The 57,671-nt window shown below is 41.5% G+C and carries 54 protein-coding genes (2 of these 54 running past the window's edge); 19 read left to right on the plus strand and 35 right to left on the minus strand.

The features are described from left to right. Positions 1 to 768 carry the 5' portion of a peroxidase family protein gene (locus K1F36_RS00780; RefSeq protein ID WP_220112096.1) on the minus strand. The gene continues 678 nt to the left of window position 1, outside the view, so only the first 768 of its 1,446 coding nucleotides appear in the window; its start codon is at positions 766 to 768; the stop codon falls past the left edge of the window. A gap of 526 nt (positions 769 to 1,294) precedes the next feature. Between K1F36_RS00780 and K1F36_RS00785 the strand changes: the two genes are divergently transcribed. Beyond that, positions 1,295 to 2,155: a sigma-70 family RNA polymerase sigma factor gene (locus tag K1F36_RS00785; protein WP_220112097.1), complete on the plus strand. Its 861-nt coding sequence runs from the start codon at positions 1,295 to 1,297 to the stop codon at positions 2,153 to 2,155. A gap of 71 nt (positions 2,156 to 2,226) precedes the next feature. On the opposite strand, the gene K1F36_RS00790 is transcribed toward K1F36_RS00785, so the two are convergent. The 9 genes from K1F36_RS00790 to K1F36_RS00830 form a co-directional block, all read right to left on the minus strand. After that, positions 2,227 to 2,898 carry a ferredoxin reductase domain-containing protein gene (locus K1F36_RS00790; RefSeq protein WP_220112098.1) on the minus strand — a complete coding sequence of 224 codons (672 nt, stop codon included), beginning with the start codon at positions 2,896 to 2,898 and terminating at the stop codon, positions 2,227 to 2,229. A gap of 116 nt (positions 2,899 to 3,014) precedes the next feature. Continuing rightward, the gene (locus K1F36_RS00795; RefSeq protein WP_220112099.1) at positions 3,015 to 3,437 is read right to left on the minus strand and encodes an OsmC family protein; all 423 of its coding nucleotides are present in this window, start codon (positions 3,435 to 3,437) and stop codon (positions 3,015 to 3,017) included. Positions 3,438 to 3,474: 37 nt separating this feature from the next. Next, positions 3,475 to 4,575 carry an alkene reductase gene (locus K1F36_RS00800; protein WP_220112100.1) on the minus strand — a complete coding sequence of 367 codons (1,101 nt, stop codon included), beginning with the start codon at positions 4,573 to 4,575 and terminating at the stop codon, positions 3,475 to 3,477. 64 nt (positions 4,576 to 4,639) lie between these two features. Continuing rightward, entirely contained in the window at positions 4,640 to 5,230 is a 591-nt protein-coding gene (locus tag K1F36_RS00805) for a Crp/Fnr family transcriptional regulator (RefSeq protein ID WP_258538887.1), read from the minus strand. 252 nt (positions 5,231 to 5,482) lie between these two features. Next, positions 5,483 to 5,911 (minus strand): FKBP-type peptidyl-prolyl cis-trans isomerase, encoded by a 429-nt coding sequence (locus K1F36_RS00810; RefSeq protein WP_220112101.1) that lies wholly within the window; start codon positions 5,909 to 5,911, stop codon positions 5,483 to 5,485. 216 nt (positions 5,912 to 6,127) lie between these two features. Beyond that, positions 6,128 to 7,189 carry a leishmanolysin-related zinc metalloendopeptidase gene (locus K1F36_RS00815; protein ID WP_220112102.1) on the minus strand — a complete coding sequence of 354 codons (1,062 nt, stop codon included), beginning with the start codon at positions 7,187 to 7,189 and terminating at the stop codon, positions 6,128 to 6,130. A gap of 170 nt (positions 7,190 to 7,359) precedes the next feature. After that, positions 7,360 to 8,205, minus strand: a complete 846-nt coding sequence (locus K1F36_RS00820; protein WP_220112103.1) for an MORN repeat-containing protein — start codon at positions 8,203 to 8,205, stop codon at positions 7,360 to 7,362. A gap of 34 nt (positions 8,206 to 8,239) precedes the next feature. Next, positions 8,240 to 9,064, minus strand: a complete 825-nt coding sequence (locus tag K1F36_RS00825; protein WP_220112104.1) for a DUF2490 domain-containing protein — start codon at positions 9,062 to 9,064, stop codon at positions 8,240 to 8,242. A gap of 2 nt (positions 9,065 to 9,066) precedes the next feature. Then, positions 9,067 to 11,067 (minus strand): hypothetical protein, encoded by a 2,001-nt coding sequence (locus K1F36_RS00830; RefSeq protein ID WP_220112105.1) that lies wholly within the window; start codon positions 11,065 to 11,067, stop codon positions 9,067 to 9,069. A 187-nt stretch (positions 11,068 to 11,254) separates the two neighbouring features. Between K1F36_RS00830 and K1F36_RS00835 the strand changes: the two genes are divergently transcribed. Continuing rightward, entirely contained in the window at positions 11,255 to 14,644 is a 3,390-nt protein-coding gene (locus K1F36_RS00835) for an amidohydrolase family protein (RefSeq protein ID WP_220112106.1), read from the plus strand. A 71-nt stretch (positions 14,645 to 14,715) separates the two neighbouring features. Here the strand turns inward: K1F36_RS00835 and K1F36_RS00840 are convergent, their stop codons facing one another. Both K1F36_RS00840 and K1F36_RS00845 read right to left on the minus strand, forming a co-directional pair. Further along, a complete protein-coding gene (locus K1F36_RS00840) occupies positions 14,716 to 16,410 on the minus strand; it encodes a leucine-rich repeat domain-containing protein (RefSeq protein ID WP_220112107.1) in 1,695 nt (564 codons plus the stop codon). Between the two features lie 285 nt (positions 16,411 to 16,695). After that, complete coding sequence (locus K1F36_RS00845) at positions 16,696 to 18,711, minus strand: M13 family metallopeptidase (RefSeq protein ID WP_220112108.1); 2,016 nt, start codon at positions 18,709 to 18,711, stop codon at positions 16,696 to 16,698. A 195-nt stretch (positions 18,712 to 18,906) separates the two neighbouring features. Here K1F36_RS00845 and K1F36_RS00850 point away from each other — a divergent pair, with 195 nt between their 5' ends. Continuing rightward, the gene (locus tag K1F36_RS00850) at positions 18,907 to 20,979 is read left to right on the plus strand and encodes a DUF3857 domain-containing transglutaminase family protein (protein ID WP_220112109.1); all 2,073 of its coding nucleotides are present in this window, start codon (positions 18,907 to 18,909) and stop codon (positions 20,977 to 20,979) included. Between the two features lie 122 nt (positions 20,980 to 21,101). Here K1F36_RS00850 and K1F36_RS00855 read toward each other — a convergent pair whose 3' ends face one another. Genes K1F36_RS00855 through K1F36_RS00870 form a run of 4 tightly spaced genes read right to left on the minus strand, consistent with a single transcriptional unit; the run spans position 21,102 to position 23,982 of the window. Then, complete coding sequence (locus K1F36_RS00855) at positions 21,102 to 22,379, minus strand: aminotransferase class V-fold PLP-dependent enzyme (RefSeq protein WP_220112110.1); 1,278 nt, start codon at positions 22,377 to 22,379, stop codon at positions 21,102 to 21,104. Between the two features lie 36 nt (positions 22,380 to 22,415). Next, complete coding sequence (locus K1F36_RS00860; RefSeq protein ID WP_220112111.1) at positions 22,416 to 23,036, minus strand: YdeI/OmpD-associated family protein; 621 nt, start codon at positions 23,034 to 23,036, stop codon at positions 22,416 to 22,418. Further along, positions 23,033 to 23,377, minus strand: coding sequence for a VOC family protein (locus K1F36_RS00865; protein ID WP_220112112.1), 345 nt, complete (start codon positions 23,375 to 23,377; stop codon positions 23,033 to 23,035). The genes K1F36_RS00860 and K1F36_RS00865 overlap by 4 nt, the downstream gene beginning before the upstream one ends. A gap of 23 nt (positions 23,378 to 23,400) precedes the next feature. Continuing rightward, a complete protein-coding gene (locus K1F36_RS00870) occupies positions 23,401 to 23,982 on the minus strand; it encodes a YdeI/OmpD-associated family protein (protein ID WP_220112113.1) in 582 nt (193 codons plus the stop codon). Between the two features lie 126 nt (positions 23,983 to 24,108). Here K1F36_RS00870 and K1F36_RS00875 point away from each other — a divergent pair, with 126 nt between their 5' ends. The 5 genes from K1F36_RS00875 (at position 24,109) to K1F36_RS00895 (ending at position 31,088) form a co-directional block, all read left to right on the plus strand. Beyond that, positions 24,109 to 26,304, plus strand: coding sequence for a transferrin receptor-like dimerization domain-containing protein (locus K1F36_RS00875; protein WP_220112114.1), 2,196 nt, complete (start codon positions 24,109 to 24,111; stop codon positions 26,302 to 26,304). A 188-nt stretch (positions 26,305 to 26,492) separates the two neighbouring features. After that, on the plus strand, positions 26,493 to 27,077 hold the full coding sequence (locus K1F36_RS00880) for a porin family protein (RefSeq protein ID WP_220112115.1): 585 nt from the start codon (positions 26,493 to 26,495) through the stop codon (positions 27,075 to 27,077). A gap of 266 nt (positions 27,078 to 27,343) precedes the next feature. Further along, positions 27,344 to 29,098, plus strand: a complete 1,755-nt coding sequence (locus tag K1F36_RS00885; RefSeq protein WP_220112116.1) for a serine hydrolase — start codon at positions 27,344 to 27,346, stop codon at positions 29,096 to 29,098. A 60-nt stretch (positions 29,099 to 29,158) separates the two neighbouring features. Continuing rightward, positions 29,159 to 30,046: a carbon-nitrogen hydrolase gene (locus tag K1F36_RS00890; protein WP_220112117.1), complete on the plus strand. Its 888-nt coding sequence runs from the start codon at positions 29,159 to 29,161 to the stop codon at positions 30,044 to 30,046. A gap of 1 nt (position 30,047) precedes the next feature. After that, positions 30,048 to 31,088, plus strand: a complete 1,041-nt coding sequence (locus K1F36_RS00895; RefSeq protein ID WP_220112118.1) for an agmatine deiminase family protein — start codon at positions 30,048 to 30,050, stop codon at positions 31,086 to 31,088. On the opposite strand, the gene K1F36_RS00900 is transcribed toward K1F36_RS00895, so the two are convergent. Further along, positions 31,085 to 32,326: a glycosyltransferase gene (locus K1F36_RS00900; protein ID WP_220112119.1), complete on the minus strand. Its 1,242-nt coding sequence runs from the start codon at positions 32,324 to 32,326 to the stop codon at positions 31,085 to 31,087. The two genes, K1F36_RS00895 and K1F36_RS00900, sit on opposite strands and share 4 nt — an antisense overlap. Positions 32,327 to 32,388: 62 nt before the next feature. Beyond that, positions 32,389 to 33,900, minus strand: coding sequence for a DEAD/DEAH box helicase (locus tag K1F36_RS00905; RefSeq protein WP_220112120.1), 1,512 nt, complete (start codon positions 33,898 to 33,900; stop codon positions 32,389 to 32,391). Between the two features lie 240 nt (positions 33,901 to 34,140). Between K1F36_RS00905 and K1F36_RS00910 the strand changes: the two genes are divergently transcribed. Next, positions 34,141 to 35,004, plus strand: coding sequence for a sigma-70 family RNA polymerase sigma factor (locus tag K1F36_RS00910; RefSeq protein ID WP_100818963.1), 864 nt, complete (start codon positions 34,141 to 34,143; stop codon positions 35,002 to 35,004). 416 nt (positions 35,005 to 35,420) lie between these two features. On the opposite strand, the gene K1F36_RS00915 is transcribed toward K1F36_RS00910, so the two are convergent. Then, the gene (locus K1F36_RS00915; RefSeq protein ID WP_176619987.1) at positions 35,421 to 35,774 is read right to left on the minus strand and encodes a hypothetical protein; all 354 of its coding nucleotides are present in this window, start codon (positions 35,772 to 35,774) and stop codon (positions 35,421 to 35,423) included. Positions 35,775 to 35,786: 12 nt separating this feature from the next. Beyond that, entirely contained in the window at positions 35,787 to 36,566 is a 780-nt protein-coding gene (locus tag K1F36_RS00920) for a hypothetical protein (RefSeq protein ID WP_220112121.1), read from the minus strand. Positions 36,567 to 36,693: 127 nt separating this feature from the next. Between K1F36_RS00920 and K1F36_RS00925 the strand changes: the two genes are divergently transcribed. Next, on the plus strand, positions 36,694 to 37,980 hold the full coding sequence (locus K1F36_RS00925) for a dipeptidase (RefSeq protein ID WP_220112122.1): 1,287 nt from the start codon (positions 36,694 to 36,696) through the stop codon (positions 37,978 to 37,980). On the opposite strand, the gene K1F36_RS00930 is transcribed toward K1F36_RS00925, so the two are convergent. Next, positions 37,977 to 38,396, minus strand: coding sequence for an acyl-CoA thioesterase (locus K1F36_RS00930; protein ID WP_176619984.1), 420 nt, complete (start codon positions 38,394 to 38,396; stop codon positions 37,977 to 37,979). The genes K1F36_RS00925 and K1F36_RS00930 overlap by 4 nt on opposite strands. Before the next feature lie 170 nt (positions 38,397 to 38,566). Further along, the gene (locus K1F36_RS00935) at positions 38,567 to 39,466 is read right to left on the minus strand and encodes a DUF72 domain-containing protein (RefSeq protein ID WP_220112123.1); all 900 of its coding nucleotides are present in this window, start codon (positions 39,464 to 39,466) and stop codon (positions 38,567 to 38,569) included. 312 nt (positions 39,467 to 39,778) lie between these two features. Between K1F36_RS00935 and K1F36_RS00940 the strand changes: the two genes are divergently transcribed. Further along, positions 39,779 to 40,195, plus strand: coding sequence for a glyoxalase (locus tag K1F36_RS00940; RefSeq protein ID WP_220112124.1), 417 nt, complete (start codon positions 39,779 to 39,781; stop codon positions 40,193 to 40,195). Here the strand turns inward: K1F36_RS00940 and K1F36_RS00945 are convergent. Beyond that, positions 40,181 to 40,864, minus strand: a complete 684-nt coding sequence (locus K1F36_RS00945; protein WP_220112125.1) for a DUF2461 domain-containing protein — start codon at positions 40,862 to 40,864, stop codon at positions 40,181 to 40,183. The two genes, K1F36_RS00940 and K1F36_RS00945, sit on opposite strands and share 15 nt — an antisense overlap. A 92-nt stretch (positions 40,865 to 40,956) precedes the next feature. On the opposite strand from K1F36_RS00945, the gene epsC reads away from it, so the two are divergent. From epsC to K1F36_RS00960, 3 genes are all read left to right on the plus strand, one after another. Next, positions 40,957 to 41,748: a serine O-acetyltransferase EpsC gene (epsC, locus tag K1F36_RS00950; protein WP_207031618.1), complete on the plus strand. Its 792-nt coding sequence runs from the start codon at positions 40,957 to 40,959 to the stop codon at positions 41,746 to 41,748. Beyond that, on the plus strand, positions 41,741 to 42,625 hold the full coding sequence (gene cysM / locus K1F36_RS00955; protein WP_220112126.1) for a cysteine synthase CysM: 885 nt from the start codon (positions 41,741 to 41,743) through the stop codon (positions 42,623 to 42,625). The genes epsC and cysM overlap by 8 nt, the downstream gene beginning before the upstream one ends. Before the next feature lie 152 nt (positions 42,626 to 42,777). Continuing rightward, positions 42,778 to 43,260, plus strand: coding sequence for a hypothetical protein (locus tag K1F36_RS00960; RefSeq protein WP_220112127.1), 483 nt, complete (start codon positions 42,778 to 42,780; stop codon positions 43,258 to 43,260). A gap of 1 nt (position 43,261) precedes the next feature. Here K1F36_RS00960 and K1F36_RS00965 read toward each other — a convergent pair whose 3' ends face one another. From K1F36_RS00965 to K1F36_RS00980, 4 genes are all read right to left on the minus strand, one after another. Then, positions 43,262 to 44,731, minus strand: coding sequence for a magnesium chelatase (locus K1F36_RS00965; RefSeq protein WP_220112128.1), 1,470 nt, complete (start codon positions 44,729 to 44,731; stop codon positions 43,262 to 43,264). A gap of 8 nt (positions 44,732 to 44,739) precedes the next feature. Next, positions 44,740 to 45,903: a vWA domain-containing protein gene (locus tag K1F36_RS00970; protein WP_220112129.1), complete on the minus strand. Its 1,164-nt coding sequence runs from the start codon at positions 45,901 to 45,903 to the stop codon at positions 44,740 to 44,742. Positions 45,904 to 46,021: 118 nt separating this feature from the next. Next, the gene (locus tag K1F36_RS00975) at positions 46,022 to 46,870 is read right to left on the minus strand and encodes a DUF4249 family protein (RefSeq protein ID WP_220112130.1); all 849 of its coding nucleotides are present in this window, start codon (positions 46,868 to 46,870) and stop codon (positions 46,022 to 46,024) included. 3 nt (positions 46,871 to 46,873) lie between these two features. After that, on the minus strand, positions 46,874 to 49,279 hold the full coding sequence (locus K1F36_RS00980) for a TonB-dependent receptor (RefSeq protein ID WP_220112131.1): 2,406 nt from the start codon (positions 49,277 to 49,279) through the stop codon (positions 46,874 to 46,876). Positions 49,280 to 49,486: 207 nt separating this feature from the next. Here K1F36_RS00980 and K1F36_RS00985 point away from each other — a divergent pair, with 207 nt between their 5' ends. The 5 genes from K1F36_RS00985 (at position 49,487) to K1F36_RS01005 (ending at position 53,291) form a co-directional block, all read left to right on the plus strand. Beyond that, on the plus strand, positions 49,487 to 50,026 hold the full coding sequence (locus K1F36_RS00985) for an RNA polymerase sigma factor (RefSeq protein ID WP_258538888.1): 540 nt from the start codon (positions 49,487 to 49,489) through the stop codon (positions 50,024 to 50,026). Next, entirely contained in the window at positions 50,026 to 50,568 is a 543-nt protein-coding gene (locus tag K1F36_RS00990; protein ID WP_220112132.1) for a hypothetical protein, read from the plus strand. The genes K1F36_RS00985 and K1F36_RS00990 overlap by 1 nt, the downstream gene beginning before the upstream one ends. Then, on the plus strand, positions 50,546 to 51,637 hold the full coding sequence (locus K1F36_RS00995) for a hypothetical protein (RefSeq protein WP_220112133.1): 1,092 nt from the start codon (positions 50,546 to 50,548) through the stop codon (positions 51,635 to 51,637). The genes K1F36_RS00990 and K1F36_RS00995 overlap by 23 nt, the downstream gene beginning before the upstream one ends. A 76-nt stretch (positions 51,638 to 51,713) precedes the next feature. Further along, positions 51,714 to 52,379, plus strand: a complete 666-nt coding sequence (locus K1F36_RS01000) for a hypothetical protein (protein WP_220112134.1) — start codon at positions 51,714 to 51,716, stop codon at positions 52,377 to 52,379. 189 nt (positions 52,380 to 52,568) lie between these two features. After that, positions 52,569 to 53,291 carry a head GIN domain-containing protein gene (locus K1F36_RS01005; protein ID WP_220112135.1) on the plus strand — a complete coding sequence of 241 codons (723 nt, stop codon included), beginning with the start codon at positions 52,569 to 52,571 and terminating at the stop codon, positions 53,289 to 53,291. 16 nt (positions 53,292 to 53,307) lie between these two features. Here the strand turns inward: K1F36_RS01005 and hisIE are convergent, their stop codons facing one another. The 8 genes from hisIE to hisB form a co-directional block, all read right to left on the minus strand. Continuing rightward, positions 53,308 to 53,904 carry a bifunctional phosphoribosyl-AMP cyclohydrolase/phosphoribosyl-ATP diphosphatase HisIE gene (gene hisIE / locus K1F36_RS01010; RefSeq protein ID WP_220112136.1) on the minus strand — a complete coding sequence of 199 codons (597 nt, stop codon included), beginning with the start codon at positions 53,902 to 53,904 and terminating at the stop codon, positions 53,308 to 53,310. 2 nt (positions 53,905 to 53,906) lie between these two features. After that, positions 53,907 to 54,662 carry an imidazole glycerol phosphate synthase subunit HisF gene (hisF, locus tag K1F36_RS01015; protein WP_220112137.1) on the minus strand — a complete coding sequence of 252 codons (756 nt, stop codon included), beginning with the start codon at positions 54,660 to 54,662 and terminating at the stop codon, positions 53,907 to 53,909. A gap of 19 nt (positions 54,663 to 54,681) precedes the next feature. Next, positions 54,682 to 55,008 (minus strand): DMT family transporter, encoded by a 327-nt coding sequence (locus tag K1F36_RS01020; protein ID WP_220112138.1) that lies wholly within the window; start codon positions 55,006 to 55,008, stop codon positions 54,682 to 54,684. A 16-nt stretch (positions 55,009 to 55,024) separates the two neighbouring features. Further along, on the minus strand, positions 55,025 to 55,543 hold the full coding sequence (locus K1F36_RS01025) for a DinB family protein (RefSeq protein ID WP_220112139.1): 519 nt from the start codon (positions 55,541 to 55,543) through the stop codon (positions 55,025 to 55,027). Further along, positions 55,536 to 56,267, minus strand: coding sequence for a 1-(5-phosphoribosyl)-5-[(5-phosphoribosylamino)methylideneamino]imidazole-4-carboxamide isomerase (hisA, locus tag K1F36_RS01030; RefSeq protein ID WP_220112140.1), 732 nt, complete (start codon positions 56,265 to 56,267; stop codon positions 55,536 to 55,538). The genes K1F36_RS01025 and hisA overlap by 8 nt, the downstream gene beginning before the upstream one ends. Positions 56,268 to 56,270: 3 nt before the next feature. Beyond that, on the minus strand, positions 56,271 to 56,687 hold the full coding sequence (locus K1F36_RS01035; RefSeq protein WP_220112141.1) for a GNAT family N-acetyltransferase: 417 nt from the start codon (positions 56,685 to 56,687) through the stop codon (positions 56,271 to 56,273). 1 nt (position 56,688) lies between these two features. Beyond that, a complete protein-coding gene (gene hisH, locus K1F36_RS01040; protein ID WP_220112142.1) occupies positions 56,689 to 57,273 on the minus strand; it encodes an imidazole glycerol phosphate synthase subunit HisH in 585 nt (194 codons plus the stop codon). A gap of 82 nt (positions 57,274 to 57,355) precedes the next feature. Beyond that, positions 57,356 to 57,671, minus strand: partial view of a bifunctional histidinol-phosphatase/imidazoleglycerol-phosphate dehydratase HisB gene (gene hisB, locus K1F36_RS01045; RefSeq protein WP_220112143.1) — the final stretch only. 821 nt of this gene lie beyond the right edge of the window; only the last 316 of its 1,137 coding nucleotides appear in the window; the start codon falls outside the window, past its right edge; it ends in the stop codon at positions 57,356 to 57,358.

A 57,671-nucleotide genomic window follows, 5' to 3' on the forward strand; every position in this document is an offset into this window, starting at 1 on the left:
AGGAATGAAGGCACTGTGGCATGGCTTGTAGAACTTTCGACCAGCGCCCAATATTTCACTTACCAATTTTGATCCGCACAATAGGGGCAAAAACTCGTTCACTACAACCCATTGATAGTGCCACGTTACAAGTTGCCGCGCTTCTTCATAAATCTCCACCGCTGCCTTATGGGGATCTGCATTCTTTAAGGCATCGTAATTTGCATTGTAAAACCGGATCATGGCCAATTGGAACTGTGAAATCACCCGGTTTTCATCGTTTCTTGGGTCTCCGATAATGGCTGTTTCGGTGCCTGTTCGAGGCAGGTCATGTTTTTCCAGATTGGCAGCCTGACCTTGATTCTGGTTGGTTTTTCCTGTCAATAGATAAAGTCCCCTACCCTCAGGTTTATCGTACAAAAAAGGTTCATCCTCTGGACCTCCACCAAAAATACAGTCCAAATCCAACGTAGCGCTACGGGTATTTTCAATTTCACTTGGATTATTGATACTGCTGAAATTGGTTTGGGTGTCAAAAGTAATATCGTGATCTACGAATTGACCAAAAAAGATCATACCCAAGGGTACATCAGAGGTCAATTCAGCATTGGTAGCATCCATAGGTCCCCCCGGGGCTCCCAATTTCGCCAGTTCTACCGGGTTGACATACAAAGGTGAAACTTCCCTAAACATACGCCCAAACCTACCGATGGATTCTTTCCCGTATGAATTGAATGTACATAACTGATTTTTTCCGTAAAAGCTGTGTCTTCCGTGATTGTTTTTCATGATTGTTTCTTTTTTAATTAGTATTGTTTTTAATTGGGGGGAAAATGGTTTCATGCCTTTAGGCAGACCTTCATCATTAAAAGGCAAAACATTTTAATGATGAAGGGAAATACTGTGCGCCCAATAAGATGAAAAAATAACGGGGGAAGTAACTTGTAGGAAGTCAATAACTTGGAGACCAACAAGATAACCCATATCTCCGAAAAATAATTACAGGAAATCCTTAAAAATTCTGGGGTTTTTACCCAGTTGAAATGCACTCCACTTTCCTCCTAGCTTGGGTTTTATATTGTGCACTGTCAAAACTCAACTCCCATTTCGCGAGAGGAGTACAGAACAACCTTAATCATGTTCCATTGTATGTGTTTTCTACACCATACGGACCAAATCATAAAATTTTTAACAAAAAACAAGGTGGATACGCACTTTTTGCTATTCTTTTTTCAAAGAAATCTCATTTTTACTAGGATTTCTGCAAAAAAAGGTTAACTTATATATACACAGAATGTTACACTAAAATAGATATATGAGGCAATTAAAGATTACCAAACAAATTACAAACAGGGATGCCAAATCATTGGAAAAGTATTTTCAAGAAATTTCCAAAATTGATTTGATAACAGCAGAAGAAGAAGTAGAATTGGCCAGAAGAATTCGCGAAGGTGATCAAGTTGCTCTCAATAAATTGGTAAATGCCAACCTGCGTTTTGTGGTGTCCACCGCAAAACAATACCAAGGCAGTGGCCTACGGCTTTCCGACTTGATCAATGAAGGGAATATTGGTTTGGTGAAAGCCGCCAAACGTTTTGATGAAACCAGGGGGTTTAAATTTATCTCCTACGCGGTTTGGTGGATCAGACAATCCATATTGCAGGCCATTTCACAAAACTCCCGTATGGTACGGTTGCCCCTAAATAAGATTGGGGAAATCAGTAAAATAAACAAAGTGTATTCCTCTTTGGAACAAATGCACCAAAGACCTCCGAGCGCGGCTGAAATAGCCAACGAGCTTGATACCACTTCCACGAAAGTGAAACTGGCCATGAAAAATTCGGGGAAACACTTGTCCATGGATGCGCCTTTTCAGGAGGGCGAATCCTCCAACCTCTACAATGTCGTGGCATCAAAGAACACCTCAAGCCCCGATGATAAAATGATCAAGGATTCCCTGAGCACGGATATCAGCCAAGCGTTAAAAACCCTCCCCGACCGCGAGAGCGAAGTCATCCGTTTGTATTATGGTCTGGGACAACGGGCCCCAAAAAGTCTGGGCGAAATAGGGGAACTGTTTGATATTACCCGGGAACGTGTACGTCAAATCAGGGAAAAAGCCATCCGAATGCTGAGAAAACGTTCGCACAATCAGGTTTTACAAGCCTATTTATAGTGAGCGGCACATAGTATATAAAAGCCAACCTTTTAGGTTTGCTTTTTTTGTTCTTAATTGCCAAGTGTTTTTTACGATAATTCCTCGGTAACCAGTTGGTTCTTGGATACACCGAGCTTTGCCAAATCTTGTTGTACCGACTTCATCATCGGTGGCGGTCCGCATAGGTAGAACTTCGCATCGGTATCGGTAATATGTTCTTTTAAGAATTCGGTATCCATAAATCCATGTGGAAACTTACTGCTGTGTTCATCAGAAAGAATATTGATAAAATCCTTGCCCAACCACCTATGAAATTCGGACTGCATAATGATATCCCTTTCACGCTGATTGGCAAATAGCAACTTATTGCCTTCCAACTGGTTTTGTTGGGCCAACTGCCTAAAAATCGCAATAAATGGGGTGACCCCTGCCCCACCGGCCAAAAATACGCCAGGGCCTTGATACGAAATGGCACCCCAGGCATCGTCCAGTAATAAATGGTCACCTTGTTCCAGTGTTTGCAACATATCGGTTACACCATCGTGATTGGGATATACCTTTATGGTAAACTGTAAAAAGCCATCATCCGGTAGTCCCGTAAAGGTAAACGGACGCTTTTTTTCCCGCCAACCTTCTTTATCCAACGCAACTTCGGTAGCCTGACCGGGCTCAAAACTGTAATCGGCAGGGCGCTGCGTCTGGATTCGTAGTACATTGTGGGTTATAAAACCTATTTCTTGAATTTTAACTTTGTGTGGCATGATGTGTTTTTAGTTGTTAAACAAAATATTTATGTCACTTCTGGACAGGTCCTTACCAAAAAAATAGGCCAACCTATAATGGCTGGCCCTTTATTCTTTTCAACTAAAATTTTAGGTTACTTTTTTAAGGAGACCTTTAGTTGAATATCCGTTTTTAATAATTTGGAGATAGGACAAACCTCTTTTGCCTTATGTGCAATTTGCTGAAATTGCTCGGCATCGATATCGGGAATGTCGCCTTCCAAATCTAAATTGATCAAGGTCACCTCCCCGTCTTCAAAAGTTACAGTACTTGCAATATCCAAACTTTCTGGGGTAAATCCGTCCTCTCCCAATAAAAAACTTAACTGCATCGCAAAACAACCTGCGTGTGCCGCACCCACCAACTCTTCCGGGTTGGTGCCTTTTTCTCCATCCTCGAAGCGCGTGTGGAACGAGTATGGTGTTTTGTCCAATACGCCACTTGCTGTGCTCAATGTTCCTTTTCCTTCTTTGCCAGACCCTTTCCACTGGGCCTGAGCTTTTCTTGTAAATTTCATGTGTTATCTTTTTAAAATTATTATAATCTAGTATTAGTTATGCTTCCTGTTGGGCGCTTGCCTTGGGGTAATCGGTATAGCCTTCTTTGCCCGGGGTATAAAAGGTATCTTTGTCCCATTCGGCCAGTTCTATATCGTTCTCAAGGCGCTCCACCAAATCTGGATTGGAGATGTATGGTTTCCCAAAGGCTACCAAATCAGCATTTCCCGAGGCAATGACCTCGTTACCCGAATCTTGGTCAAACCCGCCGTTGATCATTAGCGTACCATTGTACAGGGGCCTGAAATGTTTGGCAATTTCCGTTACCGCGTAGGGTATATCGGAAACATCGGTAAATGGTTCGGACAGATGGATGTAGGCCAAATTGTAATCGTTCAGTTTTTTGATGATATATTCAAATGTGGGAATGGTATCCTCATCCATCGTCATTCCAAATACCCCGTTGAGCGAAGGATTGAACCGCGCCCCGATTTTTTCCTCTGGGATGACTTCCTTCACGGCATCCAACACTTCAAAAAAGAAACGAGCTTTATTTTCGTGGCTTCCTCCGTATTCGTCGGTTCTTGTGTTGGAGGTCCCGTTAAAAAATTGATGGAAAAGATAACCGTTGGAAGAATGGATTTCTACTCCATCAAATCCTGCTGCCACAGCATTTTTGGCGGCATTCTTGAAGTCTTCCACCGTAGTTTTGATATCGTCTTTGGTGATTTCCTTCGGAGTTACGGTATCTTTAAAGCCATCTGGTGTGTAGGATTGCTCGTTGGGATTTATCGCCGATGGTGCCAGAGGCAGTTCCCCATCATGGAAAATCGGGTGGGACATTCTACCCACGTGCCATAACTGGATAAAGATCTTACCGCCTTTGTCGTGAACGCGCTTGGTCACCTTTTTCCAGCCCTCCACTTGGGCTTGGGTATGTATTCCAGGCGTATTGATGTATCCGACAGCTCGTTCCGAAACCTGAGACCCTTCGGTGATGATCAAACCTGCGGAAGCACGTTGTTCATAATACAGGCCATGGAGTTCGTCAGTCGGCTTTTTTTCGTCGTTGGCCGCCCTGCTTCGGGTCATAGGTGCCATTACGACACGGTTCTTCAAGGTAATGTTCTTGTTGTATGGTGTAAGTAAATGTTGCATATATCTGATTTTATTTATCAGAAAGATACAATGCGGAAAACCTAAAATGATTGACCTAAATCAATTAGGCTTTTTTTAACTCACGTAGTTTTTTACGGGCACGGCTAAGGCTTTCTGCGGAAACTCCCAAATAATTGGCTATTTGGTAGTTGGGAACGCGGCCATTAATATTTGGATAACTCTCACAGAATTCCAAATAACGTTCTTTAACACTTTTTCCCAAAGACGATAGAATGCGTTTACGTTGCGATATGAAAGCACTGGTGACCAATAGCCTAAAATAGCGTTCAAAAATGGGAGCTTCTTGAAATAGAATTTGTAGGTCATCTTGATTGATGGCCAATAAAGTGGAATCTTCCAAGGCTTCAATGTACAATTTGGATGGTACTCCGTTGTAGAATGCATCAAAATCTCCAAGCCACCAATTTTCTATGGCGAACTGAACAATATTCTTATTCCCTTTTTGGTCCAAATAATACGCACTCAAACATCCTTCCACCACAAAATACTCATGCTTTACATAGGTATTCGGCCGCAATACAAACTTTCCTTTGGCTACTGCCACCTCCCTAAGTTTTGAGGTGAACAAAAGCAAATCCTCCGGGCTTGCCTTTACTTGGTCATTAATATGTTGGATTAATGGTTGATGTATCATTCAGGTATAAAAAGTATAATAGGTGAGGCTTATGTTTAGAGATCTATATTTATATCGATCCCATATTTCTTCTAAAATAGGGATAGTAGATAAAACTTATATGTATAATCGTAAAATTGATTAATTGTAAATTAATGGCATGGCCATTTGATTATTGATATCTTAATATTATCAACTACATTCCCCAAACAATAACCCATAAAAAAACCACCCAAAGGGTGGCTTTTCCAATCTAGTATAAAAATCGTGTTTTTATAGTATCTCAACCACTTCAAGGTCGAACACCAAATCTTGGCCAGCCAACGGGTGGTTGGCATCTATGATAATATCTTCTTCTTCTACCTTGGCCACTCTAAACTGCTGTTCTTGCCCTTGGGCATTGGAGCCAACCAAGCCCATGCCCACTTCTGGTTTTAGGTCTTCCGGCAATTGTGTTTTAGAGATTTTTTGAAAAAGTGCCTCGTTTACCTCTCCATAGGCGTCTTGCTTATCTATGGTGATGGTTTTCTTTTCGTTAACGGCCATATCAATAAGACCTTTTTCAAAACCTGGTATAAGCTGACCCTGTCCTAATGCAACTTCCATAGGTTCGCGCTCCAAAGAACTGTCAAAAACCTGTCCGTTGGTCAATTTACCTGTGTAGTGCACCTTTACAGTGTCATTCTCTTTTACTGTACTCATAATTTTTGTTTATAGTTTTAAAATCAAAACGTTGCAAATATACAGGGTATAAAATGGTTCAACGAAAGAGTTGGCGCATACCTTTGGAAAAATTCGGTTTTTATCCAGGTTTGCTTGAATTTGTGCTAGAATTCTGCATAAACACGATGAAATTGCATAAAAAAGGCCCACAATGTAAACCAATGTGGACCTTAGTTTTTTTAAAACAAGCTATGCTTATTTCTTGCCGGTATTTACAAAACCTACTGGCATTAAAAGAATTTCTTTGGAGGCAATGTTGAGCCCTTCGGAGGTATCGCCTTCCTCTAAGGTGCTTAAATCAACACCCGGTGTTCCTCGTGGCAGATCGTACTGCTCCCCTACGCTAGCTGCCCCATAGCCCAGGTCTTTCATGGAACCGGCCGTAATCCTGCTCAATGGATTTTCACCCAAGTTCAAGAACCCGGTCATAAGCTCGTTGTTCAAAGTAGATTCTTGCCAATGGCCAAATGCCGTTCCGGGTCCATAAAGGCTTTCTATGGGCAGTTCCCCTGTTCCTCCTTCAGCATTCCAGAATACGTTCGCTTTATGTCCTGCAAAATATGGGGTGGTCTCGCCACCTAGCATCAAGGTCCTGTCAAATCCAAAATCAGCAGTGTTCCAAAGTGTTCCAATGCCCAAAACGTGCCCCATTTCGTGTACAATCACATCTTCGAACAAGTCCAAGCTTTCCAAAAAGTCCAGGTCCTCCACATCAAAGTACATAACGCCCGAAATAGGCAGGAAATCACTTGTGCGGACAAAATTGGGTCCAGCCTGCCCCAATACACCGCCGGGACCATCGATGGGTGCCAATGCCACTTCTATTACTATATCGTCCAAGGTTCCATCCACAGCAGGAGGAAAACCTGTAAATGCCGATGGAATGGTTCCTGTTATGGACGGAACGTCCTTTATAATGATTCGCTCCCATCGGGCAGCGGCTTGATCAAATACTTCTTGCTGTCGTTCGGTGGGTGGCAATAAAAACTTTAAGCTGATATTAAAACGTCCGTTATCGGTACCCGCGGCACCTGTTGCCCTTGCGGTCGAAATATCCGTGGTAGTCAAATCATCCAAAATAATGGGATCTCCTGTGCGTGCTTCAAGTGTAATCAACGTAGGTTCGGACTCTTGAATGGAGTTTACATCTTCGTCCATACCAACATCGTTGGAGCAAGAGGAAAAAATCAGCATTCCCACAGCTGCTGTAAATGATAAAGAATAGCGGAAAATTTTTGTGAGGTTTCTCGTAATCATGTTCTCAATTTTTAAGTTAATCCAGTAAACCAGAGTTTTGATTTTAACTCAATTTAACAAAAAAAGGTGATTACTCCAACCTTGTAACAAAACAGCAATGATTATGTATAGAATGAGGTTATCTATGTAAGAATGGTTATTTTTTGATGATAATTGATTGAATCCAGAAATCACTTTTCGTTGACCTCTACCAATTTATCATCATCCCACTCACCTCCAGCGACCACATCGCCCTCGGCATCGTAGAACCTACCAGCTCCGTTTCGCTTGTCGTTTTTCCACTCACCGGTGTACTTTTCTCCATTGGGCCAGTAGTAGGTACCATATCCATTACGCTTGTCATCTTCATAGCTTCCCACGTAATATTCGCCATCGGCCCAGTAAAAGGTACCCTCGCCATGGCGCTGGTTGTTTTTCCAATCATCTTCGTACCTACTTCCGGTCTCTAAAAGCGCAACGCCAAAACCGTGGGCCTTGCCATCTTTTACCTGACCGATATAGTGTAGTTGATTGCCTTTGTTGCTTTTGAACGTAAGATATTCCCCAAATGATTTTTGCTGCAACTGTTTTTTAAGACGGGCCAATTGTACTTTGGCTTTTTCCAAGGAAAAGTTAATGGAATCATACTTTCTAACGGCTTCCTCTTCGGCCCAGTTCGATTCTTGGATGGTATCCTGTTTTGCAGTTATGTTGTCGGGCATGGGGCTGACAACTATTTTGTTTTGCTTTAACTTTTCCGCCAATGCTATGCGCAAAGGAATCACCATATTGTTTTCTTTACTGGAGTTCATTGAAGCATGATATGATGAAATTGCGGTATCATAATCTTCTTGGAGCAACAAAGAATCAATTTTATTCAGTTGCTCATAGGCGTTTATCTTTTTCGAAATAACCTTGTTTTCTTCTTTGATCTGTGCCAGGTCTTTTTGAAGTTGAACCGAACGGGATGCAAAGAAAAACATTGCCAAGGCAAAAAAAGCTAAAAGTATATAGGGAGCGTATTTTTTTAATTTCATGCGTTAATTGCTTGGTTCACTATTACATACGTGATTAATCGGTCAAATGGACGTCCGGTAACTTTTTTTTAACTCTTCTAAAGTCAGGGGAATAATACATATGGAATCTCAATGTCCAACCTTGTTGATAATAGCCTCCATTGTACCTTTCCTGTCCTTGATTGTACAAAACACCAGCGGCGAATGTGAGTCTAGGGGTAACAATATATCCAATGGTGGTCGTTAAGCGAAGGTCTTCCATCGGGCTTGCAACCACCTCCTTGCCACTCTGCATGATCAACTCGGCTTCCGGTGCCACATAAATGGTTTTGGGGCTGAGTTTATTATTATTCAAAGGGATTTTTGCCCTGAACATGTATCGCCAACGGTTTCTGAAAATATAGTCGCTATTCTCTGTAAATCCTTTGCTCCAGCGGTGCTCTATTCGAATTCGATGATAGAACATGGCCGAATAAAAAGGCATGGCAAACTGATATTGGTGCCAGATACGCCATTCAGGAACCACATTTTTACCCTCGGAATCTTCATCGGTATTAAAATTGATACGCACTACCCCACCCAATCTAAAATTGGTCTTTTTGTTGAAAATATAACCAATGGCATGTCGGTTATAAATTTGACCTATCTGTCCCATAAACGGGGTGCTTTCTGTTTCCTGAAACCTAAAATGGGTCTGGGCATCCCAAAAGAGGCGTTTACCAATACGAATGTTCCCGTATGTATTGAACCAAACCTTGGTTTTTGGATCTTTGTACTGTGAGGTCTCCGGAAGCACTTCGGGTTCTGACTCTTGTGCAAAAACCGCACATCCGAATAATAGGACAACAACCGCCAAAAAGCTATTTCTACAATTTCTCATGTTTATTGGTTTTGGGTGGTTGATCGTTCGAGTATCAGTGCCAAAACCTCTGTTGGCCGTTTTTCACGACGAAGTTTGCGCTCCAATTTGCGGGTGTCCCTATTTCTCAAATCCAATATACTTTGGTGAGTGTTCATCATCTGGTCGTTCAATGTCCCTATATTGTCACATGTTAATTCTTCTGTTGCCGTGTTCAAGAAATAAGGAATAAGTATATCCCTGTAGGCCGATACAATTCGTTTTTTTACCTCCTCTTCCATCACATTGGCCATAAAAGGATTCCAGACGGCATCGGTATATTCCTTTTCCACAACTTCGATACGATTTGGAAGTTCTTTAATGCCTGTTGCCAATTCGCTGAGTTGCACAAGACATGCTTTTGCTCCTTTTCCATATTCCAGTTTTTCCTGGGGGTTTTTGATATCCGCATAATGGGTCAAAGAGCTATCGGCCAAATGCTTTAGCTGTTTTAATGCATTCGTATATTCTGATGAAAGTCCTGAAACAGAATCCAATTTCTGCTCTAGATCATTGTTCAGCTCAATAAGTTCTTCTTCCAGTCCATTCAACATTTGAAGCTGTTCCTCATTGGTCAACCGTGATGCAAGAGAACCCTTTATGTATTCCAAACTCATTTTTGCGTACGTGGCCAAAGCCTCGACCGCCAACAGGTCGTTGCTTTCATATTCAAACTCTTCAGAACTTGGCAGCTTAAACGTACTGGTGCCACCTTCTTCATCAGCGACCACCAAAATCTCCGTGCTAGGTTTGCCATTGGGCCAAAGTCTTGCCAATAGTAATGGAATCTCTTGGTACTGGACAATTTCCAATTGCTTATGTGCCACCAATGTGGATAAAGGAATCAAGAAGTCGTTGTTTATTTTTTGGGCCGCATTGTAGTAAAAAAGTGCTTCTGGGTCCGTACGCTTTACGATATTCAAATGGCTGTTTTCCAATATTGTGGAGCTCATTTTTGAGGCATCCTTATATTCCGAAACAATTTTGTCCAAGGTTTTATTTTGAAGGGAATCCAATGGAAAGTAAGGTACCCTGACTTTCATGTTGGGCTTAAAATCAGAGGTTCCCAAATGGTTTAGCACATTGTTCACCTTTTGATAATAATCCATGTTCTGGTCCAACAAACGTACTATTTGACTTTCCCTGCTTTGCAAATGGATAAGCGATTGAAGCAAAGCAATATAGCCCTCGTTCAACTGAACGGTTTTATAGGATGCAACGCTCTTGGTAAATACGTTTATATCCTGTGATTTGCCATCGGACTTTATTTTTATGGTTCTCAGTAATCCATCCTTGAAGAACCAATCCTCGATATCCTCCACGGCCTCTGTTCCATAGTACGACCATTCATCGTGCGCAAGACCGTCCCTTAAAAATCGACCCACCAGCACGCTGCTATCGTTCTCTATCCGAAAATTTTGACGCGGTACTCCTTTGTCAAAAGAAATGGTGCTTTTAAATATGATTTTTTCAACCTCGGAGTCCTTTATCTGGTTAATGGTGTAGTTCCAATCACCATCGGGTTTACCATCTATTAGGTTCCCCTCACCTATTTCTTTCACACCACTGACCAAAACCCGGTATTCGTAGCCCACCACCTGACTCTGGCTATTGGTCTTGTATTCGCCAAATTCAAATTTCCATGGTCCGTTGGCAACGCCTTTATCAAACTTGCCCGAAAAACGAAAGGATGTGTCCTCGTTCTGCACCAAGGTCTCTAAATTGGATTGTTGTAATTGAAAATTACCGTCAAAAATGGTATCGAGGTCTGAAATAGCGAATTGATAAACTGCTTTTCCCGAATAAGGCCCCACTTTAAGCGGACCCTCGTATGTTTCTCGTTCTTGCCCAAAGGTCTGAAGCGAAAGCATCAAAAATAGAAATACAGGAAAAAGCCGTTTTTTGGAAGGCTGTATCATGGAGTAATCTAGTGTTAGTCGAATCGTCCATTTAAATACGTTCCCAAATGGATATATGGACGACAAGATCAAAGGTTTTACGATATTTATGGATATACCCGTTATTTATTGAACGGTTATTAAAGCTCAAAGGAAAATTCTATCAAACTGCTTATCCAGTTTACTTTGGTAAATGCTACAACTGCTTTAAAATAAATAAATCCTTTCTTTTTTTTCATACCTTGTTCTCTTGATTCATCAATAAACTAACTCAATGAGAAAAAATTACTATCTGTTGGCCTGTGCCATAGTTTTTATGGGTACCTCTTCTTTTGCTCAGGATAAAGAGCAGGTTGCGGACAGCACAAAAAAGGCAACCGAAGAACTGCCCCTTGAACCGGAGAGAACCATTTCTTTTACCACCAAAGAGGGTACTTGGATTTCTTTGGATGTAAGCCCTGATGGCAAAACCATCATTTTTGATTTGATGGGCGACCTGTACACCATTCCCATCCAAGGAGGCAAAGCAACTCAGATTACAGAAGGAATAGCCTATGATGTCCACCCGAGGTTCAGCCCCGATGGAAAATCCATCGTTTTTATTTCCGATAAAAGCGGGTCCGATAATATCTGGACCATGGAATTGGGGTCAGAAGAAGCCAAACAAATTACCAAGGACAGTGATCAGAATTTCTTTTCGGCCGACTGGAGTCCGGATGGAGACTATATTGTTGGTGCCAAGGGCCGCAGGAACATCAAGCTGCACATGTACCACAAAGATGGTGGAGGCGGTGCACAACTTATCTCCGAACCGGAAAAACTGAAAGCCATTGACCCAGAATTCTCGCCAGATGGAAAACTCATTTATTTTTCGAGACGTACGGGAGCATGGAACTATAACGCCCAATTACCCCAATATCAATTAGGGACGTACGATACCGAGGATGGTGGGGTTTCCCTGGTTACCTCCCGATATGGTTCCGCATTTACCCCTACGCTTTCGCCCAATGGTAAATGGTTGGTATATGGTAGCCGTTTTGAGACCGAGACGGGACTTGTATTGCGCAATTTGGAAAATGGTGACGAGCGTTGGTTGGCCTATCCTGTACAACGGGATGAGCAAGAATCCATTGCACCACTTGGCGTACTGCCTGGAATGGCCTTTACTCCGGATAGCAAAAACTTGGTGGCAAGCTATGGAGGGAAAATATACAGTATAAATATCGACTCGAATTCATCGGTTGAGATACCTTTTGAAGTAGATGTCAATCTTGAATTAGGCCCACAATTATCCTTTAAATATCCCATTGAGGATACCAAGGAGGCTTTTGTGACTCAAATCCGGGATGGGGTTCCGTCACCCGATGGAAGCAAACTTGCATTTACGGCGTTAAACAGGCTTTATGTGATGGATTTGCCCAATGGCACACCAAAACGATTGACAAAAAACGACTTTACCGAAGCTCAACCCGCTTGGTCCCCAGATGGCGAGAGCATTGTTTTCACTTCTTGGGAAACCGATGGTGGTTATTTGTACAAGGTAAGTGCAAACGGACGCGGAGGCTCTAAAAAACTAACGGAGGAGTCGGCTATCTATAGCAATCCAGCTTGGTCTTACAAAAACAATAGAATAGCATTTACCAAGGGTTCCGCGCAAGTATATCGCGATGCAATTGGCCCTCGTGCCAGTGGTGCGCAGGAAGATTTGGCATGGATTCCATCCGAAGGCGGAAAAATTACGGTGATAGATAAATCCGAAGGTCGTTCCAACCCACATTTCACCAAAGTGGACGACCGAATTTATTTGAACAAGGACAAAGATTTACTTTCCATTCGATGGGACGGCACCGATCAAAAGGAACACCTTACGCTTAGCGGTATTACTACCTTCGGTTCCTCTTCCTTTGGGTTTCATGATGAAAACGGAGGCCATAGTATTTTACCGGGCTCCGAACAAAATCAAGCTCCAGAGGATAAATCATCTGCTCCTTCGGAAATCAAAATTTCTCCGGATGGCACAACGGCCTTGGCCAAAATCAACAATGATATTTACACGGTGACTGTTCCTAAATACGGAAAAACGCCAAAAGTATCTGTAGCAGATGCCGATAAAGCGGCCTTCCCTGCAATGAAATTGACACTGTTGGGAGGTGAATTCCCAGCATGGTCCGGTGATGGCAAAGATGTGCATTGGTCTTTGGGCGCCAGTCACTTTATTTATAATCTTCCGGCCGCCAAAGCATATGCTGACAGTGTGGCAATTGCTAAAAAGGAAGCCGAAAAATTAAAAAAGGAGAGCGAAGATGATGAGGAAGAAGATGAAAAGGATGAGGACAAAGAGGAAGACAAAGGATATCAAGCTAAAGAAATCAAGGTAAAGGTTAGTTATACCAAAGATATTCCCGAGGGTACGGTGCTGATAAAAGGAGCTCGTATCATCACAATGAAGGATGACACCGTAATTGAGAACGGTGATATTCTTATCGAGAACAACAGAATAAAAGCCATCGGAAGCTCAGGCACCCTAGATGTTCCCAACGGTACCGTTGAGATTGATGCAACGGGCAAGACGGTTACCCCCGGCTTTGTGGACACCCACGCACACATGTGGCCCAACTGGGGCATCCATAAAAATCAGATTTGGATTTATTCAGCAAACTTGGCGTATGGGGTTACGACCACTAGAGATCCCCAAACTGCCACTACCGATGTATTGACCTATTCCGATATGGTTGATGCGGGGATGATGCACGGACCACGGGTCTACAGCACCGGGCCTGGTGTCGGCTATTGGTCGTACAAAATAAAATCATTGGAACATGCCAAGGAAGTGCTAAAGCAATACAGCGAGTACTACGATACCAAGAGCATAAAAATGTATTTGGTGGGGAACCGACAGATGCGCCAATGGATCATTATGGCGGCCAAAGAATTAAAATTGATGCCGACTACCGAAGGTGGATTGGATTTTAAATTGAACATGACCCAATTGTTAGATGGATATCCCGGACATGAGCATTCGTTCCCGATTTATCCAATTTATAATGACGTCGTACAATCCGTTGCAGAATCCAAAATGGCGGTCACCCCTACCCTTTTGGTATCCTACGGCGGACCATGGGCGGAGAACTATTATTATGCCACCGAAGACGTGTACCATGACAAAAAGCTACAATACTTTACTCCCTATGAAGAATTGGCACAAAAATCAAGACGAAGAGGAGCTTGGTTTATGCCCGAAGAACATGTTTTTCAAAAGCATGCCGAGTTTATGAAAGATCTGGTCGAAGCTGATGGTCTCGGAGGCATTGGAAGCCACGGTCAGTTACAGGGGTTGGGTTACCATTGGGAACTCTGGTCCGTGGCCAGTGGCGGTATGAAAAGCATGGATGCACTGAAAGTTGCCACTATTTTGGGTGCAGAATCCCTTGGTTTGGACGGAGATTTGGGTAGTATCGAGGAAGGTAAATTGGCGGATATTTTGATCTTGGATAAAAATCCGTTGGAAGATATTCGAAATACCAACACAATTACCCACGTTATCAAAAACGGTAAGGTATACGATGCCGATACGTTAGATGAGGTGGCTCCTGTTAAAAAAGAAGCAGAGACATTCCATTGGCAAACGAAGAAACCAGAAGGAGTTCCAGGAATGAAAAAATAAAATACCCTAAATTTAAAAATGAAAGGCGCACAGATGGGTGCGCCTTTTTTATTGTCAAATTACTACTGCGTTTAAAAATTATCGTTGTTGAATGTCCAATCGTAATCTAGTGCTAATTCATTGATTTTAGCAATGGTGGTTTGATCAATCAAATCGGTGCCTGGGTTGTATTGATAATCTATATACCCACTATTGGTTGCATTTAGGATTACATGATCATAAACACCTGAAATTATTTCATCCAATTTCTCACCGATAAATTGGTTGCCACCTATGTAAAGATGGGACACTAAGGGATTGTTGGATAAATCCAAATCAGTTAAATTATTGTTGCGAATGGACAATCTTTCAAAACGACTAAGTGCGCTTAGATCTATATTGTCCAACAAATTATCGGCTATATATAAAGCCCTTAGGTTTAGGTTTGCAGAAAGGTCTATCGTACTTATTTGATTTTCATATAAATCTATACGTTCCAAAATGACATTTTCAGAAAGGTCTATTTCTGTAAGGTTATTTGCCCCCACACTGATTTCCTGCAATTTTAAATTTTGGGAAACATCAATATTTGAAATAGAATTATCACTTAAATCAATTCGCTTCAGAACTGGATTATTGGTAAGATCCACACTGGTTAAATTATTCTGTTCTGCCTCTAGTATTTTTAACTTTGAATTATTGGAAACATCAAGCATTGAAATTTGATTTCCGTATATAGATAAATACTCTAACTCAATATTTTTAGTGACGTCGATTTCAGTCAACCGGTTATGTCTCGCCCAAAGCGTTTTTAAATTCACATTATTCGAAAGATTCAAATTTGTTATCTGATTATAACCAACACTCAATTTTTCCAGCACAATATTATTGGAAGTGTCCAATGATGTCAGTGCTCCTGCATAAAATTCGCATGTTTTCAGCAAAATCAGTTTATCGATTTCTGCGGATGTGATATTGCTTTCAAAGTTTTGTCCTTGATCACTGTTGTTAAAACTTAAATATTCTATGACCTCAACAGCTCCAGTTACTTTTATTTCATAAATGCCGTTCTCCTGGTATTGATGAACTAGCTCATTCTCAATATTAATTGTACTTAGGGTAGACACATACTCTTCAATGGTTCCATCGCCCCAATCAATGGAATATTTTGAACCGGTCAATGATTTTAAAACAATTGTTTTGGTGGTAAGAACCGCTGAATCATCAACAGTCATTGTAAAAAAGTCTTCGGAATCAGGGAAGGACAGTTCCGCTTCATCGTAACCAAATTCGACAAATGAATAACCATCCGCCCCAATATTTTCAACGGTTGTGGTTTCGGAATTCGCTGACTGAACCGTAAAATTGTAGGGCAACGATGTTCCCGAGAACAGAGATAAGGTCGAGGTCGCTGTAGGTACCAATGCTACAACTATATCATCGGAATCCACTAGAACAAACTCAGTTAAATTATAGTTCCCCGGATCCAGCATAACTTCTTCGGTCACAAAGCCATCTCCATGGACAAGAACATCTAACTTTTCGAAGTCGAGTACTTGGACTCCATTGTCGGTCTCAATGCTTATAAAGGCATATACTGGTACGTATTCCTTCCCCACACCGTGAGCAGTTTTGGCCGTTATTTCTTTATTTAAAATACTAAAGGATTGTCCTCCCTGTTCCACTGCTTGTGGCTCTTCCGGCCCTTCGGGGTCTATAGGACCTTCGTCCTCTGAGCAGGAAACCATAAAAATGAACATCAATAGTAAATAGAAAGTTTGTTTCATGATAAAGGAAGGTTACTTAACCTAATATGCAAATTGAATCGAGGGCAAGATTGCCGTGTAGAAATACTCTCGTGATGGTGGACAGGTCAGGGTTAAGGTTGATTTTGATTATAACTTTATGTGCTTTCTAAAAGTAGGATTTTTCTTTGAAATATGGAATGGTTAGTTGCGAAACACCGTATTTTTCAGATAAAATACCGATGTATCCATCTAGATGCTTACTATACCTGAATAAAAAAGCGCACCCAATGGTGCGCTTTAATGTTTTAATCAAAATATGATTTCTTACCAGATCTTTATTCTTTCCTCTTCTGGTTTATAGTTTTCTTCCCCCTCCTTTACATCAAAAGCCTCATAGAACGGAGTAAAATTCATTAACGGACCATTTACCCTCCAGATGGCCGGAGAGTGAGAATTGGTATTCACATAGTTCCTCATAAATTCATCACGTACTTTTACACGCCAAATACGGGCAATGGACAAAAAAAACCGCTGATCAGGTGTGTATCCGCCAATTTTAACGGTATCTTGCCCTTGTTCCGTCATTTTAAAGGCATCGTAAGCGATTGCAATTCCCCCGTTGTCCGCCGTGTTCTCACCAATGGTCATCGCACCTTTCAAGTGAACGGTGTCCAACACTGTAAACGAGCTATATCTATCTATCAATTGTTGGGTTTTGCCTTTAAATTTTTCCAAATCTGATTTGGTCCACCAGTTTTTCAGGTTTCCTTCGCCATCGTATTGCGAACCATTATCATCGAACGCATGAGTAAGTTCGTGACCGATCACCATTCCGATACCTCCATAATTTACCGCATCATCAGCGGCCATGTCAAAATAAGGGAACTGTAGAATCCCAGCAGGGAAAACAATCTCATTTAAAGAAGCATTGTAATACGCGGTTACAGTTGATGGCGTTGTGCCCCAAGCATCTTTATTCGGTGGCTTGTTAAGGTATTGGACGTTATACTCGTAATTATTTTCCTGTAGGGCTACCACATTTTCAAAGTATTGGTCTCTTGCAATTTCAACATCATATTCCCTCCAAACATCTGGATATCCAATTTTTTTGGTGATGGCATACAATTTTTCCTTGGCCTTTGTTTTGGTGCTATCGCTCATCCAGTCCAGTTCGGACATTCTGTTTTCAAAGGCTTTTTGAAGATTATTTACCAAATCCAATACCCGTTGCTTCGCGGCTTCATCAAAATATCGTTTCACGTACAATTGTCCCAAGGCAAAGCCTAGATTCCTATCTACCTGTTGGGCCATGATCTGTGCCCTTGATTGTTGTTCGGACTGCCCCAACAAAATTTTGTTGTATTCAAACAGGGCATCTTCAAAAGGGACGCTCAAAAATCTGGAGTAATTGTCCAAGGTATGCGCCTTTAGGTAGGTTTTCCAATCATTCACAGAAAGGCTTCCAAGCAAATTGTCCAACTTATCATAATAAGCGGGCTGTCTCACATTGATGGAATCTGCCTCTAACTCCAATTTTGCAAGCATAGATGCCCAATCAATATTAGGGTTTGATGCAGTAATAGAAGAAACCGCCAATTTATGATAGTTGGTCTGTGGGTCTCTTCTTTCGATACGGGTCTTATGCGATTCCGCCAGTTGTTTTTCTATATCGTACACCGTTTCTGCCTTTTCGGTACCATCTTCAATATCCGTTAAATCGAACAAGGTTGCCAAATAGGTTTTGTAGGCTTCCTGAATGCCAACTGTTGATTCATCTGTCTTAAAATAATAATCCCTGTCCGGCAGCCCCAAACCAGATTGTCCGGCATGTAAAATATTGATCTGACTGTTTTTGTTATCAGGTGCCACACGTAGTCCCATAATGGAGTTATTTCCTTTGGAAACTTGTTCAGTGACAAAATCGACCAACTCATTTTTGTTGGAAATGGCATCGATTTCTTCCAAAATAGGCTTTATGGGTTCATATCCACGTTGGTTAAGGGTAGCCGTATCCATCCCTGATGCAAAGAAATCCCCCACTTTTTGTTCCACGGTGCCTTTTTCATGCTCGGAGGATGAAACTTCTTCCAAAATATTCTGCAGCAATTGGCGCTGTGGTATGTTCAAGAAACTATAGGAGCCTACACCGACCTGATCATCGGCAATTTGGATTGTATCGTACCATGTTTTGTTCACATGGTCGAAAAAATTGTCGCCCGGTTTTATGGACTCCGTGATTCCTGTAAACGCAATTTTGGACGGTTCTTCTTCTTGCTTTTTTTCCTGTTGACAAGACAGCAACAGCATGCCCGCGAGGGCCATTCTTATTGAGTATTTCATAGGGTTGGTTAATTTACTCAAATATACCTATTTATCAAAAGTTGTTCTTTGACAAGCATGCCAAAAATTAGTTAAGGAATTTATAAAAACTTAAGAGTGAAATATTTGGTTATGGACTATTTGAGCCAAGAAATTTCTGACTAATTGGATTTGTTTGCTATTTTAGGGCAACATAACCATTACCAAACTAGCCAAATGTACAAGCCAATTGCCCTGATCATACTATTTTTATCTTTTTATCTATCCTACTGTCAAGTTTCAATTACCAAAGAGCCTTCTTGGATAATTAAAGAAGAATACAACCCTAATGCAGTAGCGCCTGAAAATAGCCTTTATGGAGGTACTCATGTACTATTGTATACCGAACAAGTACATGTTGACCGTGAGGAAGCTTACATTAAAAATGTAGCAAAGGCAGTAGAGTATAGTGGTATCCAAACTATCTCCAGTGTTGTTGCAGATTACGACCCCAGCTACCAAGAATTAAGGTTCCATCATATCGATGTAATCAGAAATGGGAAAAGGATTAATAGATTAAATCAACAGGATATTCAAACCGCCCGACGTGAAACCAATGCTGAAAGTTATATTTATGATGGTTCCATTTCTGCTTTTGTGAATATTCCAGATGTGAGAATTGGAGATATTGTTATTTATAGTTATAGTGTGAAGGGGTTTAACCCTATTCAAAAGAATAAGTTCTCCACTAGTTTTGTTTTGAATTCTACCCAACCTATAGACCGTATTTCAGCACATGTTTTTTCCAAAAACCCATTGCATTATAAAATGCTCAATTCGGATTTGGTGGCTGACCTTAAGAAAAGAGGGGGCATAAACCATTATAAATGGTTTCAAAAAAATGTTCCCGCAATACTAATGGAGGAACAAACACCGTCTTGGTATATCCAAAATGAAACTGTTTTGGTTACCGAATATGATTCTTGGGATCAAGTCATCGATTGGGGTAAAAATATTTTTACGTTTCAAGAACCTTTGAGCCAAGAACTTCAACAAGCCATTTCTGAAATTGAGACCAACAATAAAACGGAAGGGGAACGCATCAAATCTGCTTTATCATTTGTTCAAAATGAGGTAAGATACCTCTCCATTTCTTCGGGTATAGGGGGATATAAACCTAATCCTCCGAACAAGGTCATGGAACAGCGTTTCGGTGACTGTAAGGACAAAAGTGTTCTTTTCGCCACCATGCTCAACCAAATGGGTATTGAGGCCCACCCTACATTGGTAAATACTTCCCTAAAACAGGAATTATCAAATCTTACGCCATCATCCAAAATATTTGATCATTGTATTGTAAAAGTGGTGGACGAAAATGGTTCAACTTTATGGTACGACCCAACACTTACCGACCAAGGTGGCACATACGCCAATACTTATACTCCAGATTATAGATATGGTTTGGTGCTAGACCAAAATATGTCAGACTTGGATACCATAACGGATTTTCGAAGTAATATGATAGAAACATTTAGCACCTTCACCTTGGAAAAAGATGGTTTGGGTGCTGAACTAGAGGTTCGTACGCATTATTACGAAGGTGAAGCAGATTTTATGCGTTCCGTATTTCGAAATAACAGTAAAGATCTTATTCAACAGGAGCTGATGTCTTATTACACTGATAATTATGGAAGAGTTTCATCTTTGGCTCCACCAACCATTGAAGATGATACCATCAAAAATGAATTCTTGTTGTTGGAGCGTTATCATTTGGACTCCATTTGGAGCCCATCCGTAGAAAAGACAAACACTATGAATTTATCCATCTTTCCCAACGGATTAATCTCCAATTTGAGTATGCCAACCCAGTTGCAACGATTAACACCATATGCACTTACCTATCCTTTCGTTCGAAAGGAACATATTAAAGTTAAATTAGCTGAGGCCATAAGGGTTAAACCTGAAAATGTGACTATTAATTCAGATTATTTTTATTATGATTTTAATTCCAAGTATAATGCTAAGGAAAAAATCATTGATTTGGACTATTACTATAAACATCAAAATGACCATGTTCCTGTTTCGGGATTTGACACCTATTACAACGATATGGTCAAATTGGATCAAAACATCGGGTACCTTATATTTACCAACAATGACACCCTCACTTCTTCAACCTACTCCTTGGGCTACTCCTTAGGAACCATCATTGGTATTGGAATCATAATTGCTATCCCTGTTGGATTGATAGCGTTGATAGTCATTTTTGTTGTCCGGTACAATAAACGAAAAACAGCTAATCCGTCTTAATAGGATGATTACACGTTAAAATTGTAATACTGAAAATCATATCGGTAGCACATGTGAAACATTATACAATTGAGATGGAAGCCTCAATTTACAAAATGTCAAAATTCTTAACCTGTTAGTTGCTAAGCCAGTTCTTTAATAAGAATCAAAGCCCTATCTATTTCTTCTTTGGAATTATAAATATGAACGGAATGCCGTATCATTTCGTTGCCTACCGAACGGGGCTGTAAACGTTCCTTGTCCCACATATATTTTTGCAGGTCAGGGCCACTCATGCCTATAACCCCGTAGGTGGTGATTCCCGCCGCCATATCCTCATTAGTGGACGAATAGAATGTAACATGGTCCATTTCCTTGAGACCGTCACGCAGGTATTTGCCGAGTTCCTTCACACGGTCCAACCACACATCATGACCTACGGTATTGAAGAAATCCACAGCGGCATCATACCCGGCCATTAGTCCTGCATTACCTGTTCCGTTTTGCATCAAACGGAAACCATGATCATCTTGATTGTCCCAATTATAGCTGGCAATGGTGGTCCAGATATCCCCTACCACATCTTTATTAATGTACAACAATCCACTTCCTGAAGGTGCCAACAACCATTTGTGCAAACTGGAGTAATACGCATCACAGCCAATGTCCTTTACATCCACGGGTATCTGCCCCACGCATTGAGCACCATCCAAAACGGTAAAAATGCCACGCTTTTTTGCCTCGGCACAGATTTCCTTAACGGGCATTACCGTTCCAAATCCTGAAATTATGTGAGGTACGGCTATCACCTTGGTATTTGGCGTAACCTCTTTAAAAATGGCATCCACAATTTCCTGTGGGTCATTGGCAGGTTCGGGCATGGTGGCCTGTTTGTATACACAGCCTTTTCGTTTGGCCAACAATTGCCAAGCCCCAAAACCACCACCATGCTCTTGGTTGGTATTGAGAAGTTCGTCACCTTTTTGTAAATTAAGGCCCATCCCTACGTAGTTCATGCCAAAAGTGGCATTTTGGGTCAGGGAGATTTCCTTAAAATTGCAATTGATGATTTTGCCCAATTTGGTGCGAAGCTCTTCATACGGAAAATAACCTGTCAACAATTCGGGGCCGGAGCCATTTTTATAATCTACGGTGGCAGCTTCCACGTTCCAATGCATCATATGGTCGAACATTTTGTCCAACACATATCCCGGTGTTGGCCCCATGGTGCCGTTGTTGAAGTAGGTCTGGCCTTCTTTTAGGGGAAATTGCTTGCGTACCATTCCCCAATACGCTTCATCTTTGGGGGCATTGACTTTTAGGGGTTCGATGGACCAATCTTTTTGGGGGTCAAAAGAAATAAACGGGAGCGACATCATGGCTGCCGTGCCTTGTTTTAAAAATTTTCTGCGTTGCGTCATGGTTGGGTTGGTTATGGGTTAATTGTTTGTTGCTTTTCAGTCATGAAAACCGAGACCTTTCATTATTTTCGGTATATACTTTTCTACACGGGAGTCACGGGTCTTGGATTGTTTGGCCCCGGAAAAATAGAGCAAATAACCTTTTTGCCTTCCGGGTGTCAATGCTTGGAATGCTTCTTTCAAATCTGCATCGGCATCCAAACGTTCTTGGAATTCTTTCGGCACCTTATAATCCCCAATACTTTTATAGGCTACTTTTTTGCCCTGTTCATCAATTTCCAGTGCTTCAAAAATGTATGTTTTCAACACATCCTCCAATGCAATTATCTCTTCAATATTGGTAAACCGGATTACCCTGCCCGCTTGAGAATTTTTCCCCGGTTTTTTCAAAATTCCATTTTCATCCTTTAAGAGTGCTCCCTTGAAAAAACTAAGGGTTGCATTTTCTTTAAAGGCCGCCATCATTACTATCACATGGCTATTATGGGTGTAACAGGGCACGCTCCATTTTAATTCCTCCGTTAATCCACAGCTCAAAACAAGCTGTCTGAGATATTTGAGTTCCTCTTGCCAAGTATGCACCTTACAATCCGGTGTGCCGACCAGCGAACATCTACCGCATCCTTCCTGCAAATACGAGTCAATTTTGGGATTCATAAGTGTGTCAAAAGATTAATTGTGGCCCCATTGGGGTCTTTTACAAAGAATCGGCGTACGCCCCAACTTTCGTTCCTTAATTCGTAAACTATACCGAATTCATTTTCCTGGGCCTGCTCGTACAATTTATCCACGTTGGGCACCTCAATGGATATAAAGGATTCGTCAACTATGGACTTGTCATCCTTAAAGATATTGATTTGTGCCGTTGGATTTTCTTTGGAGGCAAATGTTATGACCCATCCAATATCCATCACCAATTCCATCCCTAGAAAATCCATATAAAACAATTTGCTTGCTTCTAGGTCATTGGAATGGATGTTGGGAACAATTCTACGCATTGCTATAAGGATTTATTTTAAAACTACTGTTCGTTATACCCTTTACCCTCAAAAATTTTGGGAATGGATTTTTCAATTCTGGCTATTCTGGTCTTGGATTGTTTGGCTTGGGAAATATGGAGCATATACCCGCGTTGTCGACCCGGCGTCAATGCCTTAAATGCTGATTTAAACTCTGTATCCGAATCCATTTTTTTCTGAAGCTCTTCGGGCATATTAAACTCGGAGGTCTTTTTTAGTTTTACTTCCAAACCTGCTTTTTCCACCTCAATAGCTTCATAGATATAAGCCTTTAGAATTTTTTCTTGTTTTATAATTTCTTCAACATCAGTAAACCTAATCTGGCGTGCTGATTGCACATTCTCGGTCTGCTGCACCAAAATATGTTCTGTATCCTTCAACAAGACTCCTTTATGAAAAAGCAAAGCGCAATATTCCTTAAAACCATGCATCAAAAAAATATTGTTGCTATTCAAGGTATAGCAGGGCTTGCCCCATTTAAGCTCTTCGGTCAAACCCGTGTCGAGCGCAATTCTTCGCAATTCCCTGAATGCATTTTGCCATTGGGATGGCTTTTCAAAAAAGAAATCAACTTTTGGGTTCATGATATTTATTTTTGAGGTTTCCTTTCAAAGAAAATGTAAATTCTTTGAAAATTCGATACAGGTTCATCTCTTTTTCTTTCATTTACTTTAATCAAACCCTTAAATTTAGGGAGCTAATTCAAAACAATGAAAAATAAATTACTTCCCCTACTTCTACTTTTAGGAGTAGTCAGTGTCTCTGCCCAGGACAAAATTATTGGGTTCAGTGAAAAAGCTTCGCAGGAACAGGCCAAACTCGAAGCCGAATACGAAAAACAACTTTCCGCCGAAAATTTGGACGAATGGATGAAGCTCATGGCCGCCGAACCCCACTGGGTAGGTACCGAATATGGCGAAAAGAACGTAAAATGGATGGAAAAACAGTTCAAATCTTGGGGCTACAAAACCAAGATAGACACCTACCACGTGCTTTTTCCCTATCCAAAAGTAAGGGTACTGGAATTAACAGGCCCAACCCAATACGCTGCCAAATTGGAGGCCGTTCCTGTTGAGGGCGACCCGTACACCGCCCAAGGTGATAAATTGTTGCCCAGCTACAATGCGTTCTCTACCGATGGCGATGTAGAGGCCAATTTGGTGTTCGTGAACTACGGAATCCCAAGCGACTACGAAGAGCTCGAAAAATTGGGCATCGATGTAAAAGGAAAAATAGTGATTGCGAAGTACCAAGGTTCTTGGCGAGGCATTAAACCAAAATTGGCGGCCGAAAAGGGCGCCATTGGTTGTATTATCTACTCCGACCCTATGGATGATGGCTATTACCAAGGCGATGTATACCCAAAAGGACCGTACAAGAACAAAACCGGTGTGCAGCGTGGTTCCGTAATGGACATGCCGTTATATCCTGGCGATGTGTTGACTCCCGGCTATGCCGCGACTAAGGATGCCAAGCGTTTGGACCGTGAAGATGCACCAACAATCACGAAGATTCCTGTGTTGCCCATTTCCTACGAAGATGCACAGCCGTTGTTGGCCGCTTTGGAAGGCCCTGTTGCACCATCCAACTGGAGAGGTGGATTGCCAATTACCTATCATATTGGCCCTGGACCGGCCAAAGTGCACTTAAAATTGGAGTTTGACTGGCAATTGAAACCGGCCCACAACTTAATCGCCACTTGGGAAGGAAATGAATTCCCTGACGAGTGGGTGATTCGTGGAAACCACCACGATGCTTGGGTACACGGTGCCAGCGACCCCATCAGTGGTATGGTCGCTTTAATGGAAGAGGCCCGCGTGGTGGCCCAATTGGCCAAAGAAGGCAAAAAACCAAAACGTACCTTGGTGTACTGTGCCTGGGATGCCGAAGAACCTGGACTGATCGGGTCCACCGAATGGGTGGAGGAACATATTCCCGAATTGAAAGAAAAGGCCGTGGCCTACATCAATACCGATGGCAACAGCCGCGGTTATTTGGGTGCTGGAGGTTCCCACTCGTTGGAGGCTATGGTAAGCCAAGTGGCAAATGCGGTGACCGACCCACAAAAAGGGGTTTCCGTTGCGGAGCGTCGCAAAGCGGCCAATGTAATGCGTGGAGGCGACAACTCGTTTAAGCTGTCCGCCTTGGGTTCCGGTTCGGACTATACGCCGTTTATCCAACATACCGGTATCGCCTCGTTGAACTTGGGCTACGGTGGTGAAGGTTCTGGTGGTGAATACCACACCATTTACGATACTTACTCCCACTACACCCGTTTTAAAGATCCTGGGTTCCAATACGGTGTTGCCTTGGCAAATACCGCAGGACGTATCTCTTTGCGTTTGGCAAATGCCGAGGTTTTACCGTTTGAACTTACCCAGTGGCACAGTACCATCGAAGGCTATTTGGGCGAGGTGATGAAAACCTTGGAGGATATGCGTGCCGAGGTGGAAAAACACAACAAACTGGTCGCATCAGATGCCTACCAACTGACCATGGACCCCAAAAAACCCGTAGCACCCGCAAAAATGAAGGAAGAAGTGCCCTATTTGGACTTCTCCCCCATCCAAAATGTGGTGGCCGAACTAAAAAAAAGTATCGAGACCTTTTCCAAGGCCGATGTACTTGCTTTGTCCAGCGCCAAAAAGGCGCAACTGAACGAAAAGTTGATGGGCTTGGAGCAGGTATTGCTGCAGGATAAGGGTCTGCCCCGTAGAGATTGGTTCAAGCACCAGATTTATGCCCCTGGATTTTACACAGGGTATGGGGTAAAAACACTTCCAGGCGTGCGCGAGGCCATCGAACAGAAGGAATGGAAAGAAGCACAGGAACAAATTGGGGTATTGGCCACCACCCTAAAAGCTTTTGATGCGCAGGTACAAAAACTGAACAGCATTGTGCAGTAGCTAGATTTTCCCTGAAAAACCTAGACCTGACCCCATTGTGCAAGCTCCTGTTGTATTTATGCCGCATTTCTTGAGTTAAAAATTAGTTGCCTGACCTTTAGCGTCAATAATTTCTTGGTATGAATTAATTCAAAAACAACTCGCATTCTACTTTCGTGATGGATTAGAAACCCCAAAATATTTATATCATGAAAAAGAATTTGATTTTATTAGGTGTCCTGTTTATAGGATTTACCACTTTTGCCCAGAATACGAACAATGTACAACTAGGAGTGCGTGGTGGTGCCAATTTTGCAACCGTGGCCGGTGACGATTTTGACAGCCCCGATTCAAGGACATCCTTTTACTTGGGTCTTTTGGCCGAAGCTCCTTTATCCGACCATGTGTCGTTGCAGCCAGAGGTTTTTTACTCTGCACAAGGTTTTGATATTACCGATGAACCGGATACCCCAGATGCGCAATTTCAGGTAGACTATATACAAGTTCCTGTGCTTTTAAAGTTTTATATAGCAGATGGACTTAACATTCACGGTGGACCACAGTTCGGTTTTAAAGTGAACGAAGAACTTGATTTTAATCCAGGAGAGGATTCTGGTGATTTTGATTCGGATTCCATAAACAGCTTTGATTTTCAGGGAACAGCTGGTGTAGAATATAAATTCCCATCAGGATTCTTTATTCAAGGAAGATATTCTTATGGTTTTTCCGAGATGATCGAGGATGTAGACGTACATAACTCCGTATGGTCCGCAGGTCTTGGATTTATGTTCTAAAAGAACTGTATAAAAAAATTGAAAAAGAAAATGGGAAACTTCATCTATTCGCTTAGATGGAGTTTTTTTTGCTTAAAATGCTTTAATAAATCATTTGTTGGGTAATTTTATTCTTTCAGGTAATTCATCTACAAAACTCAACTGTATTCAAAATAATGCTCAAGAGGTACAGTTTTATAGGGTATGACACTAAGGTGACATCTAAATGTCGTGGCGCTGTCCTGTACGCTCCGATAACTTTGTTCCCGAACTAAAAATCATATATCATGAACAATTCATCAATCGGGGAACGATTAAAATATCAAAGAAAAATTAAAGGTTACTCGCAAGAAGAACTAGCAGACAGAACCAATGTAACCGTCCGAACCATCCAACGAATAGAAAAGGAAGAGGTCTCCCCACATCTAAATACCATCAAACTTTTGGCCATTGCCCTGGATATTGAAGTGGATGAACTTGTTGCTTTGGATGATCCAAAAGAAGAAACCGTAAAAAAGAAATGGTTACTCTTGATGCATGCAACACCTTTGGCCGGGTTGATCTTACCACTATTAAATGTGTTGATTCCACTTTTTTTGTGGATCCACAAGCGGGAAGATAACCCTGTGTACAATGAACATGGCATCAAGGTCATTAATTTTCAAATTACCGTATTGATACTTGCGATTTTGTCTTTTATAAGCTTACTGACTATTGAAAAGTGGGGCTTTTTCATTTTCATTTCAGTGGTACCGATTTGTATTGGAATAATGCTGTTCAACATCGTTTATGTAGTGCAAAAAAATAAATGTTATTATCCGTTCTCCATTCCATTTATCAGATTGAAGAAAAGCAGAACATTTGTTTTGATGGCTTTGATAGGTATGACGCTACTGGGCAGTTGTACTGTTCAAAAGCAAGAAACCATTGAACGTTTGGACGGTTCTGTGATAACCAAGGACTCTGTAACCGCCAAAATCCACCAATTGATGGATGGTGCCAAAATATATGGTATTGCCATATCAGTTTTTAACGATAACCAACCCGTCTATCAAAAAGTTTTTGGTTATAAAGATTATCCAAACCGTATTCCATTGACCGATTCCACCAACATTTATGGGGCCTCCTTTAGCAAAGCGGTATTTGGTGTTTTGGTGATGAAATTGGTGGAGCAGGGTGTTATCGATTTGGATACGCCACTTGAATCTTACTTGCCACAAAAACTATATGAATACGAACCCCAAACAAGTTGGCACGATGATTTTTCTAGCTTAAAGGAAGATTCGCTCTACACCAAAATAACCGCTAGAATGTGTCTGGCCCACACCACAGGTTTTAAAAATTACCGATGGTTCGAAGAGGATTATAAATTACGAACGCATTGGGAACCGGGTACCAAGTTTGGTTATAGTGGTGAAGGCTTCATTTATTTACAAGTAGTACTGGAAAAATTGACCGGCAAAGGTCTGGAGCAGTTGGCCCAGGAAAATATATTTGAGCCTCTGGGCATGAAAAATTCCGCCTACGAGTGGAAAACCAGATTTGACAAGGATTTTGCATTGGGCCACGATGAAAATGCGAAAGCACTTAAAAAGGATAAGGACAATGAACCCCGGGGCGGAGGTACTCTGGAGACGACTGCCGAAGATTACACCAAATTTCTTACCGCTGTGTTCAACCAAGAATTGATCAGTAAGGAATCCTACGAAGAAATTTTCACCCCACATATTCGTATCAGAACAGAAAAACAATTTTATGAGGGTGAAGGCAAAATCACGGATAAATATGACGATATCAACCTAGGCTATGGATTGGGTTGGGGCTATTTTGAAACACCATATGGCAAAGCAGTTTTTAAGGAAGGTCATGGAAGCGGATTTGTACACCATTCCGTTTTATTTCCAGAAACCGGAAAAGGAATAATGATTATGACCAATTTTGAGAACGGGAACAGTATCTTCAAGGAATTACTAGAGGTTATTTTGATGGATACTTACACACCCTGGGAGTGGGAAAATTATATTCCGTACGATAAAAAATGACCCACTTTTATAACATTACAAGTATCTTTACTAGAACATAATAGAATTTTTCAGAAGAGTATGGCAAAAAAAAAGTACATCATATCAGTAATACAATTAAACCTGAACAATACTCCGGAGAACAATTTGGTCAAATGTACCGAGTGGGTAAAAAAGGCAGCGAGTAAAGGAGCTGAGGTCATTTTGTTGCCCGAGCTGTACAGCAGCCATTATTTTTGCCAGAGCGAGGACACGGAGAACTTTGCGTTAGCGGAACCACTTTATGGCACTTCTTTCAAGGCGTTCAGTGCGTTGGCAAAAGAACTCGGTGTGGTCATAATAGTTCCGTTTTTTGAAAAACGAATGGCCGGAGTGTACCATAACAGTGCCTACATAATCGATACGGATGGAACAGAGGCCGGACTATATCGCAAAATGCACATTCCAGACGATCCACATTTCTATGAAAAATTCTATTTCACCCCAGGAGATCTCGGGTTCAAGAACATTCCGACCAAAAAAGGAAATATCGGCACCTTGATCTGTTGGGACCAGTGGTATCCGGAAGCGGCAAGATTAACGGCTTTACAAGGAGCGGAAGTACTCTTCTACCCTACTGCCATTGGTTGGCATCCCCAGGAAAAAGAGGAATTTGGTGAAAAGCAGCACGGTGCTTGGATGAATGTAATGAAAGGACATGCCGTTGCAAATGGGGTCTATGTGGCCGCCGCCAACCGAATCGGGCTTGAAAAATATCTTCCGGACACTAATGGTATCGAATTTTGGGGATCCTCCTTTATTTGTGGCCCCCAAGGAGAGATCTTGGCGCAAGCATCCAATGATCAGGAAGAAATATTAATGGCCGAAGTAGATTTGGATCTTCAGGAAAATGTAAGGCAAAATTGGCCGTTCCTCAGGGACAGGCGTATCGATATGTACGGATCCATTACCAAACGTGCCATCGACTAATATGAAGAAGGAAAATTGGGTATTTCCCGCAGAATGGGAAAAGCAAGAGGGCATTTTGCTTTGTTTCCCACATAATGGTAACGATTGGCCAGGTAAATACGGAGCCATTCAATGGGCCTTTGTGGAATTCATCAAAAAAGTTTCGCAATTTGAAAAGGTGATTCTTGTGGTGTCATCAAAAAAGCTTCAGGATAAAGTGGATGTTATGTTGTGCACGGCACACGTTAACATGGAGAAAGTTTCCTTTATCGTGCACAAGACCAACCGGAGTTGGATGAGGGACTCCGGCCCCATAATCGTCAAAAATGGAAAGAAACGGAAAGCGATCAACTTTAACTTTAATGGTTGGGCAAAATATACCAATTATAAGCTGGATAAACACGTGCCCAAAAAGGTCTCGGATTTTCTAAATATTCCTGTTGAAAAGGCAGTCTATAAAGGCAAGTCCATTGTTTTGGAAGGCGGAGCCATCGATGTGAATGGTAAGGGCACATTGATCACTACCGAAGAATGCCTTTTGGACCCTAAGGTTCAGGTTAGAAACAAAGGCTTTACCAAAGAAGATTATGAGGCCATTTTTAAGGAGTATTTTGGTGTTACCCATACCATATGGTTGAAAGATGGTATCAAAGGTGATGATACGCACGGACACATTGATGATTTAGCTCGATTTGTAAATGAAGAAACTATTGTCACCGTGGTTGAAAATGACCCAAAAGCAGCCAATTATGTTCCGCTACAAGAAAATTTAAAGCGTTTGAAGCAGGCGAGGTTGGAAAATGGAAAATCACCTAGGATTATAAAGCTGCCAATGCCCCATCGCTTGGAATTCGATGGTTTGGAATTACCAGCAAGTTATGCCAATTTCTTGATTTTGAACAAAGCTGTTTTGGTGCCAACCTTTAATGATAGTCGTGATCGTGAAGCTTTGAATATCTTGTCAGAGGTATTCAAGGGTAGAGAAGTAATCCCAATAAATGCCATTGATTTAATATGGGGATTCGGAACTTTACACTGTCTAAGTCAGCAAATACCAGTTTAGGTACAACCTTTATTCTTTGCCTCAATCCATTTCGCCATGTACTTAGTGCTCATCATGGTTTGATGTTGCAGCAACTTTCCAATGAAATTTTGTTCACGGTGAGTTTCCAACACGCTGCGTATTTGGTTTACACGCTCTTCCAGTAGGTCTTGTAAAAATGCTCTGCTATAAATAGTTTGAAGAAGTTCAAGCCCTTGCTCTTGAGCTGTCTCCCACAAATCTTTGCTTTGGTGAAGTTTCACGGAAATTTGGGCGAACGCTTTCCAGTTATTTGTGATTGCGCCGTTCCAGGGAAGGTCTTTGTGCATACCTTCCGCTCCTACCGTGGTAGTTACGCTGGGTGTTCCTGTTCGCATGGCATCTATTAGTTTCCCCTTTATGCCGGCTCCAAACTGCAAGGGTGCCAACAGTACTTTTGCGCTATTGAGTACGATATCCACATTTTCGGTCCATCCTTTCACATAAAACCCTGATTTAGGATGGTGCATTTGACTTACTTGTTGTGGTAAGTATGCACCATAAATGTGAATTTCAGCATCAGGTAATTCTTTTCGTATGCTAGGCCATATCTCTTGCTTTAGAACTTTAATGGCATCGACATTTGGTGCATGCTTGCCGTTACCAATGCTTATGAAGCCTTTTCTATCATCAAAAGGGATAAACTTTTCTTTGGATATGGTCGAAACATCAACCATAAAAGGTAAATGCATGAGCAACTCCGATGGAATATGAAGTTCTTTTTGTAAAATTTCCATTTCATAAGTGGAAATTATTAAGCTAAGGTCACAACGATAGATACTGGCTGTTTCCCGTAAGGTCATTGGGTGGTTTTTCCAATCATCGGTCACAAAGGGTCTTTGTTTTCTATAAGCTTCTTCCCTAGCCTTTCGTAAGGCATGTAGATCTTCTGTATTCAGGATGCGTAACGCTTTTGGGGCAAATTCAGCGACTCGCCATCCAAATTGCTCTTCAACCATAAAGCGGTCAAAAATGACAATGTTGGGCAAAAGTTTTTTAATAAAATCATCAAAACTGGAATGGTTGAGTTGAATGGTGACTTCGGTGACTCCGATTTTTTCTAAATCCAGACTATACTCTGTTCTGCTTGCCGTGCTCGCAAAGGTGATGTTGTAACCAAATCTTAAAAATGCTCCCAACAATTGTTGCATACGACAGCCGGCAGCAGTAGTGGTCGGCTCTGGCCATACAGACCCAATGACAAGGAGTTTTTTTGACATACTAAATTACAGGTACATGGGTAAAGGGTAAAAGTACTAAGTGAGAATCCAATAATCTAGATTTACATTTTGGCCGCAAACATTTTGGAAATACTCGAACGCAATTTACGTTCATAATCCTCCTCCAGCCACTCTTTGTAGTTTTTTGTGTTGTTCATGATGCAGTAGGAATACTGCTTTACTCGGTACTGGATTTCATCTTTGAGCTCTTTGGCCAAAATTCGGGCATCGAATACATCCTCACTGTTTTCCACGCATATTTGGGCGTGCTGCTCAATACTTTTTTCAAGGACCAATTTTGATTTTTTGCCCTGCGCGAAAATCTTTTTATATTCTTCTTTTACATCAAAGGTGATGTTGTTCGAGTTACTGAATTTGGCACGAAGCTCATCTGGCATCTCATAAACAAAATCACGCTCGATTTCCTCATCATTTTTAATGTTCTCCAAATAAAAGTCAGGAAAAAGAAAAATTTCCTGCCAATCCACCGGTGCATCCCAAGGGCCAAAACGTGCAATATTGTTACCCATATCGATTACGTTGAACTCATTCTTGTTCGGAAGAACCCTAGAACCTCTACCGATCATTTGGAAATACAGGGTAAGTGACCTTGTGGCCCTGTTCAAAATAATGCTCTCAACCGTAGGTTCATCAAAACCTGTGGTAAGAATACTCACAGATGTCAGGATAGCATCCGGTGTTTCTGCAAACCACTCGAGGATATCCTTTCGCTCCGTGGCCGTGTTTTTATTGTCCAAGTGCCTAACGTTATAGCCTGCCTTTTTAAAGGTCTCGTAAACGTATAGGGAAGTGTTGATCCCGTTGTTAAAAATCAATGTTTTTGTACCCTTGGCTATTTCTTCGTATGCTGTGAGCAGTTTGCCGAGCATACTGTGGGCACTGTAGAATTCATCGGAAGATTTTACGGTATAGTCCCCATTGATGCCCAGTTTTAGGGTACGTAGGCTGACATCGTAATTGTAAAGATTGGCCTTGGCCAAGAAATTTTTATCGATCAACGATTGTATGGACTCCCCAATGATCAAATGCTTGTAATTGTCCTTCATCGGGAGTTTAATGTTGGAACTCAACGGGGTTGCCGTTACGCCCAAAATGGTGGACTTATCAAAATATTTAAAGAGTTTCCTAAAGGAATTGTAGTGGGCTTCATCGATAATGACCAAGCCAATATTGTTGATTTTGACTTTTTCTTCCTGTAAACGGTTGTTCAAGGTTTCCACCATGGCAACAAAGCACATATAATCGTCTTGATCATAAAGCTCTTTAACTTCACTGTTGATGACTTTGTTGGCTACTCCAAATCCCTTGAGCATTTTGGAAGTTTGTTTGCTAAGTTCTATCCGGTGTGTGAGTACCATTACCTTTTTTCCGGTCTGCTCAATAAACCTGCGGGTGATTTCAGAAAACACCACTGTTTTTCCGCCTCCGGTTGGTAGTTGGTACAAAATGTTGGTACCCTCCGGAAGCTCGTCCAGTTGGGTGAAAATTTTGTTCAGGTCTTCTTCCTGATAACCGTATAATGTTTTCTTCTTGACTTTTTTGTTTACCTCCAAAGGGAATGCGTTATGGATTGTTAAATAAAAAACCCTACAAAATTAGGGGTTTTTTGCGCTTGAGACCAATCCTTCTTGGCTTTTCTATCAAAATTGTATTAACAATTAAAATATCACTCCTTTTTTTGTGAATAGCTTATCTGCTCATAACATTTTGATAACAATAACATTTAGGACTTGGAAAAATGCATATTATAATGTATAATGATAGTTTATAACACTAGTAAACCAGATACAAGAATGAGGCAGCTAAAAATCATCAAACAGGTCACGAACCGGGAATCCAAATCACTTGACAAATACTTGCAGGATATCAGTAAAATCGATTTGATCACCGCGCAGGAAGAAGTTGAGCTAGCACAGAAGATCAGGGCCGGAGACCAAGCTGCTTTGGAAAAATTGACCAATGCAAACCTAAGGTTTGTGGTATCCGTTGCAAAACAGTACCAGAACCAAGGGTTGAAGCTCCCAGATTTGATCAATGAAGGAAATGTTGGATTGGTAAAAGCAGCCAAGCGTTTTGATGAAACCCGTGGGTTTAAATTTATTTCCTATGCTGTTTGGTGGATTCGCCAGTCCATTCTGCAAGCTTTGGCGGAGCAGTCCCGTGTGGTACGTTTGCCATTGAACAAAATTGGGTCAATAAATAAAATAAAAAAGACATTTTCCTATCTAGAGCAAGCCCATGAGCGTCCGCCGTCCCCAGAGGAGATTGCCAAAGAATTGGACATGACGGTTTCCGAGGTAAAGCAGTCATTAAAAAATACAGGTAGACATGTATCTATGGATGCGCCATTAAAGGAAGGTGAAACTTCCAATCTATACGATGTTCTTAATGCCGGGGACTCTCCAAAACCTGACAAAGGGCTGATGCATCAGTCTCTGAACACAGAAATAAACAGGGCTTTGGATACATTATCGCCAAGAGAAGCCGATGTGGTACGCCTGTATTACGGTATAGGTGACCAACCATCCATGACCTTGGAGGAAATTGGAAGCACTTTCGATTTGACCAGGGAACGTGTACGTCAGATTCGGGAGAAGGCAATCAGAAAATTAAGACATACATCAAAAAGTAAAATTTTGAAGTCCTATCTTGGATAAGTCAAGACAGTCAATAAATAGAAAAGGGGACGTTTTTTTACAACATCCCCTTTTCCATGATATACACTTAAACATCATTGCTTGCTCAAAAGACTAATATCAAAGTCGGTGAGCATGTCTTTCAAATCTTGAATAAAATTCAAGTAAGCGGCGTTTTCTTTGTTAGGGTTTTTCATGGTAACAAGTTTTGGGTTGTTGGCTAACTATAGGTAATCAAGTTCGGCAAGTTCGTTTACCGTCAAAATTTCGTTTAGTTCTTGTAAAAAGGCTAAGTACTCTTCTCCGTAGGTATCGTATAACATGGTAATCTTTGGTTTTGGTTCGGGGGTTTTTTAGGTATAACGCAGTTTCATACATAACATTATGTTACTTTCACAAATTGTGGTGAACATATCAAATTATGGAGTGAAATATTTTTATTTCATATTTAAAATGTCGAGTTCAACTTCAAAATCAAGTTCGTTGTCTATTTTGCTCGGCCTAATATTGAACTCGTCATAAATAAAACAAAGGTTCATGGGCAATCTTCGTCGTTCCGCATCGGACAACACGCCCAATTTTGACTGCAGTTCGTTTTTAACGGCAAAAGCCTTGTTACTGATTTTCGGATTGTGATGGGATTCCAATTCAGAAAGGAAGGGAATCTCTTTCCTATCCCCTACCTTCAACATTTCATCCAATAACATTAATTGGCACTCCAAGTCTTCCGTATGCTGGAACAACGGATAAAATATGCTTTGGAGGTATTCGGGCAGTTGGTTGTTTTCCATCTTGACTGTGTATTAGATTGCGCGGAATATTTCCATTTCAAAATCTATTTGCTCTTGAATGCGTGGATATTCCTGGAGAAATTGATCGTACAAAAAGTCAAGGTGCTTTTTATCCCTATCCGTTTTGCACAACCTTGAAATTTGTTGGGTCACTTCCAAAAGCCCTGATGTCTTCATCATACGCAACGAAGGCATTATTTTTTGACAGGAAAGCTCGAGCTCTGTATAATTTTCGTTTATTAGATTGACTTTGGCACTTCCGACAAACTCAAAAATGTTTTGTTTGAACATGCGCACCAACTCTTCCAACAGTTCAATTTGCCCCATGCAATCCTCCAAAACAGGTTGGAGATCAATCTTTTGGGAAGAAAAACCAGCTTGAAGGCTCTTCTCAATAAATTCAAAATCGGTAGACATACGTTCTGTGTTTTTATTCTGATCCTGAGGCTTCTCTTGTATGTTCTGTATCCTTTTTTTAATCTCTTCCACAATACTTTTTTGTGGTTCAGAAAGATTTGTATCCTCCAAAGACTTTAAAAGCATCAAAATTTCACTATCATTTGGGGCAGTAAACGATTTGCTATCAGGGCCTTGGATGCCTACATTTTTGTATAGGTCTTCGAGCTGCTTCATTTCGGAAATCCCAAAAACTTTGCTTTCAAGTCCAAACTTGAACATTTCAAAAGTCTTTTTAAGTTCTCCAGCCTCAACTACTCCCAATTCTTCATAAGAAAAAGAACTCAAACCTATTTCAAGCTTTTCCAGATACGTTAACAATTCGCGTGTTCCCAATTTTTTGCGTTAATGGTTATTAATCACATTAAAAATGTCGATTAAACTGAGGGATTACAATTTATTGTTCCGTAGCATTCGGATATTGTTGTCAAATTGCGTTATTTGTATGTGTAAAAAACCAACCATGAAATATTTTTATTTATTCCTTAGTATTACCCTGCTCATATCTTGCGGGGAGAAAAAAACCGAAACCAAAGAAGAAACCTTGGTAGAAAAAGCACAGAGAATCCACGATTCCGTAATTACGATTGATACGCACGATGATATCAACGTTCAAAATTTTACGGACAGTATCAACTACACTCAGAATTTGGATACCCAAGTAAACATACCCAAAATGAAAGAGGGAGGTCTCGATGTAGCATGGTTAGTAGTGTACACAGGTCAAGATACCTTAACAACGGAGGGTTATGCCAAAGCATCTGAAAATGCAATCTCAAAATTCGAGGCTATCCACAAACTTTGTGAGGAAATAGCTCCTGACGAGATTGAGTTGGCCCTGACCTCTGAAGATGTTAGAAGAATTGTGGCCGCAGGCAAAAAAGTGGCCATGATCGGTGTTGAAAATGCCTACCCAATTGGCGAAGACCTTTCTAAAATTGAAGAATACCAAAAGCGTGGTGCCCGATATATGTCCTTGGCACACAATGGCCATAGCCAATTGAGCGATTCCAATACAGGGGAGCAAGACAGTGTTTGGCTTCATAACGGATTGAGCGACCTTGGCAAAGAAGCGGTTGCAGAAATGAACCGTGTTGGAATGATGATCGATGTTTCCCACCCATCAAAAGAAGCGATGAAACAAATGATCGAGCTTACCAAAGCTCCGATAATCGCATCGCACTCATCGGCAAGAGCACTTTGTGGCCATAGCCGTAATCTTGACGATGAGCAATTAATGTTGATGAAGGAAAACGGAGGTGTTGTACAAACCGTAGCTTTTAGTTCTTACTTGAATACCGAGAAGCATGAAGCACGTTCCGCCTACATGTCGGAGGTGTACAAAAAAGTGGCAGATTCCTTGGGTCTTGCTTGGTACGAGCGCTCCCAATTTGGTTCGTTGACCGATGAACAGCGCGAAGAGTTCTTTGCCAATTACGGAAAAATCAGAAATATCGGCGAAGAATTGGCCGAAACCGACCCCAACGTGCCACCTGCGGTGAACGTATCGGATTTTGTGGACCATATCGACTATATGGTGAAATTGATAGGTATCGACCATGTGGGCATTAGCTCCGATTTTGATGGCGGAGGCGGTATTGAAGGATGGTCGGATGCATCCGAAACCTTCAACGTAACCTTGGAACTCGTAAAAAGAGGCTATACCGAAGAAGAAATTGCCAAATTATGGGGCGAAAATCTATTAAGGGTATTGGATGAAGTTCAAGCGGTCGCCAAAACAATGAACTAAGAAGTGGCTTTTTGCTCTTCTTTTTCTTTTTTGGCAAGTCGGTCCTTAACGTATTCTATTTTCGTTTTACCGTGAGCCTTGGGATTACCGTTCTCATCTAGATTCACCATAATAATGTTGTCTACGGTAACAATACTTTCGTGGGTCATCTTGTTTCTAACTTCACAGTTGAGCGAAATTGAGGTGACCCCGAATTTTATTACTTCAATACCAATTTCTATGATGTCCCCTTCGTGGGCCGTGCTCATAAAATTGATTTCGGACATATATTTGGTTACGATTTTTTTGTTTTCAAGCTGTATAATGCTGTACAATGCAGCCTCCTCGTCTATCCAAGCTAGGACCTTGCCGCCAAAAAGAGTTCCATTGGCATTCAAATCTTCTGGCTTTACCCATTTTCGTGAATGAAATCGCATAATTGAAACTTTTATAATTCAAGTACAAAGTTAGCGGAATCCTTTGAAGATTTTCTTGATAAAACCTTTAATTTATGCGAATTACGAATTTGAAATATTTCATGGAGAGCAAATATTGAGTAAACAATTTTAAATGCCCCAGATTTTAAACTTGATCAATTTGTGCCATTTTAATCGAATAAACCTTTTTGGGCAGGTAAAGTAGTCTTGGGTATATGCAAATTACAATTCATTTTGGCATTTAGTTGCTCAATAAAATAAGCGGATAACAAAGGAGACTCAAGTTCAAGGTTTTGATGCACAAAAAAGTGAATATGCTCCAACCCCATGGATTTCCATGAATTTAAACGCTCTATCCAATCATCTAAACGGGGATAATCCGATTTATGGTTCGCTCCAACATATCTAATAAAGGCTTCATTCGTGGTCAATCGCATGTGCATAAGGTCCCTCCTGCCAGCGGTGTCTACCAAAACGTTGGCAATATTGTTCTCTTCAAGTAAGTGATAAAGCTCCTGCGCCACCTTGTCATCATTGAACCAATCGGTGTGCCGAAACTCCATGGCCAAGGGGAATTCCTTCGGCCAATATTCCACAAAGCGCACTACCCTATCCCAGTTTTTTGGTCCAAAGTTATTGTGCATTTGTAAAAAGATGGTGCCCAGTTTTTCCCCGAGCAAAGAAGTTACCTCCAAATATCTATCGGCGATTTCATAAACTTTGTCGTTCATGCGACGAAGATGGCTTACTTCGTTGGTCATTTTTGGAAAAAACTTAAAGCCTTCAGGGGTTTTGTCACGCCACTTTTCGTACTGTTCTGCAGGGAAAATCCGATAAAAGGTGGCATTGAGCTCAATACAGTTAAATTGAGATGAGTAGTATTCCAATTCGTCTTTGGTACCCCTCGGATAAAAATTCTTCAGATCTTGCCGGTTCCACTTGGCACAACCCACGTACACCTCGGTGTTAGCACCCGTTTTGTTCTTTTTCAGGACTACCGCAGTATCCGGATGGTCGGGTGGTATGGTGAAATCTATATGTTCTGGGCGGTCTACTTTTCCGAATTTCATTTTGAATTCAATTTGATATAAAAATAAGGCTTTTGGTTCGTACAACGATTTAATACATTTTCTCTGTTTTTTCGGTATATTTAGTCATGATACATTTTCACATACCTTCTAAATTGCCTAAACTGTTTAGATATTGGGTTCTCTTTGAATTTTCAGTTTGCCTCCTATGTTTAATCTTTTACTGGATTTCCAAATTATTCTAATACCCCTTTGTTTTTGAGGCTTCAAGTTGTTCATAACCTAGTTGACAACTATTACCATAATTAAAAATGTGCAATGCATCATTCTGTAATTTTAGTAAAAATCACAACCATGGACTCACAATCCGACCGTAGATTGGACATTCGTCCCACCATTCAATCATCACATTTTAACAGCCAAATGGGTTTTGATGAGCATTTTCAAAACAAAACCTTACGTCCTGTAATCAAACTCCAAAATGATTTGTTGGTAGAGGCTTTCAAAAACTATGCAAACAAGCACAAGGGAGCTTTTTACGAACTTTCTCTGGAGAAAAAGATGGAGTATATAGAAAGGGCCATCCAAAAGGACATCAAATTCAGAAACTCTTTAAAAGGAATGATTATCGGTCAATTCACTGTAGAAGAGTACCGCGACTATATTACCAACTCTTCGGCTCTCAACAAGCGCATGATGAATATGGTAGTGGAACGCCTCAAAGACCAAATTCAACTTTTAGAGGAAGAAGAAGCACTATTCCAAAATTGATTCCCCGTTCAGGTTGGTGGTGAGGATATCGCTCATCAAATCAAAATAAGGACGAATGGACTTAAAGGATTTGTCCACTTCACCCAAAAAAGAAGGGGACAGCACTTCTTCATCTGTAAGATTCCGAACAAATACAAACTGTTTTTTTCGAATCAAGTCAATATCTGGGTGTTCCTTGTCAAAACCTTTGGGTGCCGTTTTTAATTCATCACCACGCAATTCACCCCAAGTTTCTTTCAATTCTTTTTGGTTGATGACTTTACGGAAGTCGTCTGCATCCATTTCCAGTTCTTTTCGAATACGAAACAGGTCTTCCTTGTTCGGGTCCCAGAATCCCGTAGCCAATAAGGACTCTCCTGGTTTTAAGTGAATATAATAACCGCCCCGTAAATGTGCCCCCAGTCGGGAAAAAGACCCTGCAAAATGACTTTTGTAGGGTGTTTTGTCCTTAGAAAACCGTATATCTCTGTAAATCCGGAACAGCTTCATTTTTTCAATATCATCGTGGTGGTTTAAGTTTGTCTTTACAGCTTCTAGAAATGACTTTACCTCGGACTGATGTTTTTTGAAATCAGTTTTATTTGCTTCAAACCAATCCCGGTTGTTGTTGTTTTTTAGCTCCTTCAGAAAATCAAAAACTCCTTTGGATATCGTTACATTGGACGCCATATATCGATAATATGTTATTTTTAAACTAAAGTTAGCCTTTTATATCTTCGCATGGTAAGGATTTCTATAATTTTAAGACAATATAGCGCAGCATGGACAAGGAAAAAATCATAGCCGAACTCAACAGGCACAAAAAACTGCCCTATCTTGACTTTAGATTGAAGCAGGAAACGGAGGACTTTACCGATACTCTTTTTTATACCCTATTTGATGCCAACACCCCAGTTGCCGTAAACTTGGAGCTGTTGGAGAATAAATTCAATCAGCTAATGGATATGGCTTGTTGGGATTTGGAGAAGCCCAATGAAGAACTTTGGGGCAATTATGTGGCCCATCTGCCACAGATTCTGGAGAATCTAAATTTAGACGCAGAGGCCATATTGAATTGTGATCCGGCATCCCTTTCCATGCAGGAAATTTATATGGCCTACCCCGGCTTTTATGCCATAGCCATTTATAGATTGGCGCACGAGCTTTATGAAGAAGGTGTTCCATTGATTCCTAGAATGATGACCGAATATGCGCATAGACAGACCGGTGTGGATATTAACCCAGGGGCAAAAATTGGCAAGTCTTTTTTTATAGATCATGCCACCGGTGTAGTTATCGGCGAAACTGCTGTAATCCATGACAACGTGAAAATTTATCAAGGGGTGACCTTAGGTGCCCTGTATGTGGCCAAGAACTTGCAGAAAACAAAGCGGCATCCCACCATAGAAAACAATGTGACCATTTACGCCAATGCCACTATTTTAGGAGGCGATACCGTTGTAGGTGCCAATTCCGTAATTGGCGGGAACGCTTGGATAACTTCGTCTGTGCCTCCCAACTCCACCGTTTATCATAAACCAGAAATTAAAATAAAGACAACCCCAAATGTCTAACAGCATACTAGATCTTATCGGAAACACCCCAATGGTGGAATCCAACGTATTGAATACCAATCCAAATGTAAAAATCCTGTTTAAGCTGGAAGGAAATAACCCTGGCGGTAGCGTTAAGGACCGCCCAGCATACAATATGATAAAAAGTGGGTTAGAGCGCGGCGATTTTACCAAGAAAACCAAATTAATCGAGGCCACGAGCGGTAACACAGGTATTGGCTTGGCCATGATAGCAGGTCTTTTTGGCCTTGATATTGAATTGGTGATGCCCGAAAATTCTACCAAGGAACGTGTCCAAACCATGCGGGCCTATGGAGCAAAAGTTACTTTGACCCCTGCCGATGTTGGAATCGAGGGGGCCAGGGACTATGCCGAAGCCAAAGTCAGGGAAGAAGGTTTCCAAATGTTGAACCAGTTTTCGAATGATGACAACTGGAAGGCACACTACAAAACCACAGGCCCTGAGATTTGGAGAGATACAGATGGGGAAATCACCCATTTTGTGTCCAGTATGGGCACTACGGGCACCATAATGGGAACTTCCACTTATTTAAAGGAGCAAAATCCCAATGTTCAAATTGTGGGCGTACAGCCTACCGACGATTCCAAGATTCCGGGCATACGAAAATGGCCAAAAGAATATCTGCCCAAAATCTTTAATCCGGACAAAGTGGATGCCGTAATGGAGGTTAGCGAACACGATGCTACCGAAATGGCGAAGCGATTGGCCAAAGAAGAAGGTATTTTTTCTGGTATGAGCAGTGGCGGAGCGGCGGCTGTAGCCCTGCGTTTGGCCGAAACTTTGGAAAGCGGTACTATCGTATCCATTGTATGCGATCGTGGTGACCGCTATTTGTCTTCTAATCTTTTTGATTAAGTAGAGAAATACTTTTTAGCATCTATTTTTTGGGTTTTCACGTCGGATTTTTCGTATTATCCAACAATGTTTGCAGCTTGTCGATTTCTTTGAAATAGCAGGGTAAAACGCCCGTTCTTTATATCAAATTAAGTCGCAAATCCGAGATAGATATGAATACGTTGTCAAAGATAATTACCTGGAAACGAAACATACTTGCCAGTATAGCGGTGCTGTTGACTTTGATTGTATTAAGCTTTTACGGAGTTTATACGAATCAGTTTTACTTTTTAAAACCAGATAACTATATATTTCCCATCTTGAGCTCTGTGCATTTTTTATACTTATATGTAGTTTGGTTCAAAATTACTGAAGATGAACTGCCAGATCCCAAAATGCGAAACATTGAGTATGTTCTTTACGCCATTATGATCGTGTATATCTTTAAAATTTATGACTCTATCACGGTGTTGAATTCAATGGAAACCTATGGCGAACACGTGATTCCTGTCACTTTTAAACCTATGGCAACCCTTTCTGTGGTCCTTTATAGTGTTTTGCCAATTCTAACGCTCTACACCTTTTGGTTGAGAAAGCGCTACATCGGTGTCTACAACTTTGAAAACTACAACGACAACCTAAATATTTGGCAATAGTTTATAGTCCTCGGATATAGTTGCCATACAGGTCTTTGAACTGGTACCCTTGCTGAAATCGATGTTTGCTCAGCTTTTTATGGGCTACCAATCCCCATAGCAACAGCTCTTTCAAGAAATATGAATCCTCTTTTGGGGTGTCCGGTTGATATTCCTTTAAAAGATGGTTCAGTGGACCGATGGAGTCCAGCTTGGATTTATATTCGTCCTCTTTTTCATCGTCCAAAAGGTCGAAGCCCTCTCCGTCAAAGAACCAACTGATCAATTCATCATATTCGGTTTCCTCTTCCTTGCGCTGAAGCTTATCAATTTTCGGGAAATAACTCGGAAATAATGATTTTGCGGCATCTTCAATCAAATTCTCGGCTACGGAACCAGCTCCCTCCTGTTCTCCTTCGTACACCAACTCAATTTTACCCGTGATGGAAGGGACAACCCCCATAAAATCACTCAAGCGAACATTGGTTTTCTTGTCACCGGCAACAATGGCCCTACGTTCGGCGGTACTCAAAAGGTTTTCGAATGCCGTGATGCTCATACGTGCACTTACACCACTTTTGGCATCCACATATTCGCTGTTTCTGGCCTCAAAACTGATTTGTTCCAATAAATCCATTGCAATTTCGGGTACATACACAAAATCGGACTGACGTTTGTCCAGCTTCGCTTCCTGCTTTGTTATTTTCTTCGCAATCTCAATACTCTCTGGATAGTGCGTCAAAATCTGGGAACCTATCCTATCTTTCAAAGGAGTAACAATGCTTCCCCTATTGGTGTAATCTTCAGGGTTGGCAGTAAACACAAATTGAATATCCAAATGCAAACGAAGTTTAAAACCCCGAATTTGTATATCACCTTCTTGCAGTATATTAAACAACGCCACTTGAATCCTTGCTTGAAGGTCGGGAAGTTCGTTGATCACAAAAATACAACGGTTGGCCCTCGGTATCATTCCAAAATGAATGACACGATCATCCGCGTAGGACAGTTTGAGGTTGGCCGCTTTTATGGGGTCCACATCTCCAATCAAATCCGCTACGGTAACATCGGGTGTGGCCAATTTTTCATAGAAACGCTCGTTCCGGTGTATCCAACTTACAGGGGTATCATCCCCTTTTTCCTTGATCAATTCCGTGGCATATCTTGAAATAGGTTCCAAAGGGTCATCGTGGATTTCAGAGCCCTCCACAATGGGCATCCATTCATCAAGCAGTTGCACCATTAAACGGGCCAAACGGGTCTTTGCCTGCCCGCGCAAGCCCAATAAATTAATATTGTGACGGGAAAGAATGGCTCTTTCCAGTTCTGGAATTACCGAGTTTTCATAACCCCAAACGCCTTCGAAAACTTGTTCGCCTTTGGATATTTTCTCCAAAAGGTTCTCCCGAAGTTCGTCCTTAATGCTTCTGTTTGTATATCCCGCTGATTTTAATTCACCTAGCGTTGTAATGTTGGTATGATCCAAATTCATATGTTGTGTTATCCTTTAATTCTTCTTTTTCTGTTTTGTTCGTAATCTTCAAAAATCATTTCACCCAAACCTTTTAGTCCTGTATAAAAGGCTTTTCCCTTGTTTGCTTTGGTAAATTCACGCACAAACTGCATCAGGTAGGGGTCCTCTGCAATCATAAAAGTGGTTATGGGGATATGAAGTTTCCGGGCCTGTTGGGCCATGGCGTAGCATTTTTCAACGATATATTCGTCCAAACCTACGCTGTTCTTGTAATAATCTCCGTTCGGAAGTCGCAAACAAGATGGTTTTCCATCGGTAATCATAAAAATCTGTTTGTTCGTGTTCCGTTTTCTACGGAGCATATCCATCGCAAGTTGCAATCCGGCCACTGTATTGGTGTGGTATGGACCTACTCTTAAATAGGGTAAATCTTTGATGGGAATGGGCCAAGCATCGTTTCCGAACACCAAAATATCCAGCGTATCCTTTGGGTAACGGGTCGTAATAAGTTCAGCAAGGGCCATTGCCACTTTTTTTGCCGGTGTGATTCTATCCTCGCCGTACAAAATCATACTATGGCTGATGTCAATCATCAGCACCGTGCTCATCTGGGCTTTGTGCTGGGTATCTTCGACCACCAAATCCTCTTCACTCAAAGTGAAGTTGTCCAATCCACGGTTTACTTGGGCGTTCTTGAGGCTTTCAGTCATACTGATGTGCTCCAAGGAATCCCCAAAGCGGTATTCACGGAACTCACCGGTATGCTCATCACCTTTACCTGATTTTCCTGTTTTGTGGTTTCCGGAGCCACTTCGTTTGATTTTTCCAAAGATTTGGTCCAAGGCCCGTTGGCGCAGCATTCGCTCCAACTTGGCGGTGACGGAAAGGCTTCCGCCTTTGCCCGTTTCATCCCCTTCTTCGCCTTCGCCGCCCTGTGGATCATCCATATCAAATTCCTCACGGATGTATCCCTTGGCCTTAAGGTCTTCTATAAAATCATCGATAGTGTAATCGTCGTCGGTAAGCTCGTATTCCTTATCCAATTCACGGAGCCAATCCAGCGCCTCCTCCACATCGCCCGAAGTGTGTGTAATCAGTTCCTGAAAAATCTCAAAGAGTTTTTCGAACGGAGTTTGGTCCGGGGCTTCGTAATTGGTAAAACGAAACCCTTTTCTTGTGTTCATAGCCATTACATAAATTTACGGTATTTCGCTGTAACGACTAAACGTTTAGAAAAAACTTAACGCGATGAACCAAAAAAAGCGCCGAACCAAGAAGCCCGACGCCTAAAATCCAACCAATCTAAAACTAGTCTTCCACAAAGGTGTAGCTGGTTTTGACCACCTGTGTTAACCTGAAGTACCCAAAGGCATAGTTTTCAGGATTTGTGGTATTGACACAGTTGCCTTTCACGTCCACTGGCGTGGACTCAAAAAGACCTACACCACCCAGTTGGGAAATGAGTATCTTGATGTAATCGTAATAGGCCTTGGAGATCCCATACATTTCTATGTCCACTACATCACCAGGTTTAAAAGGCTCTATTTCAGTATCATCGTCCTCGTCGATTTCATACCACCAATCAATCTCGTTGCCATTTAAAAATTCATCTTTGGCTGTTTCCAAATCAGGTAACAGATCACCTTCCCGCTGAAATTTGAAAAGATAATTGTTCCCTTCTACCTCCGGGTCGGTAAACACCACGTGTACTTCCAGTAGTTCATCATCAAACCCTTCTTTACGCCCCTGAAAAACACTGGTGATGTCCGTCACGGCGGTCATAGTCTCCGTTGCAGTATATATCTCACCATTATATTCGATTCTAAGCATGTATTTCTGTTCCAAAACGGGCTCAAAATTTGTGGTCAGGTATTCGCCGTTGCCCTGGTCCTCAAAATTATAGCTTGCCCCGCTGCCTTCATTGGTTACAACAACTGAGGCACCTGTTACTTCCATGTTGGTATTTGTGCTAAAAAATGGGGTGGATTCTCTCAATCGGATGGTCTGTACATTTCCTTCGGAGCCCTTTTCCCAGTCCAGAGATGCTTCCACCACCAATCGTTTTGGGCCTTCTTGGACCTCCACATCCACCACGTCCGAACATGAGGCAAATATGATCACAATAACCACCAATATAATTTTCTTCAATGTTTTCATGATTTAAAATTTAAAGTTGTAGGTCAATGAGGGCACAATGCCAAAAATCGCTGTTCGCGTAGCTTCGTTGGCCCCGGTCTCCATATTTTGACCGAAGGAAATCGAAGCGGCATTTTTTCTGTTGTAGAGATTATAGATGCTGAACACCCATTCGCCCTTGAAACGTTTATTTTGATATTTTCTTGGTTTGTAATTGACAGAAACATCCATCCGATGGTAGCTTGGCAAACGGTCTGAATTTCTTGGGGCGTAGCTTGCTATGGACAAATCCTCGTACACATATTGCCCATTGGGATAGGTCACCGGTCTCCCTGTTTGAAAAACCAGATTGGTTCCAAAACTCCATTGGTCGTCCAATTGGTAGGCTCCCGATATGGATATGTCATGCGTCCTATCAAAAGAGGCACTGTACCAATCTCCATTGTTGATACCGGGTCCTCCGGCTGTTCCTCCCAAGGTTTGTTGCTCTGATTTTGAGAGGGTGTATGCAATCCAACCCGTAAAGTCGCCCTCGTTCTTCCGAAGCAACAGTTCCAACCCGTAGGCTCGCATTTTGCCATTCAAAATTTCAGTTTCAATGGTGTTTTGACCAACTAGCTCGGAACCATCTATATAATCGATTCTGTTATCCACAGTTTTATAGTAGGTCTCCACTTCCAGCGAATAGGTCTTGTCCTTAAAATTGCGAAAGTATCCCAGCGCATACTGGTTGGCCAATTGTGGTTTGATAAAGGGGCCACTGGGCGTCCAGACATCCAAAGGGGTGACAGAGGATGTATTGGACAGTAGATGAATGTACTGGGCGGTGCGTGAAAAACCTGCTTTTAAGGATGAATCCTCGTTTAACAGGTATGCCAAGGAAACCCGGGGTTCAAAATTCCCGAAGGATTCAATGACATCCCTTTTTTCAAAATTGGTTTCGCCCGTTACCGTTCCCCTTTCATAAATGCCCAGTTCCGGATTGTACACTACGGGCTGATTGTTTGCGTAGGTGTTGATGGGTTGCCCACCAAATCTAGAGAAAGCACTGTATCGCAAGCCATATTGTGCGGTAAGTTTAGGGCCCAGTTTTTGCTCTGCGCTCAAATAAAATCCGCTTTCCAGCGCTTTTTTCTGGTCTAACTTTAATGGATTGACGGGTGATGTCTCGGCAGTGGGGTTCACTTCCCCTGGATTGAAATCATAATAAATACCGTTGATGCCAAAATCCAATTTGAAGTCATTGCTCAAATAATACTTAAAGTCATATTTAAGATTGTAGTTGGTGATGGAGGACACCCAATCAAATTCATCCTGTGCAAACTCCAGGTCGTAGTCATATCGACTTAAAATTGCCGAAAGATTGGAAAACAAGCGATCACTAAAAATATGGTTCCAACGTAGGTTGCCCGTGGCATTGCCATAACTACTGTCAAAACTATTGCCCAGTTTAAAGGCATCCCGTCCAAAATAACCACTTAAGAAAAGTTTATTGTTACGATTGATGCTGTAATTAGTCTTTAGGTTCAGGTCGTAAAAGCTGACACTGTTATTTTCTCCTGCGGCCTTGAGCAACAGATCCACATAGGAACGCCGACCGGCAATCAAAAAGGAGCCCTTATCCCCAAAAACGGGTCCTTCGGCCGTCAGCCTGCTTGATAGGACGCCAATGCCCCCGTTCAGTTCAAAGTTTTTACTGTTCCCATCCTTTTGTCGAATGTCCAACACCGAGGAAACCCTTCCCCCAAAGCTTGCTGGAATACCCCCTTTGTAGAGTTTTACATCTTTGATGGCATCCGCATTGAATACAGAGAAGAATCCGAACATGTGCGAAGTATTGTAAATAATGGCTTCATCCAGCAGTACAAGATTTTGGTCCTGTGCGCCGCCCCTTACATGGAATCCTCCCGTTCCTTCTCCATTATTGGTGACCCCGGGCAGCATTTGAAGGGATTTCAATACGTCCAACTCCCCCAAAACCACGGGCATTTGTTTCACGGTGCCCATGTTCATCTTTACCACGCTCATTTCGGGTTTGCGCAATATGGCCCGTTCTGGTTCATCTGCCATAACGACCACTTCATCCAATTCTGTCGAGAATTCGGATATTTCCACATCTTGCACGATGTCACGATCCAAATTAACCTCAATATTTACCTCATTATACCCCATATAGGAAATGCTCAACACATATTCCCCTTCCGGAGCTGTAACGGAATAAAATCCATATTCATTGGTAACACCGCCAACGGTGGTACCATTCAAGAATACAGAGGCTCCGAAAAGAGTTTCCCCATTGCTTTTGTCGGTAATGGTACCGCTGATGGTGTGGCTGGTCTGGCCTATGGCCAGGATACAGCCCAAAAAGAAAAACCACAGCAACCAAACGTTACATTTGATTACCGGGTCCAACTGTGATTTACTGTTCATTTTTGTGATGTTTTGATGTTTGTACTTGAAATTTTCACCATCATAGACAGGTCAAAAAATGAAGGGTTGCATGCATTGGCTTTTTTACGGAAACTTTACGTCCATATTTATAATAGATACATTTTTTATAAGTTTTTTTTCTTCATAGTGCAACCCTTTACTTTTGCGGTTGTCTTTAGCTACAGATAAGGCATCAACCTAAAACCTTTGGAGACCGAAATCCGTTTTACGCACAAGGCCATAGTGGAGCAATGCAAAGCCGGCCATAGCAACTCACAATACGAGCTGTATTCCCGCTATGTGGATGCCATGTACAATGTGGGATTCCGATTTTTGGGCAATGCGGAAGATGCAGAGGATATTGTACAGGATAGTTTTGTGGATGCCTTTAAAAACTTGGACAGCTTCAAGTACGAGAGCAGTTTTGGAGCATGGCTGAAGCGAATTGTCATCAATAAATGTATTAACTATTTAAAGGCCAAGCGTATCCCTGTAGTGCCGATGGATGCACATGAGTTTCATCTGACGGATGAAGAGCCTGTTGAAGCTGAGGCGACAGATTTGGACAAGGTGAAAAAAGGGATTTCACGGTTACCGGACGGTTATAGGGAAATCATCAATCTGTACCTTATTGAGGGATATGACCATGTGGAGATTGCAGAAATCTTGGGTATTTCCACCAGTACTTCAAAATCACAATACCACAGGGCAAAGAAAAAATTATTGGAAATCATCAATGCAATGTAATGGACAATTTTGAAAAACATATTAGGGACCATGCAGCCCAGTTCAACGAACGTAGGGCGGACAAGGACAAAATGTGGGCGAAGATTTCAGAGGAACTGGGCCAAGAAAAGCCCAAGGTAATCCCGCTCTGGAAAAGGCCACTATTTCGTGTGGCGGCCTCCGTACTATTATTGCTGGGTCTCGCTTTGTTTTTTGGACTTTCAGTATTGAGCAACAATGCTGAAAAAACACAATACGCCTCCAAAGAACTGATGGAAATAGACATGTATTACAAAGACCTGGTCTCCTACCAAGTGGAATTGGTAAAGAACAATCAGGCTCTTTCCGAAGAAAACAAGGCCGAATTCCTATCCTTCATGGATGAACTCGATGCAGAATACGAAGTTCTTAAGAAAGAGATGCAAAAAAACCTTGACAATGAGCTAGTACTGGAAGCCATAGTGAGCAATTACAAAAAACGCATTGAACTCATTGAGAATTTGTTGCACCAGTTAAACGAATCTAAAAAACAAGATGAAGATGATCACGCATACACGTTATAGAATGGTCCTATGGATAGCCTTGTTGCTGGTATCAGTGGATTGTGCCGTAGCACAGGAAAAGGTTCATAAAACCATAGAGGAAAGCTTTCCGTTCACCAACTCGGGGGCGTTTCAAATAGAGAACAAATATGGTACTGTAACGCTTAAGGGATGGGATCAGAACAAAGTCCAAGTGAATATTGAGGTTACCGTGAACCATCGTAAAAAAGAAAATGCAGAAGACTTGTTGGGACGTATCAGCCCAAAAATCAAAGCGAGCAACAGCTATATTTCCATTGTTTCTGAAATCAGCAATAAAAATACGGGGTGGCTTGCCGATCTGTTGAATCGTGCCAATCCCATTGACTTTGACCGTAGCCACGTACAAATAGATTATGAGATCCATCTTCCCAAAAAAGCTGGACTTAAGGTCACCAATCGTTTTGGGGATGTGATCATTGAAAACTGGACAGGCAGCCTAAACACCTTGATCGAGCATGGCGACCTTTGGATTGGGGAGAATCTGAACAAGGCGGATATCGTTTTGAAATATGGAAAAGTCCGCGCCAAGGATTTAAACTATGCAGATCTTGACTTGAAAATCGGGGAATTGAACATGGAAAACTCAAAAAATCTGCGATTGAAAAGCGATGGCTCGGAAATACATGTCCATTTAGTTAATTCGTTGGAGATATATTCCAACAAGGACAATATCTCCATAAACGAAGTAGCGTCCCTATTTGGAAACTTGAATTTCACCACGTTCAAAGTGGAACGATTGGCAGGTGATGTAGACCTTACCATGAAAATTGCCGATTTTCAAGTGTACAACATTATAAATCCATCTGCTGATATATCCATACAACAAGAATCGGCGGATATCACACTAACCGTCAATCATTTCCCCCACGACTTCACGGCAACATTGGAACAAGGTGTGGTCCGACTGCCCAAATCATTTGAGAACGTCAGTTCAGAAATGTTGGACAAGGGCCGTAGGCTCCGAAAAATCAATGCCACTTATGGCAAGGAGCGGAAAGGAAAGATTTCCATACAAGGCGAAAAAGGAATTGTGACCATAAACGATTAAAAAAAAAATCAAAAAAATGCAACCCTTCATCAAATGGGTTGTCTTTAAAACAAAATCAATCAAAAATCCAATAAAAATGAACAATCAGAAAACTACGATTTTCTTACTTTTTTTGCTAATGGGCACTATGGGGTTTGCCCAAAACGATGACGACCAATATATTACCTTCAATGACCGAAAGAATGTGGTGCACGGGGTCTACTTGGGGCTATCCACCTACTTTGGAGAAATTGAGGGAGAGGATACCTACATCGGAGGACTAAAAGTGGCCTATGTGGCCAACAGACAGTTTGAAGTGGGTTTTATGGGCAACGTGCTATACTCCCAGCAGAACATCTTTAATCCTAGAACAAACAACAACGATGATATTGTGGCTGTGTACGGAGGACTGCATTTGGAACCTATATTGTTTGGCAAGAAAAGGGTAAGTCTATCCTTTCCAATATTGATTGGTGGTGGCGGTGTGGGCTACGTAGATCATAATGCCGTGGTGAACGATGAGAACGTTGATCTTAATGATGACGATATAGACGCTGTATTTGTGCTTGAGCCAGGAATGAATGTATTGTTCAATATTTCCAGATTCGTGCAATTGGAGGCTGGTTTCCGATATAGAATGTCCAGCAAAATAGAGTTGGCACAAAGCCCAGTGGACCGTCTCAATGGTTTTTCAGGTGGCATTGGGGTGAAATTAGGAGTGTTCAATATGGGGCGTAACCGTTACAAAAAGCAGTTGAACTAATGGAAAATTACAGCAACCGTCTTCACCATCCTATAAAAACACTACGGGTCTACACAAAAAATGAGCAAGTATTTGCCTTGTATGAAAATAGCGGATGGGCTGTCATTCCATTTCAATGGGTGCCTATTCCATTTTTCAACGTTTAGCATTTCTTGCGTACAGTATTACATCAATCAAAAATCAAAACAAATGAAAAAACGAATCAGTTTTACACTGCTTTCCGTACTATTGACCCTTTTTTCTTCCTGTGATTACGAGAAGATATATGCCGAAGGCGAAGTGACCTCTATCAAGTATGACATAAATGATTATAATGGACTCAGGATTTCTGATGCATTCCATGTTTATGTGCATTTTTCCGAATCTGAAGAAGAAATCCGTATTTCGGCCAACAACAATCTGCACGAAAAAATTGTCGTAGAAAAAGATGGTGACGAATTGATTATCCGATTAAAAGATCGCACTTCGGTAAGTGGTAAGGCTGTGATGAACGCATACATCACCACCAAAAATCTTTCCAAGTTCAATATTGATGGTGCGAGCAGATTGATTTTGGAAAATCAATGGGAAGTACAGGATGGACATATTACAGTCTCTGGGGCCTCTGATTTTAAGGGGGAATTGCTCGCTGATCGATTACAAATGAATCTCGAAGGAGCCTCTTCCGTTGATCTTTTTGGTAGTGTCTCATTCTTGGATGCGGAAATTTCAGGAAGCAGTGACTTGTTGGATTACGACCTTAATATTTCCAATCTGGACATAAACTTGTATGGGGCGAGCACGGCCTTTCTTTCTGTAAATGAAAGTATTTCCATAAAAGCTTCAGGTGCCAGTGTATTAAACTACAAGGGAGATGCGACGATACAGGAAAGTGAGCTTTCTGGCTCCTCCAGTATTATAAAAAAGGATTGAACACCACCTCATGTGGTCAATGTCTCTTTTCCAGAACTTTGACCACATCCTTGAGACTATAATTTTTTGCCTTCAGCAAAATCAAATAATGGAACAACAGGTCGGCGCTTTCGTTCAAGAAAAGCTCCTCGTTGTCATCTTTGGCCTCTATCACAGTTTCCACAGCCTCTTCCCCTACTTTCTGGGCTATTTTGTTAATGCCCTTTCGGAACAGGGAAGCCACATAACTATCCGGATTCTCTTGGTCATTTTTTCTGGATTCGATGATGTTTTCCAGCGTTGACAAGAAACCGTACCCTTGAATATTTTCTTCTGCCCAGCAGGTGTCGGTGCCCTCGTGGCAAGTAGGGCCAACTGGATTCACTTTAACCAAAAGGGTGTCGTTATCACAATCCACTTGCATATCCACAAGGTTTAAGAAATTGCCACTTTCCTCACCTTTGGTCCATAAACGCTGTTTGGAACGGCTGAAAAAAGTGACTTTTTGGGTTTCTCGGGTTTTTTCAAACGCTTCTTGGTTCATGTAGCCCAACATCAACACATTTTTGGTGGTTGCATCTTGAACAATAGCTGGTACAAGTCCGTCTGAATTTTTATTGAAGTCTATTTGCATTGTTATATTCTTACAGGAATTCCTTCTTCCTTTAATTCTTTTTTGAGTGTATTGATTTCGATTTCCTTAAAATGAAAAACGCTGGCAGCCAAGGCAGCATCCGCTTTTCCATCTTTAAAAGTATCCGTGAAATGTGATATGTTTCCCGCACCACCTGATGCAATCACTGGAATGTTAACCAATCCGGACAATTTTGCCAAAGCTTGGTTGGCAAAGCCATTTTTGGTGCCATCGTGGTCCATCGAAGTAAACAAAATTTCACCAGCACCACGTTCTTCCACTTCTTTAGCCCAATCAAAAAGATTCAGTTCCGTAGGTACCTTCCCTCCTACCAGATGGACTTTCCATTGTCCGTCTATTTGTTTGGCATCAATGGCAACAACGATACATTGTGAACCGAATTTGCCGACCAATTCATTGATCAATTCCGGTTTTTTTACCGCGGATGAGTTGATGGAAACCTTATCGGCCCCGTTTTTGAGGAGAATATCCACATCTTCCACGGACGAAATCCCGCCGCCCACGGTAAAGGGTATATTGATGGTCTCCGCTACGTGATACACCAGTTCCGCTAAAGTTTTTCGTTTTTCTTCGGTCGCTGAAATGTCCAAAAAAACCAATTCATCGGCACCTTCTTTGGCATAAATGGATGCTAGTTCCACAGGGTCTCCTGCATCACGTAGATCAACAAAGTTGATTCCTTTTACGGTGCGTCCGTTTTTAATATCGAGACAGGGTATGATTCTTTTTGTAAGCATTTATTTTTATTTGATTGAACTAATGTGAGACTACTTTTAAACCAATAATCGAAGCAATCAAGGTGGTTATAAAAAATAATCTCCAAAATGTTGCGGGCTCTTTAAAAACAAAAATTCCAAACAGTACGGTCCCCACTGCACCGATACCGGTCCAAACCGCATATGCTGTACCTATTGGTAATTCTTGTGTTGCTTTGACCAACAAAAACATGCTGATTGTAAGGCAAACTACAAATCCTATGTACCAATACGTCATTTCCGTCCCGGTTGTTTCCTTGGCCTTTCCAAGACAGGCTGCAAATGCAACTTCAAAGAGTCCTGCAATTATCAATAGTATCCAGTTCATAGGCTGTATTGGAATGCTAGCTTTCGTTTTTTGCATTCAGGTTGACCCCACCGTAAAAACCAAGGTCTTTATTTTGTAAAATTTTGGTCCATAATGCTATTTGCCCTGTGTGGTATGACAAATGTTCCGTAACATGGATAATGTTGCCCACTCCGGAAAAATTAAACCCTTGAACGTTTCGTTTACGCAATAATTCATTGAGCGGGGCATCGTAGAACGCTCTTTTGGCGTCCGAGATGGTGTTTTCCAGTTTTTTGACAAGCTCTGCTTTGGAATAGCCTGAATCTGTGGAAAATTCTTCATCCCTTATGCGTTCATCCTCCAAATTTTGAATGGATGCAATCCCATATTGGGTGATGTTTCCGCACAGGTGAAGAATAAGATTGGCAATACTATTGCTCGATTCATTCGGTTTTCCCCAAAGTTGTTCCTCAGACAATTGATCTAAACAGATTTTGATCATGCGAAGACTCTCGTTCATTCGATAGCCTGCGTTCCATACCAATTCTTCCTGGAGTTCTCTTTCTTTATCCATTTTTAAGAATATATTGTTCCAACTGTTTTAAACTGATCTTGCCTTCATAAATGGCTTTGCCTATGATTGTGCCCTCACAACCAATTTCTGCAAGTTTGGGGAGTTCGTCAAAGGTGGACACCCCACCACTGGCAATTAAATGTAAGCCTTTTTTGGTTTGGGCCAACATTTTTTGATACAAGTCGAACGCAGGCCCTTGCAGCATGCCATCCTTGCTTATATCCGTGCAAATCACATATTCGATACCTTCGGATTGATACTGCTGAACGAAGGGAATCAGCTCCAAATCCGACTCTTCTTGCCAGCCCGAAACCGCCACTTTCTCGTTGTTGGCATCGGCACCTAGAATGATTTTTCTAGCCCCGTATGTTGACACCCAGCTCAAAAAAGTTTCCCTGTCTTTTACTGCAATGCTTCCACCGGTAATTTGATGTGCTCCGCTTTCAAAGGCAACATGCAGGTCGTCTCCTGATTTTAATCCACCGCCAAAGTCAATTTGCAAACTAGTTTTTAAGGCAATGGTCTCCAATACTTTGTAGTTGACAATATGTTTGGATTTGGCCCCGTCCAAATCTACCAAATGTAGGTACTGGATACCGTGTGCCTCAAACTCCTTGGCCACTTCCAGCGGATTTTCATTATAGACTTTTTTGGTGCTGTAATCACCTTTAGACAGACGTACGCATTTTCCATCGATAATGTCTATGGCTGGAATCAATCTCATTTTCTAATCATATTTTACTCGTTCTATGGACATCCACATTTTTGAATCTCCCACTTTTTTAAAGCCCAGGTTTTCATAAAAACTATGGGCATCCAATGTTTTTAGTGCTACGGTGTTGACTTTCTTCACATCAGGTTGGTCCAAAATATATTGCACCAATTTTTTTCCAAGTCCTTTGCCCTTGTTGGGATCAAAGACGACAACATCCATAATATAGGAAAAAACCAAACCGTCTGTCATCATTCTGGCGTAAGCAACCTGCTCACCGTTCTTATTGAACATTCCAAAGCAGATACTTTTTTCAATGGTCATCAAGGTTTCGTCCCAGGTTCTTTCCTTTCCCCAGTATGTGGAGGTTACCTCTTTATGGATTCTTGGGATATCCAATTTCTCCTTGTCCTTCAAAATATGGAACTCCATGTCAGGTAATATTTAGAAAATTGTTCAATATTTCACTACCTATATCGCTGCTTTTTTCGGGATGGAACTGTGTCCCATAAAAATTTTCTTTCTGCAGAGCTGCACTATATTCCACATCGTATTCGGATTTGGCAATAGTTTCAGAGCCAATCGGAGCATAAAAACTGTGCACCAAATAGATATAGGCTTTCTCAGGAATATTTTTGAACAGCTCACTTTTTAAATCCGAAATCTGGTTCCATCCAATTTGAGGGACTTTGACCTTATTGGAAAATTTGACTACATCCAAATCAAAAATACCCAAGCCTTCCGTGTTCCCCTCTTCTGATGAGTGGCACATCAGCTGCATACCCAAACAGATGCCCAAGACGGGTTGTTTCAAAGTCGGAATCACCTGATCCAGTCCAGTCGCCCTCAACTTTGACATGGCCGAACTTGCTTCCCCAACTCCAGGAAAAATTACTTTATCGGCATTTCGGATTTCTTCTGCATCATGGCTCAAAACAGCTTCGTAACCTAAGCGTTGTATGGCAAACATGATACTTTGAATATTTCCTGCTCCGTAATCGATTATTACAATCTTCATGTATTCTTTAATCTTTTGTCATTTCGAGCAAAGCGTGAAATCTAGATTTATCAGTCGCAAGCTCCTTCGAAATGACAGTTTTTTATAGCATACCCTTGGTAGAGGGCAGCACCATTTTTTCAGCATCCCGTTTTACCGCCATTTTAATGGACTTGGCAAAAGCTTTGAATATGGCCTCGATTTTATGGTGTTCGTTGGTTCCTTCGGCCTTGATGTTCAAATTGGCTTTGGCGCCATCGGTAAACGATTTAAAAAAGTGCATGAACATTTCCGTTGGCATATCACCCACTTTTTCACGTTTGAATTCGGTATCCCAGACCAACCAATTCCGTCCTCCAAAATCAATGGCAACTTGTGCAAGACAATCGTCCATGGGCAAGGCAAAACCATAGCGTTCA

The sequence above is a fragment of the Flagellimonas abyssi genome, from assembly GCF_019457905.1.
Lineage (GTDB): Bacteria > Bacteroidota > Bacteroidia > Flavobacteriales > Flavobacteriaceae > Flagellimonas > Flagellimonas abyssi.

Excerpts from the sequence above, each read along its gene's own strand:
- K1F36_RS00860 (WP_220112111.1), bottom strand. The coding sequence starts at position 23,036 with ATGAATCCCAAAATTGACTCGTATTTGCAGGAAGGATGCGGTAGATGT.
- K1F36_RS00975 (WP_220112130.1), bottom strand. The coding sequence starts at position 46,870 with ATGAAAACATTGAAGAAAATTATATTGGTGGTTATTGTGATCATATTT.
- K1F36_RS00885 (WP_220112116.1), top strand. The coding sequence starts at position 27,344 with ATGAACAATTCATCAATCGGGGAACGATTAAAATATCAAAGAAAAATT.
- K1F36_RS00845 (WP_220112108.1), bottom strand. The coding sequence starts at position 18,711 with ATGAAATACTCAATAAGAATGGCCCTCGCGGGCATGCTGTTGCTGTCT.
- K1F36_RS00965 (WP_220112128.1), bottom strand. The coding sequence starts at position 44,731 with ATGAATTTGGATCATACCAACATTACAACGCTAGGTGAATTAAAATCA.
- K1F36_RS00940 (WP_220112124.1), top strand. The coding sequence starts at position 39,779 with ATGGACTCACAATCCGACCGTAGATTGGACATTCGTCCCACCATTCAA.
- K1F36_RS00990 (WP_220112132.1), top strand. The coding sequence starts at position 50,026 with ATGGACAATTTTGAAAAACATATTAGGGACCATGCAGCCCAGTTCAAC.
- K1F36_RS01025 (WP_220112139.1), bottom strand. The coding sequence starts at position 55,543 with ATGGATAAAGAAAGAGAACTCCAGGAAGAATTGGTATGGAACGCAGGC.
- K1F36_RS00835 (WP_220112106.1), top strand. The coding sequence starts at position 11,255 with ATGAGAAAAAATTACTATCTGTTGGCCTGTGCCATAGTTTTTATGGGT.
- hisF (WP_220112137.1), bottom strand. The coding sequence starts at position 54,662 with ATGCTTACAAAAAGAATCATACCCTGTCTCGATATTAAAAACGGACGC.
- K1F36_RS00850 (WP_220112109.1), top strand. The coding sequence starts at position 18,907 with ATGTACAAGCCAATTGCCCTGATCATACTATTTTTATCTTTTTATCTA.
- K1F36_RS00790 (WP_220112098.1), bottom strand. The coding sequence starts at position 2,898 with ATGCCACACAAAGTTAAAATTCAAGAAATAGGTTTTATAACCCACAAT.
- K1F36_RS00880 (WP_220112115.1), top strand. The coding sequence starts at position 26,493 with ATGAAAAAGAATTTGATTTTATTAGGTGTCCTGTTTATAGGATTTACC.
- K1F36_RS01005 (WP_220112135.1), top strand. The coding sequence starts at position 52,569 with ATGAAAAAACGAATCAGTTTTACACTGCTTTCCGTACTATTGACCCTT.
- hisIE (WP_220112136.1), bottom strand. The coding sequence starts at position 53,904 with ATGCAAATAGACTTCAATAAAAATTCAGACGGACTTGTACCAGCTATT.
- K1F36_RS00840 (WP_220112107.1), bottom strand. The coding sequence starts at position 16,410 with ATGAAACAAACTTTCTATTTACTATTGATGTTCATTTTTATGGTTTCC.
- cysM (WP_220112126.1), top strand. The coding sequence starts at position 41,741 with ATGTCTAACAGCATACTAGATCTTATCGGAAACACCCCAATGGTGGAA.
- K1F36_RS00925 (WP_220112122.1), top strand. The coding sequence starts at position 36,694 with ATGAAATATTTTTATTTATTCCTTAGTATTACCCTGCTCATATCTTGC.
- hisA (WP_220112140.1), bottom strand. The coding sequence starts at position 56,267 with ATGAGATTGATTCCAGCCATAGACATTATCGATGGAAAATGCGTACGT.
- K1F36_RS00945 (WP_220112125.1), bottom strand. The coding sequence starts at position 40,864 with ATGGCGTCCAATGTAACGATATCCAAAGGAGTTTTTGATTTTCTGAAG.
- K1F36_RS00865 (WP_220112112.1), bottom strand. The coding sequence starts at position 23,377 with ATGCGTAGAATTGTTCCCAACATCCATTCCAATGACCTAGAAGCAAGC.
- K1F36_RS00810 (WP_220112101.1), bottom strand. The coding sequence starts at position 5,911 with ATGAGTACAGTAAAAGAGAATGACACTGTAAAGGTGCACTACACAGGT.
- hisH (WP_220112142.1), bottom strand. The coding sequence starts at position 57,273 with ATGAAGATTGTAATAATCGATTACGGAGCAGGAAATATTCAAAGTATC.
- K1F36_RS00960 (WP_220112127.1), top strand. The coding sequence starts at position 42,778 with ATGAATACGTTGTCAAAGATAATTACCTGGAAACGAAACATACTTGCC.
- K1F36_RS00815 (WP_220112102.1), bottom strand. The coding sequence starts at position 7,189 with ATGATTACGAGAAACCTCACAAAAATTTTCCGCTATTCTTTATCATTT.
- K1F36_RS01000 (WP_220112134.1), top strand. The coding sequence starts at position 51,714 with ATGAACAATCAGAAAACTACGATTTTCTTACTTTTTTTGCTAATGGGC.
- K1F36_RS00995 (WP_220112133.1), top strand. The coding sequence starts at position 50,546 with ATGATCACGCATACACGTTATAGAATGGTCCTATGGATAGCCTTGTTG.
- K1F36_RS00900 (WP_220112119.1), bottom strand. The coding sequence starts at position 32,326 with ATGTCAAAAAAACTCCTTGTCATTGGGTCTGTATGGCCAGAGCCGACC.
- K1F36_RS00800 (WP_220112100.1), bottom strand. The coding sequence starts at position 4,575 with ATGCAACATTTACTTACACCATACAACAAGAACATTACCTTGAAGAAC.
- K1F36_RS00795 (WP_220112099.1), bottom strand. The coding sequence starts at position 3,437 with ATGAAATTTACAAGAAAAGCTCAGGCCCAGTGGAAAGGGTCTGGCAAA.
- K1F36_RS00825 (WP_220112104.1), bottom strand. The coding sequence starts at position 9,064 with ATGAGAAATTGTAGAAATAGCTTTTTGGCGGTTGTTGTCCTATTATTC.
- K1F36_RS00980 (WP_220112131.1), bottom strand. The coding sequence starts at position 49,279 with ATGAACAGTAAATCACAGTTGGACCCGGTAATCAAATGTAACGTTTGG.
- K1F36_RS01020 (WP_220112138.1), bottom strand. The coding sequence starts at position 55,008 with ATGAACTGGATACTATTGATAATTGCAGGACTCTTTGAAGTTGCATTT.
- K1F36_RS00930 (WP_176619984.1), bottom strand. The coding sequence starts at position 38,396 with ATGCGATTTCATTCACGAAAATGGGTAAAGCCAGAAGATTTGAATGCC.
- K1F36_RS00785 (WP_220112097.1), top strand. The coding sequence starts at position 1,295 with ATGAGGCAATTAAAGATTACCAAACAAATTACAAACAGGGATGCCAAA.
- epsC (WP_207031618.1), top strand. The coding sequence starts at position 40,957 with ATGGACAAGGAAAAAATCATAGCCGAACTCAACAGGCACAAAAAACTG.
- K1F36_RS01035 (WP_220112141.1), bottom strand. The coding sequence starts at position 56,687 with ATGGAGTTCCATATTTTGAAGGACAAGGAGAAATTGGATATCCCAAGA.
- K1F36_RS00855 (WP_220112110.1), bottom strand. The coding sequence starts at position 22,379 with ATGACGCAACGCAGAAAATTTTTAAAACAAGGCACGGCAGCCATGATG.
- K1F36_RS00870 (WP_220112113.1), bottom strand. The coding sequence starts at position 23,982 with ATGAACCCAAAAGTTGATTTCTTTTTTGAAAAGCCATCCCAATGGCAA.
- K1F36_RS00890 (WP_220112117.1), top strand. The coding sequence starts at position 29,159 with ATGGCAAAAAAAAAGTACATCATATCAGTAATACAATTAAACCTGAAC.
- K1F36_RS00910 (WP_100818963.1), top strand. The coding sequence starts at position 34,141 with ATGAGGCAGCTAAAAATCATCAAACAGGTCACGAACCGGGAATCCAAA.
- K1F36_RS00935 (WP_220112123.1), bottom strand. The coding sequence starts at position 39,466 with ATGAAATTCGGAAAAGTAGACCGCCCAGAACATATAGATTTCACCATA.
- K1F36_RS00970 (WP_220112129.1), bottom strand. The coding sequence starts at position 45,903 with ATGGCTATGAACACAAGAAAAGGGTTTCGTTTTACCAATTACGAAGCC.
- K1F36_RS00915 (WP_176619987.1), bottom strand. The coding sequence starts at position 35,774 with ATGGAAAACAACCAACTGCCCGAATACCTCCAAAGCATATTTTATCCG.
- K1F36_RS00820 (WP_220112103.1), bottom strand. The coding sequence starts at position 8,205 with ATGAAATTAAAAAAATACGCTCCCTATATACTTTTAGCTTTTTTTGCC.
- K1F36_RS00895 (WP_220112118.1), top strand. The coding sequence starts at position 30,048 with ATGAAGAAGGAAAATTGGGTATTTCCCGCAGAATGGGAAAAGCAAGAG.
- K1F36_RS00875 (WP_220112114.1), top strand. The coding sequence starts at position 24,109 with ATGAAAAATAAATTACTTCCCCTACTTCTACTTTTAGGAGTAGTCAGT.
- K1F36_RS00805 (WP_258538887.1), bottom strand. The coding sequence starts at position 5,230 with ATGATACATCAACCATTAATCCAACATATTAATGACCAAGTAAAGGCA.